Source organism: Achromobacter xylosoxidans (assembly GCF_014490035.1).
GTDB classification, from domain to species: Bacteria; Pseudomonadota; Gammaproteobacteria; order Burkholderiales; family Burkholderiaceae_B; genus Achromobacter; species Achromobacter bronchisepticus_A.
The window spans coordinates 2589634-2645933 of sequence record NZ_CP061008.1 but is presented as its reverse complement, the minus strand read 5'-3'; the positions used below and the strand labels follow the sequence as shown (position 1 = coordinate 2645933).

Below are 56300 nucleotides of genomic sequence, written 5' to 3'. Positions count from 1 at the left end.
ACACGTCCACCTTGCCGCGGCCCAGCGACACCGCGGCCACATAGCGGTCGTCGCGGAACTCGCGGTGCTTGATGTTGGGATCGGACATGGCTTCGGCCACGCGGCGTCCGCCGATCGTCCATTCCTGCATCTCGGGGCTTTGCGACAGGTTCAGGTTTTCGACTTCAAAACCCGCCGGCACGCGGTCCACCAGCAAGCCATCCGGAATGTTCTGGTTGGCGCTGGCCTGCACCCACACCACCAGCATATCGCCGGTCTGCAGGCTGCCGCCATCCCACGGACGGCCGTCCGGACGGTACCAGCCGCGCTTGAGCTGGATCACGTCGTTGCGCGGCGCGGGCGCGGTGGTCGGGCTGCCCTGGATGTCGTATTCGACGAACAGGGACTGGTTGCCGGTGTTCAGCAGCTGCGCGCCGGCCAGGTCGGCCGCCGACAGCGACACGGTCTGGTCGCTGGTGCCGCCGGCGAGCGCCTTGGTGGAACCGTTGACGGTCAGCGTGGCGGACCAGGGCGTGGCCTTGTCGCCGCCCAGGGCACGGGCGGCCAGCAACAGCGACATCTGTTCCTGCGTCGACAGGTACGAACGGTTGCCCAGGCGGCTGGCCAACTGCGTCAGCAGGTTGTCCAGGCGCTCGTGGCGCAGCTCGTACTTGTCGGCGATCGCAAAGGCCAGCGCGTAGTCGCGCACGCCGCTGCCGTAGTCGCCCAGCCATTCGTCGTAATAGCCGGAGTTGCGGCGGTTGTTGAGACCGTACTCGCGCGCCACGGCCTGGTCGAGCGCGCTCTTCATGCGCCCTTCGTCGCCCATGAGCTTGAACGCAGCCGCCAGCTGGATCAGCGGCAGCGGCGAACGCGCGCGCTCCTGGTAGTTGTCGTACAGCTGGCGCACCGTGGACAGCGGCGCCTTCTTGTCGCGCGCCAGCGCCAGCGCGGCAGTGGCCAGGCCGGCGAAGCGGCGGTGGTCCTCACGCAGGATGTTGGCGTCGCTGGAATCGTAGCGTCCGGATTCGACGCCGCGCTTCAGGTTGGCCGACCAGGTGCCGAATGCGCCGGAACTCTGCTGCACCTGCTCCAGCAGCCACTGGCGCGAACGGTCCAGCGAGGCCTCGGGCACTTCGAAACCGTTGTCGCGGGCGTCCTGCATGAAGCCGACGGCGTAGGCCGTCAGCCACACGTCGCGCGAGGACGAACTGCTCCACAGGTTGTACGAACCGACGGCATTGCGCATGCCCGCCAGGCGGCCGATCGCGCCGGCCACCTTGGCGTCGCGCTCGGCCTTGGTACGCGGCTTGAGGCCGAACTGCTTGGCCGCGGCCTCATCCAGCATGACCCACGGCAGGGTCGCGCTGATGGTCTGCTCGGTGCAGCCGTAGGGATAGTTGAGCAGCCCTTCGACCAGGCGGTTGACGTTGATCGGCGGACGGTTCGAAACCGTCATGCTGACCGTGGTCGAGTCCGGATAGTAGGAAGCGATCCACGACGCCTGCGGCGCGTTGGCTTCGCCCGGATTCAGGCGCAGGCGGCGCACCTGGCGCTCGGCCGCGTAGGCCGGTTGCACCTGCAGCACGGATTCGCGCACGATGCGCACGGGCTTGCCGCCGCCCTGCCCGTCGACGGTCAGGCGCATCAGGCCCAGGCCGTACGAACCGGTGGTGGTGGCGGTGAAGCGCAACGTGGTGCGCTGCTTGTCCTTCAAGGTCACGGTCTTGACGCCGTCGACGATGGCCAGCGGGTCCAGCGCTTCCAGCTTGACCGTCACCTTCTGTTCGGCGCCGCTCAGGTTGGTCACGTCCAGCGCGATCGCTGCCTGGTCGCCCGGAGTAATGAAGCGCGGCGTGTTCAGCTCGGCCACGATGGGCGCCGCCACCACCATTTCGGTGTCGGTGCTGCCGTAGTTGTCGGGCGTGAAGGCCACCGCCATCAGGCGCAGCGTGCCGTTGAAGTCGGGCAGGTCCAGCGGGATGTCCGCCTCGCCCTGCTCGTTCAGCTTGACCGGACCGGAGAACAGGTCCACCAGCTTGACCTTCTTGGGCAGGCTCTTGCTGTCGCCGCGCATGGCGGCGTCGCCGCCCCACTTCAGCTTGCCCTTGGTGCCGTCCATTTTCTCGATCAGCTTGCCGTACATGTCCAGCAATTCGGGCGCGTAGCGGTGCTTGCCGAAGAAGTAGTCCAGCGGGTCGGGCGTCTTGTACTGATTGATATTGAGGATGCCCACGTCCACCGCCGACAGGGTCACGGTGGCCTGCTTGCCCGAAGCGCCGTCGACCTTGACGCGCACGGTCGCCTTGGTCTCGGGCACCGCCTTGGGCGGCGCCGTCAGCTTCACGTCCAGCTTGCGGTCGGCGCTGGCGATGGGCAGGAAGGTCAGGCCCAGCGCGCGCGCCGGCGTCACGCGGTCGCCCTCGCTGCCGGGACGGAACACGGCGGCTGCAATGTACAGGTCGTGGCGCTTCCAGCTCTTGTCGACCGGAATCTCGACCTGCGTGCCGGTCGCTTTCACGGCCACCCAGGTGGACCACAGCATGCGGTCGCCTTCCACGGTGATGAGCGCCTGGCCGTCATGCGGCGGCGTCAGAGTCAGCTTGACCGTGTCGCCCGGCTTGGCCGGCACGCCTTCGAGCTTCATCTGCACGCGGTCGGGACGATTGCCCATGGCGTCGGAGTCCTGCGCGTTCCAGCCCGCATAGAAGCGGTAGCGCAGGGTCTGGCCGGTTTCGGGATCGGCGATTTCCAGGCGATAGCGGCCCCACTTCACGGGCACGGTCAGCTGGGAGCGGTCGTTCAGCGCGATCTCGCGCGAATCCAGCAATTCCTCGGTTTCGGTGTAGCCGCTGTTCCAGCCGCGCTGGTCGTCGAAACGCCAGTAGTACTGGCGATCTTCGCGGTACAGACGCATCTGCGCCTGCGCCAGCGGCGCAATCTTGCCCTGCGCGTCGACGCGCAGCACTTCAAAACCGGCGGGCGCGCCTTCGCGGGCCACGTCGCCGTCGAATTGCGGACGCACGGCGATCAGGCGGTCGGCGGGCCAGACGCTGCGCTCGATCGAACGCACCACCGGACGGCCGCCGGATTCCAGCAGGCTGGCCGACACCCTCACCTTCATCGGCGAACGCGTGCCGCCGGTGCGCGGATCGACCTCGAGCTGGCCGCGGCCCTTGTCGTCCAGGGCCGTTTCGGGCAGTTCCTCGAAATGGCGGCGGGCATCGTCGGCAACGTCGCCGAAGATGAAGCCAGGCCATTGCTGGGGCAGCGCAAAACGGTCGCGCTTGACCTGGAAGCTGGACAGCAGGCGGTTGCCGGCGGCGGGCGCGCCGTAGAGATAATCGCCCTGCACGTCCACGGTCAGCGTTTCCTCCGGCGACAGCACCTCCTGGTCGGAGGTCAGCGCCATCTTCATGCGCTCGGGCAGGAATTCCTCGACCTGGAACTTCCAGGACGCGTCCGGCGCGCGCGACGCGGGGTCCACGCGCAATTCCAGCAGCCACGTGCCGGTCTGCGCGTCCAGCGGCAGATCGATGCTGCGCTCGAGATAGCCGGGCAGATCCTTTTGGGGTTGCCACAAGGTGCTCAGCACCGTACGGCCGTCGGGGCGCTTGATGGTGGCGGTCAGGGGCGACGGCGCCAGCATGCGGCCGTCCAGGTCGCGCGGCAGGACCGAGACGTTGAAGGTTTCGCCGGGGCGGTACAGGTTGCGGCCGGCGTAGACGAACAGGTTGTTGGGGCGGGAAACATGGCCGCCGGTGTCGAATTCGGACAGGTCCAGGGCGGGTTCGCCCAGGGCCAGCACCGTCATTTCCTTGTCGCGCGAGGCGCGGATGACGCGCGCATTGGCGAAACTGCCGTCAAAGCGGACATGGCCCTGGCCGTCGGCCGCGGCCTTGGCCAGCGACTTGCCTGCGCCGTCCACCAGTTCGAACACGGCGCCCGAGATGGCGGTGCCACTCTTCAGGGATACCGAATAGGCTTCGATGCGGTCGCTGTAGCGGCGTGCGTGCAGGCCGATGTCGCTGACGTAGAAATACGTCACCTGGTACTCGTAGCGGAAACGGCCGGGCTGGCTCATCACCGCGATGTAGATGCCGGGCTCCTGGAGTTCCTTGATGCCTTCGACCGGCAGGAACGTGACATGGCGGCGGTTGGGCTTGTCGTCGGTAACGAAACGGCCTTGATAGACGCTGGTCGTCAGCGAGTTCAGGCGGTCCAGGTCCCAGTTGCTGACCGAGCCCTTCAGGCTGCGGTTGTCGGAATAGCGCCAGTTGTCCTCTTCGTCGCCGCTGTCTTCCTCTTCTCCGGAGCCGGTGCTGCGGCCGATGCCCAGCACGGTGTCGAACAGTTCAGGCACGCGCTCAGGCGATACGCGCAGGAACTGCACGTCCACTTCGGAGACGTTCACCGTGGCCACGGGCAGGCCGCCATTCTGGCCGGCCGGCAGCACCACGCCGCGGCTGGCGAAATAGAACGACGGCGGCATGGCCTGCGTGTTCACCTCGCAATTCGACGCTTCCGCCAGCTTGATGCCGCCCGCGCCGGGCAGCCCGGCACGCACGGAGATCGCGTAGGAACGCTGCGGTTGCACGTAGGGGAAATAGACCATGCGGGGGTTGTCGCCCACCACCCAGTTGCCCTTCAGGATTTTGCCCTTGGGCGCCGAGTCGCCCGGCCGGACCGAGGCGGGCTGGTCGCCGTTGCTGGCGGCCGATTCGCTGTCCTTGTCGGAAGCCGAGCCCGTGTCCGTCACTTGCAGATAGCTGTCCAGGTCGGACTTGGCGTCCACCGGCTGCGTGAAGGTCACCGCCAGCGCCAGCGTATCGTTGTACTGGCGCGGCTGGCAGGAAAGCGCGGCAAACGGGTCGGCCGCGCCGACCACCGCGCTGGCGGGCAATGCCGGCTTGGCATCGCCGCCACCCGCCGTGGCCGCAGGCTGCGACACGACGGCTGGCGCCGGATTGGCGGGCTGACGCTCCTTGCCCATCCACCAGCCCACGCCGATGGCGCCGGCCAATACAACGACCCCGGCTGTCGCCAGCCAGGCCTTGCTTATCTTTCCACTCACGGTAAATCTCCCGCTTACTCAAATGCAGACGCACCGCTCCTAAGCGGCGGAGCTGCCGACCTGATCATTCCGCGCGCTTCTCGGGTACGCGGATACTGCCTATCAAAACAAAATAACCGGACAACACAACGCCGCCATGACAGGCGGCGCATTGATTCTGGGGTTCAGACGGGTTCCATCACGCATTGCAGGGGGTGCTGGCGCGCCCGCGCGTATTGGGCCACTTGCGCAATGCGCGTGGCGGCGAGGTCCCGGGGATAAACCCCGCATACACCACGCCCTTCGTGATGCACCTGCAACATGATCCTCGTAGCCTCTTCGTGATTCTTATTGAAGAACTTTTGCAGTACTTTCACGACGAACTCCATTGGGGTGTAGTCGTCGTTCAGCAGCAGGACCTGGTACATCGGAGGCGGCGCGGCGCGCGCCGGAGCCTTCTCGACGGCCAAATCATGCTGGGTATCCAAGGTAGAACTCATAGGGCCGCTATTCTATTTAAACGGGGGACGGCTAGCGTGTAACTTACGGAAAATTACACGTAGAAATGCGTAGTTTCCATACTTGACGCCGCAAAGAAAAGCGGCGCATTATCCACGCATTCTGGGGTTTTCAAAGCACCGAAAATCTGCCAGGAAGCCGGAGGGGGGACAGGGGTCTAGGCCGCGATGCCCTTCGTCAACATACGATTCAATGAGGCAGTCCGCATGTCTGATACGACCGCAACCGCCGTCCAAGGGGACAATCCCAAATCGACGGGCACCGTCAAATGGTTCAACGATGCAAAGGGGTTCGGCTTCATTACGCCCGACGACGGCGGTGAAGATCTGTTCGCCCATTTTTCGTCCATCCAGATGAATGGTTTTAAAACCCTGAAAGAAGGCCAGAAAGTGGCCTTCGAGATTATTCAGGGGCCCAAAGGCAAACAGGCGCTTAATATCACGGCTGCCTGAGTTACCCTTAAAGCGCAACGGTAAGGTTGCGCCATTATTCAGGCGGGGCTTTCGGGCCCCGCCTTGTTATTTTTCATTCATTGCGCCAGGTCATGCCCAAGAACGCCGTTTTAAATCCTGTCAGCCTCACGTTGTTCAAGACAGCGTTCTTCAGAAACCTCCTGCCGAAAGCCCTGGCTCCCGCCCTGGCAGCCATCGCAATGGCGCTGCCCGCAGCGGCCGGCGCGCAGCAGACAGGCCCGCAAGCCCCGCTACCCACCACCCAGCTTTCGGCCGGCATCCATATTATCCGCGCAGAAGTCGCGAACACGGAAGCGACCCGCCGCGACGGCCTGATGTTCCGCAAGGAGCTGCCCGGCAACGACGGCATGCTGTTCGTCTTCGAACAGCCCGACGTGCAGTGCTTCTGGATGCGCAACACCATCCTGCCGCTCTCGATTGCCTTTATCGCCGACGATGGCACGATCGTCAACATTGAGGACATGGCGCCACAGACCGAAGACCCGCACTGCGCCAAGAAGCCCGTGCGCTACGCATTGGAGATGGCTCAGGGCTGGTTCGAACGGCACGGCATCCAGGCCGGCAAGAAACTGGACGGCCTGCCCTGAGGCAAGCCTGCCGGCAGACATGAAAAGGGAGCCTTGCAGGCTCCCTTTTCGTTCCAGCGCGCAGCGTAGCCGCTGCGCGCCAGGCGATTACACGCGTTCGATGATCAGCGCGATGCCCTGGCCCACGCCGATGCACATGGTGCACAGCGCGTAGCGGCCGCCGGTGCGGTGCAGCTGATTGATTGCGGTGGTGGCCAGGCGTGCGCCGCTGGCGCCCAGCGGGTGGCCCAGGGCGATCGCGCCGCCGTTGGGGTTCACGCGCGGGTCGTTGTCGGCGATGCCCAGCTGGCGCAGCACGGCCAGGCCCTGGGCGGCAAACGCCTCGTTCAGTTCGATGACGTCCATTTGCGCAAGCGTGAGGCCGGTCTGGGCCAGCACCTTCAGCGTGGCGGGCGCCGGGCCGATGCCCATGATGCGCGGCGCGACGCCGGCCGTGGCCATGCCGACCACGCGGGCGCGCGGGGTCAGGCCATGGCGGGCGGCGCCCTTTTCGTCGGCCAGCAGCAGCGCTGCGGCGCCGTCGTTGACGCCCGAGGCGTTGCCGGCGGTGACGGTGCCGCCTTCGCGGACCACGCCCTTCAGCTTGGCCAGCGCTTCCAGCGTGGTTTCACGCGGGTGCTCGTCCTTGCTGACGATGATCGGGTCGCCCTTTTTCTGGGCAATCGACACCGGCACGATCTCGGCGTCGAAGAAGCCTTCCTTCTGTGCGCGCGCGGTCTTCTGCTGGCTGGCCAGCGCGAACAGATCTTGGTCTTCGCGGTTGATCTTGAAATCGTCGGCGACGTTCTCGGCCGTTTCGGGCATCGAGTCCACGCCGTATTGCGCCTTCATCAGCTTGTTGATGAAGCGCCAGCCGATGGTGGTGTCATAGATGGCGGCGTTGCGCGAAAACGCGCTGTCGGCCTTGCCCATGACGAAGGGCGCGCGGCTCATGCTTTCCACGCCGCCGGCCAGCATCAGGCCGGCTTCGCCGGCGCGGATGGCGCGGGCGGCGCCGCCGATGGCGTCCAGGCCCGAACCGCACAGGCGGTTGACGGTGGCGCCGGGGACTTCGATCGGCAGGCCGGCCAACAGCGTGGCCATGCGGGCCACGTTGCGGTTGTCTTCGCCCGCCTGGTTGGCACAACCCATGATGGCGTCGTCCAGTTCTTCCCAGCGCACGCCGGGATTGCGCGCCACCAGCGCCTTGATGGCTACGGCAGCGAGATCATCGGGGCGCACGGAAGCCAGCGCGCCGCCGTAGCGGCCGAAGGGGGTGCGGATCGCATCACAAATGAAAGCATGCACGGTCATGGGAAGCTCGAAGTCAGTGAGAAAAAATCCGGATCGGCCGATCTTAACGCAGCGCTTTCGCGCCAAGTTGGTGCGCACGCGGGATGTCCGCTGCACGGACAGTGTCCAACGGCTGTTCACCACGCTGGTGCGCGCCGCGTGCACCGCGGCAAGGCGCGGACCCGGCCTGCGGACTCACGCCGCAGGCGGCCTGGCGGCACGCCCGGCGTCGACGATGGCCTGCCTGCGGAAACGCCCGGCGGCCATGTGATAGAACGGTTGCGGGCAGAATTGGCGCGACACGCCCGAGGCCAGCAGGGAACCCACCAGCAGCCAGAACAGCATGGGCTGGCTGCCCGTCATTTCCATGACCACCACGCTGGCGGTCAGTGGCGCCTGGGTCGCGGCCGCCAGGAAGGCGGCCATCGAAATCAGCACCAGCACGCGGTGGTCCACGCCCTCTCCCGCCAATTGCCAGATGTGATGGCCGATGCCCGCCCCGGTGGTCAGGGCCGGCGTGAAGATGCCGCCCGGTATGCCCGCCCAATAGGAGGCGACCGTCGCGGCCAGCTTGGCCAGGCCGAAGCTGGCGGGCGCGGTGTCCTTGCCCGACAACAGATCCGCGGCCACGCCATACCCCGTGCCGTAGACGCTGCCGGCAGTAGCCAGCCCGATCACGGCCAGGATCAGGCCCATGATGAAGGCCGTCCAGATCGGATGGGCGCGGATCCAGGCGCGCCAGGACTGGGGCGCGCTGCCGGCCGCCCCCTTGCCCAGCAGGCGCGCGAATATGCCGCCCAGCGCGCCATTGAGCGCCGCGCAGATGGCCACCCACATCACCATGCCATGGGTCAGCGGCGCGCCGCCGAACACGCCGAAGTACGGGTTGTTGCCCACCACGGCCACGACCAGGAAGCCCGAGGCCAGCACGCCGATCAGCACCAGCCGTTGCCAGCGCAGCACGGTGCCGCGCCCGAGTTCCTCGATGGCGAAAATGACGCCGGCCAGCGGCGCGTTGAAAGCGGCGGCCAGGCCGCCCGCGGCGCCGGCGGCGATCAGTTCATTGGCGTGAAAGCCGCGCAACTGCACGCCGCGCCGTTTCCAGAAGTCGCCCCAGGCCAGCATCAGCGCGGCGCCAACCTGGACCGACGGCCCTTCGCGGCCGATCGAGGCGCCGGCCAGCATGCCGCCGAACGCGAGAGGAATTTTCCAGAGGGTCTGCCCCAGCGCCACCAGGCTGTTCTGGCTGGCGCCCGGCGGCAGCGACAAGGCGCCGATGACCTGGGGAATGCCGCTGCCGGACGCATTGGGCGCAAAGCGCAGGGTCAGCCAGCGCAAGGCCGCCAGGCTCAGCGGCAGGACCAGCAAGGCCAGCCAGCCGTTGTAGGCGACCCACTCGCGGTTCCATTCCAGCGCCTTGTCGGCCAGATAGGCGAAGCCCAGCGACATCAGCGCCACCAGGCCGGCGCCCCCCAGCAGCAGCCCCATCTGCACGCTCTTGCGCGACAGGCGGTTGATCTGGCGCACCTTGCGATGCGCCCATCGGCGCGGGCCGGCCAGCAGCCGGCGTAGGGGGTCGGGCAGGTTCATGGGCGAAGCCGGCGCGGTTGAAGGTGGCTAACCTTACCACTCCCACCTGACCGGCAGCCCACAGCGCGGGATCAGAAGGTCGACCAGTCGTCGTCCGAGGCCTGCGCCAGCGCGGGACGCGCCGCGGGCGCGGCCGTCTTGCGCGGCGCGGCGGGCACCGCCTGCACCAGACGGACCTGGGCTTCGCGCGCCGATCCGCCGCCTGCTTCGACCTTGAAGCGGCGCACTTCCTGGGCCAGGCGGGTGGCCTGTTCCTGCATGCTGGCCGCCGCGGCGGCCGCCTCTTCCACCAATGCCGCGTTCTGCTGGGTCACGGTGTCCATCTGCGCCACGGCCTGGTTGACCTGGCCGATGCCGGCGGATTGCTCTTCCGAAGCGCTGGCGATTTCGCGCACCAGCGTGGCGACCTGGCGCACGCTGTCCACCACTTCGCGCATGGTGCGGCCAGCTTCGTCGACCTGGCGCGTGCCGCCCTCGACGCGCGTGACCGACTCATCGATCAAGGCCTTGATCTCCTTCGCGGCCACCGCCGAGCGCTGCGCCAGCGTGCGCACCTCGCCCGCGACCACCGCGAAGCCGCGGCCCTGCTCGCCCGCGCGCGCCGCTTCCACGGCGGCGTTGAGCGCCAGGATGTTGGTCTGGAAGGCGATGCCGTCGATCACGCCCGTGATGTCGGCGATGCGGCGCGAGCTGTCGGAAATCGCGCTCATGGTCTGGACCACGCCCTCCACCACTTCGCCGCCGCGCACGGCCACGCTGGAAGCCTGGTTGACCAGGCGGTCAGCTTCGCTGGCGTTGTTGGCGTTCTGCTGGACGGTGCTGGTCAGTTGCTCCATCGAGGCCGCGGTCTCCTCCAGCGACGAGGCCTGTTCCTCGGTGCGTTGCGACAGATCGGCGTTGCCCTGGGCGATCTGCGAAGACGCCGAGGCGATGCTCTCACAGCCATCGCGCACGTCCTTGACGATGCGCGCGAGGCTCGCGTTCATGGTCTTGAGCGCGCCCATCAGGTCACCGGTTTCGTCGCGCGTGGCAACCTGGATGTCGGTCGTCAGATCGCCGGCCGCGACCTGGCGCGCGGCCATCACGGCCTGTTCCAGCGGACGCACGATGCCGCGCGTCACCAGCCAGCCCAGCAGCATGCCGATCGCGACGCCGGCCACGGCGAGGACGATCATGACGGCGCGCAGCGTTTCATACAGGTCCGTGCCCGCCTGCACGCTTTGCGCCGCGACGTTTTCCTTGGCCTTCGCCAGGGTCGTCATCAGATCATCCAGCTTTTGCGACGAGGCGATCACGCGCGCCTCGATCGCGGCCACTTGCGGGTCGGCCTGGGTCAGCGGCCGGGCCTGGGCGGCGGCGAAGAAAGCGGCGGATTCGCGCTTCCAGACCTGCTCGGTCTCGGTGAACTGTGCCAGCAGGCGCTTGCCCTCTTCCGAATAGAAGTTGGCGGCGGCCTTTTCGCGCAAGTCGTCCATGGTTGCAACGGCGTCGTCGAACTGCTTGCGCAGCGACTGGCGTTCCTGGTCCGTGGACGCGGCCAGGTAGCCCGTGCGGGCGCGGCCAGCGTAGATCAGATTGATGTTGGCTTCCTTGATGTCCGATATGCCGCGCAGCTCGGTGTCGTAAAGCCGGTCATTCATTTCATTGATGCGCGCCAGGCCCCAGACCCCAAAGCCTCCTATCGCACCGCCTATCACCGCCACCAGCAAAAACGCGCCCGACAGGCGCGCGCCGATGCGCAAACCCGAAAATAACCGCAACATGCTTCCCTTCCCTGTAAGTACCACGGTTTATCGCGGGCATGCCGCGGCCGTGGACCCCGTGGTTCAGTCGCCGACCGGGGCCAACGATAGTGGTTGGCAAACCTAGGGATTACCCGGAAGAAAAGCCGGTTTGTTCGTTATTTCCCCGCAATGAATTCGACAATCGACAGGGATTTCGCAGGCTGAATTTTTCCTGAACAAAAAAAGAAAACCCCACGCTTGCGCGAGGGGTTGCTCAGCAGGAGCCGCGACGCTGACGCCGCGGCGGGTCTGGCTTTGCCTATCAGGCGAAGTTCTTGGCCGCGAATTCCCAGTTCACCAGCGCCCAGAAGTTTTCCAGGTACTTGGGACGGGCGTTGCGGTAGTCGATGTAGTAGGCGTGTTCCCACACATCACAGGTGAGCAGCGGCTTGTCGGCCGTGGTCAGCGGGGTGGCGGCGTTGCTGGTGTTGACGATGTCGACCGAGCCGTCGGCCTTCTTGACCAGCCAGGTCCAGCCCGAACCGAAGTTGCCGGCGGCCGACTTGTTGAAGGCTTCCTTGAAAGCGTCGAAGCTGCCCCACTTGGCGTTGATGGCGTCAGCCAGCTTGCCGGTCGGAGCGCCACCGGCCTTGGGAGCCAGGCTGTTCCAGTAGAACGTGTGGTTCCAGATCTGGGCGGCGTTGTTGAAAATGCCACCCGAGGACTTCTTGACGATGTCTTCCAGCGACAGCGTTTCGAATTCCGTACCCGGGATCAGGTTGTTCAGGTTCGTGACGTAGGTCTGGTGATGCTTGCCGTAGTGGAACTCCAGCGTTTCCTTGGAGATGTGCGGAGCCAGTGCGTCCAGTTCGTAAGGCAGGGGGGGAAGAGTATGTGCCATGTGAGGTTCCTTCTGTTGAGTGCACGATCAAGCCGTTCAATTGTATCGGCAACTACTGAGGATACCGCGTTAACCCCCCGCCCGCGCGGGGTTAAGGGACGCATCTGCTCATTACCTGAAGCATGTGCTCATGGCAGCGGCCTCAAGGGCGCGCGACCGCCCTCTTTCAGGAAGCCTCGCGCGTCTCGCGGCTGCGCGTGACCGCGACTTCGGCGCCGCCTTGCGCGAAGCTCAGGTCCAGCGCCTGCCCCGCCGTCAGCGCGGCCCCGTCCCGCACGATACGGCCTTGTTCGTCGCGCGCGATGGCGTAGCCGCGGGCCAGCGTGTTGCCCGGATCCAGCGCGCGCAATTGCGCCGTGGCAGACGCCAGCCGGTTGCGCCGCTGCACCAGCAACCGCGCATGCGCCTGGCCAAGCTGGCGCGCCGCGCCCGCCAGGCGGTCGGCGGCGCGGCCGGTATCGGGCACGCGATGCGCCAGGCGCTGCGTCAGCAGGTTGACGCGCGCCGCGCGCCGCTCCTGGGGTCCGGACCAGGCGGTCGCCAGACGGAAGCGCAGGCTGTTCAGGCGCTCGCGCTGATGCTCCAGGCGCTGGGCCGGGGACACCAATTGCGCGGCGGCGCGGTCCAGCCGCTGCGCCGCGCGTTCCAGGCGGCGCTGCTGGCCGCGCGTCATGGCCTCTGCCGCCTGCATGACCCGGCCCAGCAGTTCCGAGCGCGGCACGCAGGCCAGTTCGGCGGCCGCGGTCGGTGTGGGCGCACGCACGTCGGCAACGAAATCGACGATGGTGAAATCCGTTTCGTGCCCCACCCCGCTGATGACGGGAATGGCGCTGGCCGCGACTTCGCGGGCCAAGGCTTCGTCGTTGAAACTCCAAAGATCCTCGATGCTGCCGCCGCCACGCACCAGCAGCAGCGTATCGACCTCGGCGCGCTGGTTGGCCATGCGCACCTGGGCGGCCAGCCGCCCGGCGGCGTCCGCCCCCTGGACCGGCGCCGGGTAGATGAACACGGGCACCTGGGGCGCGCGCCGCGCGAGCGCCGACAGCACGTCCCGCAGCGCCGCGGCATGCAGGGACGTCACCACGCCGATCGCCCGCGGCAGGCGCACGGGTTCGCGCTTGGCGGCCGGATCGAACAGGCCTTCGGAGGCCAGTTGCTCCTTCAGGCGCAAAAACGCCTCGTACAGATTGCCTAGTCCGGCCCGCCGCATGGCGTCAGCCTGCAGTTGATAGTCGCCGCGAGGCTCGTAAAGGGACACGCGGGCCCGGATTTCGACCTGGTCGCCGGCGCGCGGCGTGAAACCCACCGCACTGGCGCGGCTTCTGAACATGACTGCCCGCACCGAGGCCCGGCTGTCCTTGAGCGTGAAGTACCAATGCCCGGAAGCCGCCGCCGTGAAGTTGGAAATCTCTCCGCGCACCCACAGCGCCGGGATGCTGCGCTCCAACAACTGCCCCACAGCTTGATTCAGCTGGGCAACCGTCAGGATATCCCGCGCGAATACGTTGTTTGTGACTGTAGATTCAATTGTCATGGGGCTTTCCGATGCATACCTGTCCACAGGAGCCGCGTAGCGGGCCGCAATCATACCGCGTCCCAGCAGATTTCCCCCAACCGGCCCGAAAGCCAGCAAATTAGAACCAAGTCATTGTTTTTTATAAGAATTTATTGAAATCCAAGCTGCTCGAAATTGAAGCAAACAAGTGCAAGCCCTGTGCCCACAAGCAATTCCGGGAAGTTTTGCACAGAATTATCCACAAGATCTGTGGATAGATTGGGGGTCGTACCGACTTGCCACACCCCCGCCGCACCGTTACAGTTTCGGCTTGATCAGATGCCGGTCCGCGCCGCCTTGCGTACCGGTTCCCCCCGGGAGTTGAACGCTTTGCTTTCCATACTGCGCGAGGCCGGCTGGCCGATCTGGCCCCTGCTGGCGACATCCGTCCTGGGCCTGGCGCTGATCTTCGAGCGCTTCCTCTCCCTGCGCCGCGGCCTGGTCATGCCGCGCGGCCTGAGCGACCAAGTGGCTGAAATGCTGCGCAACCGCCAGGACACGCCCGACGCGATCAACCGCCTCGAGCGCAACTCGCCGCTGGGCCGGATCCTGGCCGAAGTGATGCGTCACCGTCATCTGCCGCGCGAGGAACTGCGCAACGTGGTCGAGGACACCGGCCGCGCCGTGGCCCACGACCTCAGCCGCTACATCTCCGCCATCGGCACCATCGCCGTGGTCGCGCCCCTGATGGGTCTGTTCGGCACCGTGGTCGGCATGATCGAGATCTTCGGCTCCTACACCCCCGGCGGCGGCGATCCCGCGCAACTGGCGCGCGGCATCTCGATGGCGCTGTACAACACCGGCTTCGGCATCCTCATCGCCATTCCCGCCATGATCGCGCACCGCTATCTGCGCGGCCGCGTGGACGGCTACCTCAGCGCCATGGAGCAGACCGCGTCGCGCCTGGTGCGCGCGGTCGCCCCCGGCTCCGCCACGCGCGAGGGCCGTTCATGAATTTCCGCGGCCCCCGCGGCGAGCGCGATGAGCTGGACATCAACCTGATTCCGCTCATCGACGTGCTGCTGGTCATCCTGATCTTCCTGGCGGCAACCACTTCCTTCGCGCGCTTCACCCAGCTGAAGGTGACGCTGCCCCAGGCCTCGATGGAACAGGACACGCCTCCGGCGCTGGAAGTCGCCGTCAGCCAGGACGGGCGCTACGCGCTCAACGGCACGCTCATCGACGTCTCCACGCCCCCCGAGATCGCCGAGGTCCTGCGCCAAGCCGCGGCCGGCAAGACCGAACCACTGGTCGTCATCAACGCCGACGCTCAGGCCACCCACCAGTCCGTGATCAACGTCATGGAAGCCGCCCGGCTGGCTGGCATCGGCCGCGTCAACTTCGCCGCGCAGACCACCCGGTGACCGCCAAGCGTGCCTCGACGCTGCTGGCGCGCCAATGGCAGCGCGGCGGCTGGCTCTCCAATCTGCTGCTGCCGCTGTCCAGGCTGACCGCCTGGGAAGTGGCGCGCAAGCGCCAGCGCTACCTGGACGGTACCCGCAGCTCGTACCGCGCCCCGGTTCCCGTCGTGGTGATCGGCAACGTCTACGTCGGCGGCACGGGCAAGACCCCCATGGTCATCGCCACCGTCGAAGCGTTGCGGGCCCGCGGCTACACCCCCGGGGTCGTCAGCCGCGGCTACGGCGTCAAGGTCGGCCCGCACGCCCGCGTAGGGCTGGGCGAGCTCGAAGCCGCCCGCTTTGGCGATGAGCCCGCGCTGATCGCCCGCGCCACCGGGGCGCCGGTTTCCGTGCACCCGAAGCGCGCCCTGGCCGCCCAGGCCCTGCTGCAGGCGCACCCCAAAGTGGATGTGATCGTCTCGGACGACGGCCTGCAGCATCTGGCGCTGGCACGCGATGTCGAAATCGTGGTGCAGGACGAGCGCGGCGTGGGCAACGGCCGCCTGCTGCCCGCGGGCCCCTTGCGCGAGCCTGCCGAACGGTTGCGGGAGGTCGACGTGGTCGTGACGAACATCGGCACGCCTGACGGCCAGCCGCAAGCCGCTGGCAGCGGCCGGCCGCGGCAAGTCCGCATGTGGCTGGAGCCGGGCGATACGCGCCAGGTCTCGGGCCGCGGCACGCGCCCCCTGGCGGCCTTCGCCGGCCAGCCGCGCATCGCTGCGGCGGCGGGCATCGGCAATCCGGAACGCTTTTTCACCACGCTGCGCGGCGCCGGCATCCAGCTGGAAACCGCGCTCGCCCTGCCCGATCATCACGATTACGCCGAGTCGCCCTTCCAGGCGCTCACGGCCGAGGCCATCCTGGTCACGTCCAAGGACGCGATCAAATGCGCCGCCCTGGACGATCCGCGCCTGTGGGAAGTGCCCGTGCGCGCCGGCTTTTCCGACCCCCAGCTATTCGACTGGCTGGCGCAGGCGCTGCGCCAGCCGGCCCGGGCCTAGCAAACCGTCCGCCTGGTAGCGCCGCGCGGCCCGGCCCCCGGCAAACTGCTTTAGAATTCCGGTCATGGAATCCCGCCTACTCGACATCCTCGTCTGCCCGCTGTGCAAGGGCCGCCTCGAACACGACCGGCAGCAAGCCGAACTGGTTTGCCGTGCCGACCGCCTGGCCTTCCCTGTGCGCGACGGCATCCCCGTCATGCTGGAATCGGAAGCCCGCGCGCTGGACGACGCCCCCGCTGCCCACTGAACCGCCGCGCATGAGCTTCATCGCCCTGATCCCGGCGCGCACCGCCTCGACCCGGTTGCCCGACAAGCCGCTGGCCGACATCGCCGGCAAGCCCATGGTCGTGCGCACCGCCGAACGCGCGGCGCTGTCCGGCGCCTCCCGCGTCTATGTGGCCACCGACGACGTCCGCGTGCAACAGGCGGCGCAGGCGCACGGGCTGCAGGCGCTGATGACCCGCGCCGACCACCCGACCGGCACCGACCGCCTGGCCGAAGCCGTGGAGCAGCTGGGCCTGCCCGACGACGCCATCGTGGTCAATGTGCAGGGCGACGAACCCCTTATCGAACCCGAACTCATCGATGCCGTGGCGGCCAAGCTGCAAGCCAGCCCCGAGGCAGACATCGCGACCTGCGCCTGTCCCCTGGCCAACGCCGAAGCGCTGTTCAACCCCAACGTGGTGAAGCTGGTCTGCGCCGTGAACGACCGCGCGCTGTACTTTTCACGCGCCCCGATCCCCTGGGCCCGCGATGCGCTCGCCTCCGGCGAACGCGTGCTGGCGGAAGGCCTGCCGGCCTGGCACCACATCGGCCTGTACGCGTACCGGGTGTCGTTCCTGCGCCGCTATCCGGCCCTGCCGCAGGGCGCGCTGGAACGTTTCGAATCCCTGGAACAGCTGCGCGCCATGGAACACGGCCACGTCATCGTCGTCCATCGGGCGTCCCACCCTCCTGCCGCAGGCGTAGATACCCCGGCGGATCTGGAACGCGTCCGACAGGTCTACAGCAAGCAGATATAAGGGTTATTTCCTATGGCGCGGCTCCGCATCGGCTGCTGCATTGCGGCATAATTCCCCGGATCACAAAAAATACACCCCTTCAGGAGCACTCATGCGTCTCATCTTGCTCGGACCTCCCGGCGCCGGCAAAGGCACCCAGGCCGCGTTTCTCACCCAACACTTCGGCATCCCCCAGATTTCCACCGGCGACATGCTGCGCGCCGCGGTCAAAGCGGGCACGCCGTTGGGCATTGAAGCCAAAAAGGTCATGGATGCCGGCGGTCTGGTTTCCGACGAGATCATCATCGGCCTGGTGCAGGACCGTCTGAAGCAGCCCGACTGCGCCAACGGCTACCTGTTCGACGGCTTCCCCCGCACCATCCCGCAGGCGGACGCGCTCAAGAGCGCCGGCGTCAAGCTGGATTACGTGGTGGAAATCGAAGTCCCCGAAGAAGACATCATCGAACGCATGAGCGGCCGCCGCGTGCACCAGCCCAGCGGCCGCAGCTACCACGTGCGCTTCAACCCGCCCAAGGTCGAAGGCCGTGACGACGTCACCGGCGAAGAACTGATCCAGCGCGACGACGACCGCGAGGAAACCGTGCGCAACCGTCTGGCCGTGTACCGCGACCAGACCCGCCCCCTGGTCGACTACTACTCGTCCTGGGCGCAGCAGAATCCCGCCGACGCGCCGAAGTACCGCAAGATCTCCGGCGTCGGCGCGGTCGAGGAAATCAAGGCGCGCCTGTTCGCAGCCGTCCAAGGCTGATCGGCGCCTCGATGGCTCACAGGCCTTCGGCGCCGGCACCGGAACGCATCGCGTCCGGCCGGCCCCGAAGGCCTAGTCATATCCGGCGCCTGCCGCGCCGCTTTCATCCCTAGAACTCACTGGTGGTAGACACATGGAAATCGCGAACAAGGTATTCATCGTCACGGGCGGCGCGTCCGGACTGGGCGCCGGCACGGTGCGCATGCTGGTCGAAAATGGCGCCAAGGTCGTCATCGCCGACGTGCAGGACGAACCGGGCTCGGCCCTGGCCAAGGAACTGGGCCAGCGCTATGTCCACTGCGACGTGACCCAGGAAGCCGACGGCAAGAACGCCGTGGCCGCCGCGCTCGAACTGGGCTCGCTGTTCGGCCTGGTGAACTGCGCCGGCGTCGCGCCCGCCGCCAAGATCGTGGGCAAGAACGGCGCGCATCCGCTGGAACTGTTCCAGAAGGTCGTGTCGATCAACCTGATCGGCAGCTTCAACATGATGCGCCTGGCCGCCGAGGCCATGAGCGCCAACGCGCCCGAACCCACCGGCGAACGCGGCGTGCTGATCAACACCGCCTCCGTCGCGGCCTTCGACGGCCAGATCGGCCAGGCCGCCTACGCCGCCTCCAAGGCGGGCGTGGCCGGCATGACCCTGCCCATCGCGCGCGACCTGTCCAAGACCGGCATCCGCTGCATGACCATCGCCCCGGGCATCTTCGGCACGCCCATGATCTTCGGCATGCCGCAGGAAGTGCAGGACTCGCTGGCCGCCAGCATTCCCTTCCCCGCCCGCCTGGGCCGTCCGGAAGACTATGCCAAGCTGGTCCACAGCATCGTCACGAACGACATGCTCAACGGCGAAACCATCCGCCTGGATGGCGCCATCCGCATGCCGCCGAAATAATGCCCCCACGCTTCGCCCGCTACGCGGGCTCTCTGCCCCCCGAGGGGGCCGCTTTTCCCTTGGGACGGCCCGGCGGGAAAATGAAGCCCCCACGCTTCGCCCGCTACGCGGGCTCTCTGCCCCCCGAGGGGGCCGCTTTTCCCTTGGGACGGCCCGGCGGGAAAATGAAGCCCCCACGCTTCGCCCGCTGCGCGGGCTCTCTGCCCCCCAAGGGGGCCGCTTTTCCCTTGGGACGGCCCGGCGGGAAAATGAAGCCCCCACGCTTCGCCCGCTACGCGGGCTCTCTGCCCCCCAAGGGGGCCCTTTTCCCCTTGGGGCGGCCCAAGGGGAAAAGACGCTCCGGCGTAGAGAAAAAGCGTTGGGCGAAGCGTTGTCCCACTCAAGGGGCAATGTTGGTCATGGGGCCTATAGGCCCCTTTTTACGTAGTCATCCATGAGCCTGTTTCGTTCGGCGGCCACGGTCAGCAGCTTCACCCTGCTGTCCCGCATTTCCGGCCTGATCCGCGACATCCTGGTGGCCCGCGCTTTCGGCGCCGGCCCCATCACCGACGCCTTCTGGGTCGCTTTCCGCATTCCCAACCTGCTGCGCCGCCTGTTCGCCGAAGGGGCCTTCGCCCAGGCCTTCGTGCCCATCCTGGGCGCCGCGCGCAACAACCGGTCCGAAGCCGAAGTCCGCACCCTGCTGGACCGCGTGGCGCTGCTGCTGACCGCGGCGCTCATGCTCATCACGCTCATCGGCATCGTCGCCGCGCCCTGGGTGGTATCGGCCATGGCCAGCGGCCTGCGCGGCGCCGCCCGCGACACCGAATTCGGCGCGGCGGTCTGGATGACGCGGGTGATGTTCCCCTACATCTTCTGCATGTCGCTGATCGCCTTCGCCTCGGGCGTGCTCAATACCTGGCGGCGCTTTGCCGTGCCGGCCTTCACGCCGGTGCTGCTCAACCTGGCCATGATCGCCGCCTGCATCTGGCTTGCCCCGCGCATGGACGTGCCGGTCTATGCGCTGGCCATCGGCGTCATGATCGGCGGCGTGGCGCAACTGGCCGTGCAATGGATCGCCCTGGCCCGGCTCGGCCTGACGCCGCGCTTCACCCTGCGGTTCCGCGAGGCCTGGGGCGACCCCACGGTGCAGCGCATCCTCAAGCAGATGGCGCCCGCCACCCTGGGGGTCTCGGTCGCGCAGATCTCGCTCTTGATCAACACCAACATCGCCACCTGGCTCACGCCGGGCAGCGTCACCTGGCTGTCCTTCGCCGACCGCCTGATGGAATTCCCCACGGCGCTGCTGGGCGTGGCGCTGGGCACGGTGCTGCTGCCCAGCCTGTCCGCGGCCCATGCCCGCGACGACCACGGCGGTTACAGCGGGCTGCTGGACTGGGGCCTGCGCCTGGTGCTGCTGCTGGGCCTGCCGGCGGCGGTAGGCATGGCGCTGCTGTCCGATGGCCTGGTCGCTACCCTGTTCCACTACGGCGCCTTCGCCGCCCAGGACGTGAGCCAGACCCGCCTGGCGGTGATTTCCTACTCCGCCGGGCTGATCGGCCTGCTGGCCGTGAAGATCCTGGCGCCCGGCTTCTACGCCAAGCAGGACATCCGCACGCCGGTGAAAATCGCCATCGGCGTGCTGATCATGACGCAACTGATGAACCTGGTGCTGGTGCCGCTGATGGCGCATGCCGGACTGGCCCTGGCGATCGGCCTGGGCGCCTGCCTGAACGCGCTGGCCCTGCTGATCGGACTGCGCCGCCGCGGCGTCTACCAGCCCGGTCCCGGCTGGACCGCGTTCGCGCTGCGCCTCCTGCCCGCCCTGGCGGCGCTGGCGGCCTTGCTTTGGTATGCGGACGGGCGCATCGACTGGATCGCCCTGCAGGCCCATTCCTGGCAGCGGGTGGCCTGGCTGGCCGGCGTGCTGGCAGCCAGCGGCGCGGTCTACTTCGGAATGTTGTTACTGTTTGGCTTCCGCCCTAGGGACTTTGGCCGACGTCCGGCGCGCTAAGTTCGGACAATCTGCCTATATACACGTCAAAAGCCGGTCTAGTACCGGCTTTTTTGCATTAGATTCGTCAAGAATTGACAATCAGCCGGTAATCTTTGGTAAAAAACCTTTATTATTTACAAATTGCCATCGAAAGGATCCCCCTTGAAGCACTGCGGGGACATGAAGTGAAGTACGCCCAAGGACAACCCATGGCGGACCAGGTAATCAATTGGCTGCTGTTATTGCGCTCCGGCAAGGCGACCGCCCAGGACTATAACGACTTCCTGGCGTGGCGCGCTGCCGACCCAGCCCACGAAAATGCCTGGCAGCAGCTGACCGGCTCGCTGGAAGGATCGACGTTCGGCCGGCTTGGCGACGCCTATCCCGCCGGTTACGCCACCGCTGGCCCCGCCATCCCGCCTCTCGCGGCCCCTCTCGGCCCCGCCATTGCGCCCCCTCGCCGCCGTTTCTTGGCCGGCGCGCTGGCGCTCGCCGGCACCGGAGCCTGCGCCGCCTACGTCGGCAATGCCTTCTATCCCCTGGGCAACGTCGCGGCGGATGCCGCCACCGCCACGGGCGAACGCCGCCGCTACGTGCTGTCCGACGGCAGCCAGCTGCTGCTGGACGCCCGCAGCCGCGTCAACCTGGACTTCACGCCTGCCTACCGCCAGGTCCGCCTGCTGGACGGCGCCGTGACGGTGTCCGTGGCGCCCGACGCGCGCCGCCCTTTCCTGGTCCAGACCGCGGAAGGCACGGTCCGCGCACTGGGCACCCGCTACATGGTGCGCCAGCAAGCCCAGCGCACCCTGGTGGTGGTGCATGAGCACGAGGTCGAGGTCGAAACCATGTCCGGCGCCCACGGCACCGTCCGCGCCGGCACCGGCGCCCGGTTCGACGCGGCCCGCATGGATACCCCGCGCGCCGAACTCATGGCCGAGGCCGCCTGGGAAGCCGGTTGGGTCGAAGCCCGCGGCCGCCCGCTGGCCGAAGTGATCGCCGCCCTGCGTCCCTACCGCAGCGGCACGCTGCGCGTGTCCATGGCCGCAGGCGGCCTGCCGGTATCCGGCCACTTCCCGCTGGATGACACCGATGCCGCGCTCGATACGCTGCGCGAAATCATGCCCATCCACGTCCGCCGCTTCACGCCCTGGTTCGTCTCCATCAGCGTCGCCACCTGACAACGCCGGCGTCCGCGCCGTGTCGCCAGAGCGGCTTCGTTGTATACTAAGCACGGTGTTTTTATCCAGTAGGCGCCACGGGTTTTCCTCAAACACATGAGGACCATCCGCAAGGGCTTTCCAGCCCAGGGAATTCCTCCCGCAGCGCCCCCGCCCGGTTGACGGGCGCTCCATCGGCTGATCAAACATTAAAAGCTTGCATTCCCGTAGGGACTTGCTACAATGTTCGACTTTGCCGAATTCAACTTATATAGCAACATGGCCAATACCGCCCAAGCCCGCAAGCGCGCTCGCCAATCCGTTGAGCGCAACAAGCACAATTCCAGCCTGCGCTCGATGCTGCGCACCGCCATCAAGCGCGTTCGCCAATCCATCGCCGCTGGCGACAAGGCTGCGGCTGGCGAAGTGTTCCAGAAGGCCTCCAGCGTGATCGATCGCGTGGCTGACAAGAACATCATCCACAAGAACAAGGCCGCTCGCCACAAGAGCCGCCTGGCTGCCGCCATCAAGGCGCTGGCCTAAGCCATTCTGCCGCCCTGTTTTCAGGGCGTCACGAATACGGCAAATGAAAAAGGATGCCCTTGGGCATCCTTTTTTGCATTTCCGCCCACCGCAAAGCCTCTAGTTTCCTGCGCCCACATCCATTCTTTGGACGCCCCGCTCCCGACGCAGCTACAGCCGCGCCGCGATCCGCTCGGCGAAGAAATCGATGAATGCGCGCACCCGGGCAACCTCTGCCGAACGGGGCGGCCATAGCAGCGAAACGCTGCCCCGGTTTTCCGTGTAGTCCTCGAGCACCGGCCGCAGCCGGCCCGCCGCCACGTCTTCCTTTACCAGGTAACTGGGCACCTGCACGATCCCCAACCCGCCGATCGCCGCGGACGCCAGGGCCTCGCCATCATTCAATATGCTGGACGGCTTGAACGTCCTGCCCGACGGCTCTCCCTTGAAGGCCCAGGTTTCCGTCCTGCCCGTAGTTGGAAACCGATAGTGGATGCAGCAATGCTCACTGAGATCCGCGGGCGTGCGCGGCGTGCCGCGCTGGGCCAGATAAGCAGGCGAAGCGCAAGTCGTGAACGCATGCGGGCCGATGTTGCGGGCCTGCAGTCTTGAATCCTCCAGCTCGCCCAAGCGCAATACGAGGTCGTATCCGTCCTCGATCACGTCGACGATCAGGTCGTCCAGGTTGATGTCCACCATCACCTCGGGAAAGCGCAAGTGGAAGTCGCTGAGCGCCGGCAACACGATCCTGCGGCCCATCACCGTGGGAACGCTAACCTTGAGCCGGCCCCGCGGCGCGTTCTGCACCAGCTGCAATTCCCGCTCCGCCTCCTGGAGATCCTTCAGGATCTTGCTGACATAGCGGTACAGAACCTCGCCTTCGCCCGTCGGCCCCAAAGAGCGGGTACTGCGATGCAACAACCGCACGCCCAGCTTTAGCTCCAGCCTTTCCACCGCCTTGCCCGCCGCTGAAGCGGACAAACCCAGCTTGCGCCCGGCCGCGGCAAAACTGCCGGACTCCACCGTGGCCGCGAAGGCCACCATTCCACTGAACGATTCGATCGAAAAGGTTCCGGACATATGTTCGCGACTCTAAAGACCGACACCCGTCTTCTGCCGGCGGCGGTACCGATGAATGATGCACCCAAATGGATGGCGAGCTGAACGCTGGCTCCAGCTGATCCGATCAGCCGTCGATGCGCTTGAACCTCCGATCCTGACACAAGCTCGGAATTCTTATGGGAGACCACAATGAATACAGGACTACGCCACCCTTTGGGGTCGGAAAATTCAGACTTCGAGCATGCTGCCTTCGACATCATCGTGGTGGGAGGCGGCTCGGCTGGAGCCGTGCTGGCCAGCCGCCTGAGCGAAGATCCGACCCGCCGAGTGCTGCTGATCGAGGCCGGCCGCGCCTATCCGCCCCACGCTTACCCCGACGCCGTCCGCGCCCAGAACATCATCGGCGGCGATGCCAAGCACGACTGGGGATATGCATCCCTGCCAGGCTGGGGCGGAAAATCCTTCCCGGTTCCGCGGGGCAAGGTGCTGGGCGGCTCCTCGGCCGTGAATGCCGGCGTCTGGATGCGGGCGCCCGCAGCCGACTTCGAGCGCTGGACCCGGGCAGGACTGCCGCATTGGTCCATCGCCGACGCGCTGCCGTTCTTCCGCGGCAGCGAATGGACCGCCTCGGGCGCGGACCAATGCCACGGCCGCTCCGGCCCGGAACCGGTGCACCAGCTGCACGACGACGAGATCTCCGACATGCAGCACGCGTTCGTGGTGTCGGCCCAGATGGCGGGTCACCCCCGCGTTCAGGATTTCAATGGCGACTCGCCTTTCGGCGTCGGCCCCTACCCGATGAACAACCGCATGGGCCAACGGCTGAACACGGGCATGACCTACCTGTCGGACCTGGTGCGCGCCCGGCCCAACCTGACGATCTACAGCGAAACGCTGGCTGACCGCGTCGATATCAGCGATGGCCGGGCGCAAGGCGTGATCCTGGCCGATGGCGAGCGGATCGAAGCCGGCGAAGTCGTGCTCGCGGCCGGAACGTATGGATCGGCAGCCATCCTGCTTCGCTCCGGCATCGGGCCGGCGGCGGACCTCAAGGCCCTGGACATCCCCGTTATCGCCGATCTGCCGGTCGGCCTGCGGCTGCAGGAGCATCCCTTCTACTACACCGTTTGGGCCGCGCATCCCGAACGGCTGGGGCTTCCCATCCCGCCGGTCGGCGCCATTCTGTGGACCCAGTCATCCGAAGCCGGCCCGGGCGACGGCGACCTGCACGTCAGCGCCGTGCACTACGGCGATCCCGCCGACTCGCCCACCGGCGCGATCTTCATGCTGGCCCTGGCGCTGACCCGTCCCAGCTCCACTGGCACCCTCAGGCTGCGGGACCGCGATCCCCGTACCGCGCCGCTCATCGACCTCAACATCCTCGGGACCGCGCGCGATCGGGAACTGATGGTCGAAGGCATCCAACTGATCCGGCGGATCGCGAGCCAGGGTCCGCTGTCCGAGATCATCGCCCAGGAACTCATACCCGGCCCGGCCGCTGCGGACGCCGCCGCGCTGGAAGCCGCCCTCCCTGCGGCGCTGGACATCTATCACCACCCGACCTCGACCGCCCCCATGGGCGGCGACGGCGATCCCGGCGCGGTAACGGACTATCAGGGGCGCCTGCGCGGCATCGCCGGCCTGCGGGTCGCGGACGCTTCCTGTTTCCCGGACATTCCCTCAGTCGCCACCAATCCCACCGTAGTCATGCTGGCCGAGCGCATCAGCAACTGGATCAAGAACACGGAGACCTGACCATGAACGATGCCGCAAACACCGCCTGGTCCCGCAAGGCCTACAACTGGATCGGAGGCGTCCAGCTCTCCGAAGGCGCCTTGAGGGAATCGATAGACCCTGCCACCTACAACATCATCGGCCACTACCCCGACAATGGCCTGCAAGCGGCAAGTTCGGCCGTCGCGGCCGCCGTGCGCGCCTTCCGCACGACGCCGTGGGCGCATGACCACGAACTGCGCGCCCGCGTCCTGGAGCAACTGGCGCGCGCCTTCGAGCGCAACCGCGACCGGCTGCTGGATATCCTTTCGCTCGAAAACGGCAAGATCAAGGGCGAAGCCGGCTTCGAACTCGACATGATTCCAAGCAAGCTGCGCTACGCGGCCGCCGCCGCCCTGCTCGAAAGCGGCCGGGCGCTGACGCCCAGGCCTGGCAGCATCTCCATGGTCCTGCGCCAACCCATGGGCGTGGCGGCCGTGATCGCGCCCTGGAATTCGCCGGCGGTGCTGACGATACGGTCGCTGGCGCCGGCCCTGGCGGCGGGATGCACGGCGGTCGTCAAGCTGCCCGGCCAAGTGGCGCAAACGGCCAGCTTCATGGCAGAAATCATGGCCGAAGCGGAGGATCTGCCGGACGGCGTGGTCAATCTGTTCTTCGAAAGCGGACCCGAAGGCTCCGCCTATCTCGTGGACTCGCCCGAGGTTCCCGTCATCAGCTTCACCGGCTCCACCCGCACCGGCCGCGCGATCAGCGGCGCCGGCGCCAGGCACTTGAAGCGCTTCGGCATGGAACTCGGCGGCAAGACTCCCATGATCCTGTTCGATGACGCGGACGTGGACGCGGCGTTGCCCGTGCTTGAAAAGGCATTGACTGTCTTCAGCGGCCAGTTCTGCATGACCGGCTCCCGCTTGCTGGTTCAGGACGGCATCTACGCCGCGGTCCGCGACGGACTCGCCGGCCGGCTGCGCCAGGTCAAGGTCGGCCCGGCTGCCGATCCGGACAGCGATATGGGTCCGCTGATCGACCGCGCCAGCGTCGAACGCGTCGACCATGCGGTCGTCCTCGCGATCGCAGCGGGCGCCACGGCGGTCGAACGCGGCGGGCCGGTGAACAGTGGCCCGCTGGCCAGCGGCGCCTTCTACCGCCCCACCCTGCTGGAAGTGACCGACAACAGCCTGGCCATCGTCCAGCAAGAAACCTTCGGCCCGGTGCTGACGATCCAGCGCTTTGCCAATGAGGCCGAAGCCATACGCCTGGCCAACGACAGCGAGTACGGCCTGGCCGCCAGCGTCTGGACCCGCGACGTAGAGCGGTCGCTGCGCGTCGCGCAAGCCATCGACGCGGGTTCGGTATGGATCAACGACTGGGCCAAGGTCTACGACGGCACCGAGGAAGGCGGCTTCAAACAGTCCGGACTGGGACGCCTGAACGGCGTGGCCGCGCTGGAAGACTTCATCGAGTACAAGCACATCGCACTCAAATCCGGCCTCGGGTAATGCCGACGAACCGGAACATCCATTAGAAAAAAGGAGGCAACCATGCCGGATTCCACCGCCGCAAAGCTGATCGACGCGCTCCATGCGGGCGCGGAGGTCTCGCCAGGCTGCCGCGTCAATCACGCGCGCGGACTGCTTGTTGAAGGCAGATTCCTTGGCGTGCCCCGGGCAGCGCAATTCTGCGCTTCGCCCATGTTCAACGACGCGGAGCAGCCGCTCCTCGTCCGGTTCTCAGACTCCGGCCCCGACCCGCGGATCCGCCAGGACAGTCCGCAAGCCGAACCGCGCGGCTTGGCCGTGCGTATCGGGCAGGATTCCCAGTTGGTGCTGGTCGGCCACTCGATCGAAGGCTTCCCCGCGCAAGACCCGCAGACGTTTCTTGCATTCATACAGGCCTTGAACACGCAGCACGCGGCCCCTGAATCGCTGCAAGCCCACCTGGCGGCCAATGCGCGGGCGCAACGCTTCGGCCAACTGCAGCAAGACACCCTGCCCACGGGCTACGCCTCCCGCAGCTATCACATGCTTCATTCCTACCGCCTGACCGCCGCGGATGGCGGGACGCGAACTGGCAGGCTGACGATCCGAGGCAGGAACGCCGATGGCGCTCACAAGGCCCTGAACGGTCGGAACTGCATGGACGAGGCCTTGCGCCACGCAATGGAGGCGGGCCCGGTGGCGCTGGAACTGGCGTTCACCCCGGCGCCGGAAGGAGGCGCGACGAACGACCCGTCCGCTGGCTGGCCCGAACACGGCGGCTCGATGCTCCTGGGATACCTAATGCTGGAACGCCTTGCGCCAGATCAGGACGCGCAACGCACCCTGGTGTTCGACCCATCCATCCTGCCTGCAGGCATCGAGTTCGTGGGCGACCCGCTGCTGAAGGCGCGCCTGCTGGCCTACCGGTTGGCGGCAGAGCGACGACTGCGCGGTATTTCCTGATCCAGGCCTGACGCCAGGCGGCTCCGGGCTGCCGCTGCCGCCTCGCGCAATGACGCCATCAGCCCGCCCACCAGCGGATTGCCTGGCCGATGCTCAGGAAACACCACGCTGACCCGGAACGGAAACGAGCGCGCCAAGGGACGGATATGCAGGCCCCGGCCGGCAAAGTCCAGCGCGGTCAGCGGATTCACGATGGCCAGGCCCAAGCCCTGCCGCACGAAGGTGCACACGGACACGGCGGTCGTCGTCTCGACGATGGACCGCCGCAGCACGCCGGCTTCGGCAAAGGCCTCGTCGATCTGGATGCGGTAGGGATCGCTGGAAGACAGGCTGACGAACGCCTGCCCTTCGAAATCCGCCAGCTCTATGCGCTGCCTGCCCAGGAGCGCATGAGCATCGGGCAGCACGCAGACCTCGTCCACTTCCAGCAACAGCTCCACGCGCGTGCCCGCCGGCGCCGCATCGTGTTCGGTCAGGCCCAGGTCGTAGCGCTGGGCGCTCAGCCATTCCTCCAGGAAGGGCGATTCCTGCGTTTCCAGCATCAGGCTCACCCCGGGATGGCGCTCGTGGAAGCGCCGGAATGCATCCGGCAGGATGGAATGGGAAAAGACCGGCAAAGCGATCACCGACAACTGCCCGCCCTGGTAGGCCCGCAGGCGGGCGGCAGCCGAGGCCACCCGCTCCAGGCCCGCGTAGGACTGACGGACCTCGTCGAACAGCGCCAAGCCCGGCATGGTGGGCCGCAGCCGCCCCGCCACGCGGTCGAACAGCGTGAAGCCTATGCCCTGCTCCAGGCGCGCCAGCTCGCGGCTGACGGTCGGCTGGGACGACCCCAGCAGTTCGGCCGCCTTGGTCACGCTGCCGGCGATCATGACCGCGCGGAAGACTTCGATTTGCCGGTGCGTCAGCATCGCCTACTCATATCAAAAATGAATCGATCAAGGAAATTTAAGCATTTTACTGGATGACCAAAGCCGGGCATCATGCCGCCTTGTTTTCACTCCACCAACAAGGTTTCGCCCGCCATGGCCTTCGATCCGCGCCAACTCACCCAACTCGCCGCCGAGCACGGCACGCCGCTTTGGGTGTACGACGCCGCCGTCATCCGTGAACGCATCGCGCAACTGCGCCGCTTCGACACCATCCGCTATGCGCAGAAGGCCTGCTCCAACCTGCACATCCTGCGCCTGATGCGCGCCGAGGGCGCCGTGGTGGACGCCGTCTCGCTGGGCGAGATCGAGCGCAGCCTGGCCGCCGGCTTCCAGCCCCAGGGGGAGCCGGAAGGCATCGTCTTCACCGCGGACCTGATCGACCACGCCACGCTGGCCGCCGTGCTCAAGCACGGCATCACCGTCAACGCCGGTTCCCTGGACATGCTGGCCCGCGTCGGCCAGGCCTCGCCCGGCCATCGCGTCTGGCTGCGCATCAACCCGGGCTTCGGTCACGGCCATAGCAACAAGACCAACACCGGCGGCCCGCAGAGCAAGCACGGCATCTGGATCGGCGACGTGGCCGCAGCCATGGCCATCGTGCGCCGCCACGGCCTGAAGCTGGTCGGCATCCACATGCATATCGGCTCGGGCGTGGACTACGCCCACCTGTCCAGCGTGTGCGACGCCATGGTCGACGTGGTCGCCTCGCTGGACCACGACATCGAAGCCATTTCCGCGGGCGGCGGCCTGTCCATCCCGTACCGCGAAGGCGATGCCCGCATCGACTGCGACCACTACTTTGAACAATGGGACGCGGCGCGCCGCCGCATCGCCGAGCGCCTGGGCCATGAGATCCGCCTGGAAATCGAGCCGGGCCGCTTCCTGGTCGCCGAGGCCGGCGCGCTGGTGTCGGAGGTGCATTCGATCAACCGCCGTCCGGAGCGCGATTTCGTGCTGGTCGACGCCGGCTTCAACGACCTGATGCGTCCGGCCATGTACGGCAGCTATCACCAGATTTCGGTGCACGCGCCCGACGGCAGCCGGCCGCAAGGCGCGGCCGAGACCCGCATCGCCGTGGCCGGCCCGCTGTGCGAATCGGGCGACGTGTTCACCCAGGACGCCGGCGGCGTGGTGTCGGACCAGTTGCTGCCGCAGCCGCGCATCGGCGATTTCCTGGTGTTCCACGACGCGGGCGCCTATGGCTCGTCGATGTCCTCGAACTACAACAGCCGCCCGCTGGCGCCGGAAGTGCTGCTGGACAACGGCGCGGCGCGGCTGATCCGCCGCCGCCAGACGATAGGCGAGCTGCTGGCGCTGGAAGAGGCCTGAGCCTCGTCAGGTCGGGAACGCCTCGCGCAAGGCGAAGGTCGCCTGCTTGAACACGCCCAGGTCGGTGCCCACCGCCACGAAGTGCATGCCCATGTCCAGGTAGCGCCGCGCATCCGCATGCACCGGCGCCAGGATGCCCACGGCCTTGCCCTGGGCCGACACCCGCTGGTACAGATGGCGGATGGCCTCCTGGACTTCCGGATGGCCGGGATTGCCGATATGGCCCAGCGCCGCGGCCAGGTCGGACGGTCCGATGAACACGCCGTCCACGCCCTCCACGGAGGCAATCTCGTCCACGGCATCGATGCCCGGGCGGCTTTCTATCTGCAGCAGTACGCAGATGTTGTCGTTGATGGTGTGCAGGTAGTCCGGCACCGTGCCATAGCGGTTGCTGCGCTGGGCGCCCGCCACGCCGCGCATGCCCTGCGGCGGATAGCGCGTGGCGGCCACGGCCCGGCGCGCGTCCTCTTCGGATTCGATGAACGGAATCAACAGGTTGTAGAAACCGATATCCAGCAGCCGCTTGATCTCCACCGGGTCGTTCCACGACGGCCGGCCCACGGCAGCGCTGGCGCTGCCCTGCAGGGCCTGCAGCTGCTGCAGGAACATCGGCACCTCGTTGGGCGAGTGCTCGCCGTCCAGCAGCAGCCAGTCGAAATTGGCCAGCCCCACGAGCTCGGCCGTGATGTGGCTGGACATGCACATCCAGAATCCGATGAGCCGTTCGCGCGCCAGGATGCGTTGCCGGAAACGGTTGGGTAAGGGTGAGTTCATTGCCGTCTTCACTTCATCAAAAAAACAGGTCAGGCCGGGCCCGCAAGCCCGGCCGCGCATTCAATCCACGCATTCAATCCATTTTTGCGCCCGAGGCCTTGGCCGCCTTGCCCCACTTCGCGATCTCGTTATCCACGAACGCCGAGAACGACTTCGGGTCGTCGGCCACCACCACGAACCCCACGCTCTCCAGCTTCTGCCGGATCTCGGGCGAAGACAGCGCCTTCACCGTCGCCTGGTTCAGGCGCTGGATCACGGCGGGCGGCGTCTTCGCCGGCGCCGACAAGCCAAACCAGGACTCGGCCGAAAAACCCGGATAGCCCGATTCCGCCACCGTCGGCGTATCGGGATAGGCGGGATTGCGCTTGGCGCTGGCCACGGCCAATGCGCGCAGCTTGCCGGAAGTGACCTGCGGCAGCAGCGTGTCCTGGTTCAGGAACATGACCTGCACGCGGCCCCCGATCATGTCGGTGATGGCGGCAGCGCCGCCCTTGTAAGGCACGTGCACCAGATCGATCTTGGCGTCCTGCTTCAGCATCTCCATGGCCAGATGGCCCGACGAGCCGCTGCCCGAACTCGCATGCGTGTACTTGCCCGGGTTCTCGCGCGCCAGCTTGATGAACTCGGCGAAGGTCTTGCCCGGAAAGTCGTTGTTGGCGACCAGCACATTGGGCCCGGTCGCCAGCAGCGAGATGTGCGCGAAGTCGCTGTCGCGGTAAGGCATGTTCTGGTAGACCGCATAGCTGATGGCGTTGGAGCCCACGCCCGACAGCAGCAGGGTGTAGCCGTCAGGCTCGGCCTTGGCCACCATGTCGGAGCCGATATTGCCATTGGCGCCGCCCTTGTTCTCCACCACCACGGTCTGGCCCAGTTCCTTGGACAGCTCGGCCGCCAGCAGGCGGCCCACCGAATCGGTGCTGCCGCCCGCCGGAAACGGCACCACCAGCTTGATTTGCTTGGCGGGCCAGTCCGCGCCCTGCGCCATCAGCATGCCTGGCAGCACGGCCAGCGCCCCCGCGGCCGCCAGGATGGCCAAGCGTGCGCGCGCCGCCGGTTTCTTCTGTTGCATGGTTGTCTCCTCTGTGGGTTTTTTAGTATGTGCGCCCGGTGTCCGGGTCAGTGGATTTCAGGCTCGCCCGCGGCCGGAGCGCGCGTTTCAGTCTGAAGAAAATCGAAATCGCAGCCCGTGTCGGCCTGGCCGATGTGCTTGAGGTACAGCACGCCGTAGCCGCGCTCGAAACGCGGCGGCGGCGCCTGCCAGGCGGCGCGGCGCGCGGCCAATTCCTCGTCGGACACCAGCAGTTCCAGGCGCCGCGCCGGCACGTCCAGCGTGATGCGGTCGCCGTCCTGCACCAGCGCCAGCGGGCCGCCCACATAGGCTTCGGGCGCCACGTGCAGCACACAGGCGCCGTAACTGGTGCCGCTCATGCGCGCGTCCGAGATGCGCACCATGTCGCGCACGCCCTGCTTCAGGAGCTTCTGCGGAATCGGCAGCTGGCCCCATTCCGGCATGCCGGGCGCGCCCTGCGGCCCCGCGTTCTGCAGCACGATGACGCTGTCGGCGTCCACGTCCAGATCGGGGTCGTCGATGCGCGCGGCCATGTCGTTGTAGTCCTTGAAGACCACCGCGCGGCCCGTGTGCACCTGCAGATGCGCCTCCATCGCGGGCGGCTTGATCACCGCGCCGTCGGGCGCCAGGTTGCCGCGCAGCACCGCCAGCCCGTCGCGCTCGATCAGCGCCTGCGCGCGCGGCCGGATCACGTCTTCATTGAAGATGCGCGCGCCCGCGATGTTCTCGCCCAGCGTGCGGCCGTCCACGGTGCGCTGGGTCGTGTCCAGCAGGTCGCCCAGCTGCACCAGCATGGCGCGCAGGCCGCCCGCGTAATAGAAGTCTTCCATCAGGTACTTGCCGGCCGGCCGCAGATTGGCCAGTACCGGCGTGGTGCGCGCCAGGTGATCGAAGCGGTCCAGGTCCAGTCCGAAGCCGCTGCGGCGGGCCATGGCGATCAGGTGCACCACCGAATTGGTCGAGCCGGACAGCGCCAGCACCGTGCGCACGGCGTTGTCGAAAGACGCGGCGGTCAGCAGGTCCGACGGCTTCAGGTCTTCCCACACCATCTCCACGATGCGCTTGCCGGTCAGGCTGGCCATCTGCGCGTGGCGCGAGTCCGGCGCCGGGATCGACGAGGCGCCCGACAGGCACAGGCCCAGCGCCTCGACCGCGCCCGTCATGGTGGACGCGGTGCCCATGGTCATGCAGTGGCCGGGCGAGCGGGCGATGCCGTCCTCCACGCCTTGCCAGTCTTCTTCGGTGATGTTGCCGGCGCGCAGCTCGGCCCAGTACTTCCAGGTGTCCGAGCCCGAGCCCAGGGTGTTGCCGTTCCAGTTGCCGCGCAGCATGGGGCCGGCCGGCATGAAGATGGTGGGCAGGTCCATGGACACCGCGCCCATCAGCAGCGCGGGCGTGGTCTTGTCGCAGCCGCCCATCAACACGCAGCCGTCCGCGGGATAGGAGCGCAGCAGCTCTTCGGTCTCCATCGCCAGCAGGTTGCGGTAGAGCATGGTGGTCGGCTTCTGGAAGGGTTCCGACAGGCTCATGGCGGGCATTTCCACCGGGAAGCCGCCCGCCTGCCAGATGCCGCGCTTGACCTCTTCCACGCGCTGCTTGAAATGGCTGTGACAGGGGTTGATGTCGCTCCAGGTATTGATGATGGCGATCACCGGCTTGCCGGCGTAGTCCGAGCGGTGATAGCCCATCTGCGCGGTGCGCGAACGGTGGCCGAACGAGCGCAGGTCGCGCACGCCGTACCAGCGGTGGCTGCGCAGTTCTTCGGGTTTCTTGCGCTTGGTTGAATTGCTCATGTCTCTGTTCCTGTGCTCTTGGGCAAGGGTTTATAGGGAAAACGGGATCACGCCGCGTCCAGCAGATAGGGCGTGCCGGCGCGCTCGCAGATGGCGCGCAGGCGTTCGGCCAGCGCGACAGGGATGGGGATGCCCTCGCGCAGCCGGCGCGCGCGCTCGGCGGCCTCGGGCTCGCCCGCCACCAGCACCGGCTCGTCCGGATGGGCGGGCGGCGTATCGTGCATGGCGTCGATCATGTCGTCCATGTCGGACTCGAACGAGCCCGCCGCGCGAAAGGCGTCGGGGTTCAGGGCCAGGAAGAAATGGCCCACGTCGTCGGGGTCGCCGGGACGGCGGGTCGGGGCGCGGCGCGCGGCGAAGGCGCTGCCGCTGAGCGTGCCGCCCAGGATCTGCGCCATCATCGCCAGGCCGTAGCCCTTGTGGCTGCTCATGGCGGCAGTGCCGCCCAGCGGCGTCAGGCCGCCCTCGGGATGCTTGAAGATGAATTGCATGGCGGCCGCCGCATCGGTGACCGCGCCGCCCTGCCCGTCCACCGCCCAGCCCGGCGGCAGCGGCTGGTCGAGGAAGTCGTAGACCTTGACCTTGTTGGCGGCGACGGTGGTGGTCGCCATGTCCAGCAGAAAGGGTTCGTTGTAGGCCGCCGGCGCGCCGAAGGCGATGGGGTTGGTGCCCAGCATGGGCATGGCGCCGCGCGTGGGCACCATGATGACGCCGTTGGCGCTGCTGGTCACCAGTCCGACCACGCCGCGCTCGACCGCGATGCGCGCATAGACCCCGGCCGCGCCGAAGTGATGCGAATTGCAGACCGACACGGCGCCCACGCCGTGCTCCAAAGCCTTGTCCACCGCCAGGTTCATGGCCTGCGCCGCCACCGGATAGCCCAGGCCGCCCATGCCGTCGATCAGCGCGCTGGCGCCGCCGTCGCGCAGGATGCGCGGCCTGGCGTCCAGCCGCAGGGTGCCGGCGCGCAGCTTGTCCTCGTATGCCGGCAGCATGGAGATGCCGTGCGAATCGATGCCCAGCAGGTCGGTGCGCGCCATCAGGCCCGCAGTGACGTGCGCCAGGTCCTGCGCCATGCCCCAGGCCATCAGCACCTGCAGGATCTGCTCGCGGACCTGCTCCACCGGCGCTTGCACCGCGATATTCCCTTGCACTCTGGTCTCCTGTAGTTTTGATTCGATCGCAGCGGGCAGACGGAAGGGATCAATCGCGCTCGCGGTCCACCAGCCGGTGCCGCGCCTGGCCCAGATGGAACTGCATGGCGACGCGGGCGCGCTCGCTGTCCTGTTCGCGAATGGCGTCCAGGATCGCGGCATGCTCGTCCACCACGCGCTGCGCACGCTGGCGCGAGCCGGTGCGGGTCAGGTTCAAGGTGAGCCGCATGAAGCCGCTGATGGATTCGTGGATGCTTTCCAGCACGCCCAGATAGAAGTCGTTGCCGCTGGCTTCGGCGATGCTGGCATGGAAGGCCAGGTCGGCCTCGGCCGACACCTGGCCGCGCGCCAGGCTGTCGGCGAAGGCCGCGTGCGCGTCCGCGATCTTCCTGAGCTGCTCATCGGTGCGGCGCAGCGCCGCCAGGCGCGCGGCGTCGCCCTCCAGCGCCACCCGGACCTCCTGGGCGCGCAGGTAGGCGCTGACGTTCTGCACGTCGTTGAAGGTCTTCAGGCGCGGCGCGGGCGCATGGCTGACAAAGGTGCCCAGCCCCTGGTGCGCGGTGATCAGGCCGTCGGCGCGCAGGCGCAGCAGCGCTTCGCGCACCACCGGACGCGAGACGCCGAAGCGTTCGGAGATTTCGTTCTCGGATGGCAGCTTGTCGCCCACGTTCAGCCCGCCGGAGACGATCTGCTCGAAGATCTGGCCGTACAGCTGATCCGCCAGCCGCACCCGGTGCCCGCGTTCGAGCACCAGCGCGCCCGCGGCATCGTGTTCGGCGGGCGCCTGCGGCGCGGGCGCGGGTGTTGCTTTGGGTCGGGCCACGAAACCTCCTCGATGCTATGGCGCTGCCCGCGATGGCGGGACAGCGCTCATCGTACCGTCAATGCGCGGCGCCAGTGCGCTCACGCGGCGGCCGCCTCCCGGTCCCAGGCCGCCAGGGCGCGCGCCACCGGCGCCACGCGCTCGCGCTCGGCGGCGGAGATGCCGGTCAGCAGGGGCAGCATCGGCCCCATGTCCGCCACGCCCGACAGGGTCACGGCATCGTGCAGCACGCGGATGGGACTGATGCTGTCGCGGCAGTCCTCCAGGCCCAGGTACTGTTGACGCACGGCCTCGGCTTCGTCATAGCGGCCGTCGCGCAGCAGATGCAACAGGCGCATCGAGCCGCGCGGCGCCACGCAGACCGAGCCGGAGGTGAAGCTCTTCAGGCCGAAATCGCGGTAGTGCACGATGGCCGGGCGTTCGCCGATGCCGCTGACGATCCAGCGCGCATCCACCGCCTGCAGCAGCGACGACAGATAGGCGTCCTGCGACGGATCGTCGCGCACGACGGCGTACTTGAACGCCACGATGCGGCCCTCTTCGATCAGGCGCGCGGCGCTTTCCAGCGCCAGGTAGCCGGACGACTTGATGTAGATCACCGCGGGCTTGCCCAGCGCGTCCGTGAAGCGGCGCACGCCTTCTGCCAGGCCCGCGTCCGTATAGGGAAAGGACATGGGCAGCAGCATGGCCGTGGGAAACGCGCGCGTACGCAGGATCGCCGCCTGGTCCATCATCTTGCCGTAGTCGGGCCCCACGGAAGGCAGGATCCACGTATCCGCGCCTGCCAGCCCGGCCAGCATATCGACGATGCGCGCGTATTCGCCCACGCCCACGTTGTAGAAGTTGGCGTTGCCGCCATACATCACGTTGCGCACGCCGCCCGCTTCCAGATGGCCGAGCAGGGCCTTGTTGGCCGCCTCGTTCAGGGAAAGATCGTCGTGGCGCGCCAGCGGCGGCACGGCGATGACCGAACGCTGCAAGTCCTGCGCGGTGACCGGGGAGGTTTTCATGGGCGGGGCTCCTGGCTGATCCTGCTATCGGGTGTGTGGGTTCGAAAAAGTATACTTGGTTGACAAGCACAAGCTCAATACATATATTTGTTTTACAAGTAGTCAGGCAGCAAAACGCAGGGCGCCGCGGGGGGCCATGCGGCTTCAAAGCCTCGGGCCATGCCAGGGGCGGAATACCCCCAGAAACGATGCGCGGCCACGCGCACACCGAGGAGACGAATTCCATGCATGCAGCCCCTGCGCGAGGCCGGTCCGCCTTGGCCGTTCTTTGCACCGCCGCCCTGGCGGCGGCCGCCTTCCTGTCGCCGGCCGCGCCGGCGCGGGCAGACTACCCCGAACGAGACGTCAAGATCATCGTGCCCTTCCCGGCCGGCGGCACCACCGACATCGCGGCCCGCATCGTCGCCGCCGAACTCGGCAAGACCTGGAACAAGGCCGTGGTGGTGGACAACAAGGCAGGCGCAGGCGGCAACGTCGGCACGGCCGAGGCCGCGCGGGCCGCGCCGGACGGCTACACGCTGCTGATGGGCACCGTCAGCACGCACGCGATCAACCAGTCGGTCTATGCCAAGCTGCCCTATGACCCGGTCAAGGACTTTGTGCCGGTGACGCTGGTGATCCCCGTGCCCAACATCCTGGAGCTCAACCCTGCGTTTGCCGACAAGCACGGCATCCGCACGGTGGCCGACCTGATCAAGTACCTCAAGGCCAACCCGGGCAGCGTCAACATGGCGTCCACCGGCAATGGCACTTCCACGCACCTGTCGGGAGAGCTGTTCCAGAACATGACGGGCACGCGCATGACCCACGTGCCCTACAAGGGCAGCAGCCCCGCGCTGACCGACGTGATGGCCGGTTCCGCCGACCTGATCTTCGACAACCTGCCGTCCTCCATGGGGTTCCTCAAGAGCGCCAAGCTGCGCCCGCTGGCCGTCACGACTGCCCAGCGCTCGCCCGCCCTGCCCGACGTCCCCACCATGGCGGAGGCCGGCGTGCAAGGCTATGAGGCGTCCAGCTGGTTCGGCCTGCTGGCGCCGGCCGGCACGCCGCAGGCTGTGGTCGACAAGATCCAGCGCGACGTGGCCGCCGCCCTCAAGCTGGAATCCGTGCGCGCGCAGCTGCAGGCGCAGGGCGCCACCCCATCCGGCAACACCCCGGCCCAGTTCAAACAGTTCATGGCGCAGGAATCCGTCAAGTGGGCGGAGGTCGTGAAGAAATCCGGCGCCAAGGTCGACTGACCTCAAGCCGATCCGGGCCCGTCCGCAACGCGTGGGCGGCGGGCTCTTCATCAGCACGCGAACCAGGAGACACCATGAACAAACTGATGAGCGCCGCGGCCGTCGCAGCCGCCGTCGCCGCAGGCGCCGTGCTGCCCGGGATGCCCGCGGCGCAGGCTGCCGGCTATCCCGACAAACCCGTGACGATGATCGTGCCCTTCGTGCCGGGCGGCTCCTCCGACATCACCGCGCGCTCGGTCACGCCGGGGCTGACGAAAATCCTGGGGCAGACCTTCGTGGTCGAGAACAAGCCCGGCGCCAACAGCGCCATCGGCGCGCAGGCGCTGGCCCGCTCCACGCCCGACGGCTACACCATGATGGTCGGCTCCATCGGCACCTTCGCCATCAACGAGGCGCTCTACAAAAACCTGTCGTACAACCCCAGCAAGGACTTCGAGTACCTGACGCAAGCCGTGCGCAATCCCAACGTGCTGGTGGCCGCGCCCGCGTTTCCGGCCAGCACCGTCGCCGAGCTGATCGAATACGCGAAGAAAAATCCGGGCAAGGTGTCCTATGCCTCGTCGGGCACGGGTTCTTCGGACCATCTGTCCGCCGTGCTGTTCCGCCAGCGCACCCAGAGCACGGGCGTGGACGTGCCCTACCGCGGCGGCGGCGCGGCCATCGCCGACCTGATCGGCGGGCAGGTCAACGTATCGTTCCAGAACCTGGGCGCGGTCCAGACCCACATCAAGGCCGGCAAGCTCAAGGCGCTGGCCATCACCGGCGACGCGCGCGCCGCCGACCTGCCGGACGTCCCCACGCTGGCCGAAGCCGGCATCAAGGACATGGTGGTGTACTCCTGGCAAGGCTTTGCCGTGCCCAAGGGCACGCCCGCGCCCGTCGTCCAGCAACTGTCCAAGGCCTTGCAGACCGCGCTGCGCGATCCCCAGACCGAAAAGACCCTGCAGGGCCTGGGCTTCGAGGTCGTGGCCAACACGCCGCAGCAGTTCACGGCGTTCCAGCAGGCCGAGGTCAAGCGCTGGAAGGACGTCATCCAGAAAGCCAACATCCAGCTCGAGTAAGGCCGCGATCAGGACGCGGGATGCCCCTGGCGGGCATCCTGTCAGCCTGCATCAAGGCCGGATCAAGTAGCATCAACGTTTTGCCACCCACCTGTACGACAACATGACCACCAAGCATCGCATCATCCAGGTCGGCTCGCTGGCCGGTTCCCCCTACGCCAACAAGACGCTCGCCGATCGCTACGACGTCGTCGAACTATGGAAGTACCCGGACCGCAAGGCGGCGCTGGCCGAGCATGGCAAGGGCGTCACCGCCGTCGTCACGTCCGCCACCTATGGCGCCAACGCCGAACTCATCAACGCCCTGCCCGACCTGAAGGCCATCTGCAGCTGGGGCGTGGGCTACGAGACCATCGACGTGCAGGCCGCCAAGCAGCGCGGCGTGCAGGTCAGCAACACGCCTGACGTGCTGACCGATTGCGTCGCCGATCTGGCATGGGGCCTATTGATCGCCGGCGCGCGCCACATGGGCCAGGGCGAGCGCTTCGTGCGCGCAGGCCAGTGGGGCCAGGTGCACGGCGGCATTCCGCTAGGCCAGCGCGTCAGCGGCAAGAAGCTGGGCATCGTCGGCCTGGGCCGCATCGGCGAAGCCATCGCCCGCCGCGGCATGGGCTTCGACATGGACGTGCGCTATCACAACCGCCGCAAGCGCGATGACGTGGAATACGGCTACGAGGCCTCGCTCACCGACCTGGCCAAGTGGGCGGACTTCCTCATCGTGGCCACCGTCGGCGGACCCAGCACGCGCCATCTGGTCAACCGCGAAGTGCTGGAAGCGCTGGGCCCCACGGGCATCATCGTCAACATCGCGCGCGGCCCCGTCATCGACGAGACCGCGCTGGTCGCCGCACTGGAAGCCGGCAAGCTGGGCTGCGCCGCGCTCGACGTGTTCGAACACGAGCCCAAGGTACCCGAAGCGCTGCTCAAGACCGATCGCGCGGTGCTGCTGCCGCACATCGGCAGCGCCACGCTGGAAACCCGCTTGGCCATGGAGAACCTGATGCTGGAAAACCTGCAGGCGTTCTTCGAGACCGGCCGCGTAATCACCCCGGCGGAATAAGCCCGCTCTGCGCTGCGGCCCTGGCCGCGGCGCGCCCATGAAAAAGCCTCTCGGCGCCCATACCGAGAGGCTTTCGACTTTCCGGCCCCCGCGGGAATCGGAAGTCGTTTGCGCAAAGGAACTACCAGGCCGCAAGGCCCTCAGTGCTTACTTCGCTGGTGCCGCAGCGCCGGAATGATCCGTCTTCGCGGCCCCGCCCGATTTGGCCGCCGCCGGCTTGGCGGAGGTCTTCTCGGATTTGTGATGCTTATGCTGCGCCTGGGTCTTGGTTTCACCCGTCTTGGACGTGGCATCGGCGCCCGCCGCAAACGCCGAAGGCGCGGCAGCAAGACCGAGGCACAAGGCCGAGGTGGATAGGAACGCAGCAATACGGGAGTGAGTCGTCATTTCATGAACTCCTGAATGTAAAAGGACCGAGGTCCTTTATTCGACACGGGGCGGCAACATCGCCGCTTTACCCGTTCCCGTTTGAACCGGGCCCATCCAGAAGGTTCAGCGCGGAACCAGAAAATTTCGGTCGCTAACGCTTCGAAATATTGTGCGGGCGGTTCAGCTCTCGAATGCCAGCAAGGCCACGGTGGCGAACAGCATCAATGCGAAGCAGGCTCTCAGCTTGCGTTCAGGCAGACGGTACGCGAGCTTCACGCCCACCGGCACGAACAGCAGGCTGCCTATCGCCAGCGGCGCGCCAACCAGCCAATCGGCCTGTCCCGCCCAGGAGTAGGTGATCAACGCGATGAAAGAGCCCGGAATCACCATGCTCAGCGCCAGCGCTTGCGCGGTGGTCTGCGGCAACCTGAACACGGACGTGATGATGGGCACGGCCAGCACCGCGCCGCCCACGCCGAAGAAGCCGCCCAGCGTGCCGCACAGGATGCCCAGCACGCTGGCGCGGCGCGGCGTGAAGACGGGCGGCGCACCCTTGGCCGCCGGCTTGCGCGCCGCAGCGGGACGCGATGCGCGCCAGGTCTGCCACACGTAGAACAGCGCAATGAAGAAAAGGAAAACGGCGAAGCTGCGGCGCAGGATGCCGGAATCTATGCCTAGCGCCAGTTGCGCGCCGACCCAGGTGAACACCACGGCCCCGGCCGCGCCCGCCAGCGCCACGCGCTTGTCGATGCGGGTCTGCTGGTTGTACTTGCGCACCGCCATCATGATGGTGGGCAGGACCATGATGAGCGCCGTGCCCTGCGCCAACTGCTGCGACATGCCCATCAACAGCACCAGCGCGGGAATCGCGATCAGGCCGCCCCCGATGCCCAGCACGCCGCCCATGAAACCGATCAGGCCGCCCGCGGCCAGGCACGCGGCGATAACTAACAGACTCACTTCTTGCTCCAGCAGGCCCGGCCGGTTGCAGGCCGGGCAATCAGAATACCGATATGAAACCGCCGCCGACCGCCGCTGTGGGCGTCAGCGCAACTTGTCCAGCGCGGCGTCCAGCCGGTCCACCGCCCAGATCTCCAGCCCTTCGATGGGCTGGCGCGGCGCGTTGGCCTTGGGGATCAGCGCGATCGAAAAGCCCAGCTTGGCCGCTTCGCGCAAGCGTTCCTGTCCGCGCGGCGCGGGCCGGATCTCACCCGCCAGGCCGACTTCGCCGAAAGCGATCAGGCCGCGCGGCAGCGGCTTGTCGCGCAGCGAGGACATGATGGCCAGCAGCACCGGCAGGTCGGCCGCGGGTTCCGTGATGCGCACGCCGCCCACCGCGTTGACGAACACGTCCTGGTCAAAGGTGGAAACGCCGGCATGCCGGTGCAGCACCGCCAACAGCATCGCCAGGCGGTTGCCTTCCAGGCCGACTGTGAGCCGGCGCGGGTTGGGCGCGTGCGAACTATCCACCAGCGCCTGGATCTCCACCAATAGCGGACGCGTGCCTTCCTGCGTGGCCATCACGCAGGATCCCGCGACCTGCTGTTCATGCTGCGACAGGAACAGCGCGGAGGGATTGGCCACGCCGCGCAGCCCGCGGTCCGTCATGGCGAAGACGCCCAGTTCATTGACCGCGCCGAAACGGTTCTTGAAGGCGCGCACCAGGCGGAACGAGGAGTGCGTGTCGCCCTCGAAATACAGCACGGTGTCCACGATGTGCTCCAGCACCCGCGGCCCGGCCAGCGCGCCGTCCTTGGTGACATGGCCGATCATGACGATGGCGATGCCCGTCTGCTTGGCCAGGCGCGTGAGCTGGGCCGCGCATTCGCGCACCTGCGACACCGACCCCGGCGCCGCGGTCAGTTCGCCGCTGTACAGGGTCTGGATCGAGTCGATCACCGCCACGGTGGGCTTCTGCTCCGACACCGCCGCCTGGATCGACTCCAGCCGGATCTCGGCCAGCAGATTGACGTTGCCCGTCTGCAGGCCCAGGCGGCGCGCGCGCAGGGCGACCTGTTCGGCGGATTCCTCGCCCGTCACGTACAGCACGTTGGTGACTTCGGACAGCGAAGCCAGCGCCTGCAGCAGCAAGGTGGACTTGCCTATGCCGGGGTCGCCGCCGATCAGCACCACGGCGCCGGCCACCAGGCCGCCGCCCAGCACGCGGTCGAACTCTTCCAGCCCGGTAGGCTGGCGCGGGGTTTCGCGGGCTTCGATTTCAGACAGGCTGCGCACCGGGCTGGCGGCCGCCAGCGGCGCATAGCGGTGGGAGGCGGCGGCCGGCGCCGACGACTCCACGGTTTCTTCCAGCGTGTTCCAGGCGTTGCAATGCGGGCATTTGCCCTGCCACTTCGGGGTGGTGCCGCCGCAATCGGAGCACACGTATACGGTTCGGGATTTGGCCATGCGCGAAAGTGTACCGGCAAGCCAGGGGGGCATGCGCGCGCAAACGCGCGCTTTTGTCCTTGCGCGCCCCATGCTGGTGCTGCTATCTGTCATTCTGCTTTCAAAAACAGGGACGCGCTGAAGTTACATGATGCAAACTCAAGAAATTCTCTGGCGGATTTCTCCAAATCGCGCATAATCATCAGGTGCAGCGCATTGACGAACCGCCCGGCCCAGGGCGGCATACCTGCAGCCAGACGCCCCCAGGGGCGCGGCGGCGGGAATCGCGGCGCAATCACCCGCGGCTTTCCAGGAAGCCGCCTAAACCGGAACAGGACCCGAGCTACGACGAGACCGCCGGACCACCGGCGCGGCGTGCGCAGAGGTCAGACGCGGATGCGCCTTGCCACCAGGCGCATGCGCGAGGAGTACGCGCATGAGCATTACCTACCGCCCCCCTTTCGACGAAGACGATGAACGGGATCTGCGCGCCTTGTATCGCAGGCACGGTCCCGGCGCCAATCCCGAATTGGACGCGGCGGTGCGCCGCCGTTGGCATCCCGGCCATAGCTGGCACCCCGCCTGGGGCGCTGCTGCTTGCGCGGCCATGGTCTTCGGCCTGTTCGCCTGGACCGAGATGCGCGAAGCCCAGGACTTTGCCGAGCAGAACACGCCTGTCATCGCCCCCCACGAAATAGGGACAAGCTCGGAACGCGCGCCCGCGCTGCTGTCCACGCCGGCGCAAGCGCCCGCCGAACAGGCCGCGCCCGTCACCGAACGCGTGGCCGCGCCGCCGCAGGAAGCGGCGCCGCAAGCCGCTCCTGCCCAGGAAGCCGCCCCCGTCCAGGAAGCCGCGCCTGCGGAACAGCCGGCCGCCGAACCCGTCGCACCGGAAACGCCCGCCCTCAGCGACCAGGACATCGAAGCCCGCGTGACCCACATCCGGGCGCTGGTGCGCGAGGAACAACAGGAAGAGGCCGTGCAGGCGCTGCGCGAATTGCAGCAGGCCGCGCCCGACCTGACCCTGCCCGACGACCTGCAGGAACTGGCCCAGCAGAATCCCGCCTGACCGCCGCCTCCCATCGGCGCCGCGCCCGGCGCGGACCGATGGGCGTGCGCGTCCGATTTCGCTGCGGCGCGGCTCGGCTTCTTGCTAACATAGCCGCCATGAGTCCGAGCTTCCACCACCGCAATCTCCCCCATCTGCTGCTCTACGCGCGTGAAACGCTGATGGCGCACTTCCGCCCCATCCTGCACGCGGCGGGCGTCACCGAACAACAATGGCGGGTGCTGCGCACGCTGAGCGAAGTGGGCTCCATGGAACCCAACCAGATCGCCCGCACCTGCCAGATCCTCAGCCCCAGCCTCACGCGCATGCTGGCGGGCATGCAGGAACAGGGCCTGATCAAACGCACGCGCTCCAGCGCCGATCAGCGGCGCCAGGAAATTTCGCTGACGCCCAAGAGCAACAAGCTGATCGACCGCATGCGTCCGCAAGTGGACGCGAAGTACCAGGAAATCGAGGCCCGGATCGGCAAGGAATTGCTCGACCGCCTGTATCGCGACGTCGACACCATGGTCGACCTGATCAAGCGCGAGCCCGCCGACGCGCGCGCCTCCGAAGACGAATGATCAGGCCGGCACCGGGAAGATCGCGTTGATCTGTCCCGTGCCGGAACTGGCGAAGTAGTCGGTCACGATCTCCACCGGCTGGTCATAGCCGTCCCAGCCCAAGAGGCCCAGCAGCATCGCGGTATCGTGCATGCCGCCCTCGCCCACGCACAGGTCGGCGTATTCGGGCAGCATGGCGCAGAAGGTCTTCCAGTCGCCTTGGCGCCACAACTCCACCACGCGCAAGTCCACCTGCCGGAAAAACTCGCGGCTGATCTGGTGCATGGCGGCCTCGGGGCTGCCGTTGTCGTTGAAGCGGTGCGACAGCGAACCGCTGGCCAGCACCGCCACGCGGCTGTCGCTGGCCTCGATGGCCTGGCGCAGCGCCGCGCCGAAGCGGCGGCTCTCGTCCAGCGAATGCCAGGCGCACCAGGCGGCCACCGACACCACGTTGAAGCGCCCGTCGCCATTCATGTAGCGCATCGGCACCAAGGTGCCGTACTCCAGTTCCAGGCTGTCGATTTCATGCGCACGCGTGCCCACGCCCGCGGCATTGGCGCATTCGGCAATGCGCCGTCCCAGTTGCGGATTGCCGCGGTAGGCGTAGTCCATGTCCTTGATGAAATGCGGCAGCTCGTTGCTGGTGTAGCGGCCCTTGAAGCCGCTGTTGCAGTTCACGTGATAGCCGCCATTGACCAGCCAGTGCACGTCCAGCACCACGATGCTGTCCACGTCCAGGTCGCGGCAACGCTGGCCGATGATGCGGTGTCCCTGGATCGCGGCCTCCCTGCAGCCCTGGTGCTTGCCAGGCAGTTCCGAAAGATACATGGACGGCACATGCGTTACCTTGGCCGCCAGCGCGAGCTTGCCCATGGTGCTAGTCTCCTCGTTCTTGTGGTCAGGGCCGGATTCAAACGCCCCATCTGGGGATGTGGTGGCTGCCCATGGACACGCACACGTTCTTGATCTCGGCAAAGACCTCGTAACTGTATTCGCCGCCTTCGCGTCCCGTGCCCGATTCCTTGGTGCCGCCGAAGGGCTGGCGCAGGTCGCGCACGTTCTGGCTGTTGATGAACACCATGCCGGCTTCGATGCCGCGGGCCAGGCGGTGCGCCCGGCCGATGTCGCGGGTCCAGATGTAGGAGGCCAGGCCATACTTCACGTCGTTGGCCAGCGCCAGGCCCTCGGCCTCGTCCTTGAACGGCAGCAGGCAGGCGACCGGTCCGAAGATCTCTTCCTGCGCGCAGCGCATGCGGTTGTCGACGTCGGCCAGCACCGTGGGGCTGACGAAATTGCCGCCCGCCAGATGGGCCGGCAAGCCTGCGGGCCGGTCCGCGCCGCCCGCGAGTATGCGCGCGCCTTCCTGCTCGGCCAGGCGGATATAGCCCGTGACCTTTTCCCAGTGCTGGCGCGTGATCATCGCGCCCACATGGGTATGGTCATCGGTGGGGTCGCCCACGGCCAGGCGCTGCGTGCGTTCGGCAAACCTGCGCACGAAATCGTCGTAGATGGATTGCTGGATGAAGATGCGCGAACCCGCGGTGCAGCGTTCGCCATTGAGCGAAAAAATGGTGAACAACGCCGCGTCCAGCGCACGCTCCACGTCCGCGTCGTCGAAGATCAGCACCGGCGACTTGCCGCCCAGTTCCATCGAGTATTTCTTGACGCCGCCGGCGCTGGCCAGGATCTTCTTGCCCGTCACGGTACCGCCCGTGAAGGAAATCGCGCGCACGCCGGGGTGGCGCACCAGCGCGTCGCCGGCGGTGGCGCCATAGCCCTGCACCACGTTCAGCACGCCGGCCGGAATGCCGGCTTCCAGCGCCAGCATGCCCAGCTGGTCCGCCGTCAGCGGCGAAAGCTCGGACATCTTCAGCACCGCGGTGTTGCCCAGCGCCAGGCACGGCGCGGTCTTCCAGGTGGCGGTCATGAACGGCACGTTCCAGGGCGACACCAGCGCGCACACGCCCACCGGCTGGTACAGCGTGTAGTTCAGCATCTGGTCGTCCACCGGGTAGGTGTGGCCGTTCATGCGCGTGCAGACCTCGGCGAAGAAATTGAAGTTTTCCGAGGCGCGCGGGATCAGCTGCTTGCGGGTCTGCGAGATCGGCAGCCCGGTGTCGCGGGTTTCCAGTTCGGCCAGCTGAGGCACGTTCTGGTCTATCAGTTCGCCCAGCCGGCGCATCAGGCGGGCGCGTTCCTTGGCGGGCGTGTTGGCCCATTTGGGAAAGGCCTCGGCCGCGGCCGCAACTGCCGCGTCGACTTCGGCCTGCCCGCCCGCGGCGACCTCGGCGATGGCCTCGCCCGTGGCGGGGTTGCTGGTGATGAAGCGGTCGCTGCTGTCGACCTGCTTGCCATTGATCCAGTGCTTGATGCTCACGCGCGGCTCCTCGTCCCGTCTGCGCCTGATGGTGCGGCGCCAATTTAATTAACAGGTTAACGTTATGCTTGCCTGACCGGGCTGTCAACGTCGGGAAACCCCCAGGCGGAACGGATCCCGACAGCCCTCTGGCCGATTGTTGTCACCGCGGTTTTTCATTAAACTAGTTAACATGATAATTACATCATGCGGAGCAAGGCCATGCCCCATATCTGGATCGAATACTCAGGCAATCTGGCCCTGGACACGCAGGCGCTGATGCGGACCGTGCAGGATGCCGCCGTGGGCGACGGCAGCCTGTTCCCGCTGGCCGGCGCGCGCACCCGCGCGCTGCGCGTGGATGATTGCCTGATCGTCGACGGCCATCCCGACAATGCCTTCGTCCACGTGGTGCTGCGCATCGGCCACGGCCGCAATGCCGAACAGAAAGCCGCCCTGGGCGAACGGGTGTTCCAGGCGCTGACCGCCGCACTCGCGCCGCAGATGGCGGCGCGCCCGCTCGGCATCTCGATGCAGATCGAGGAAGCCGACCCGGTGCTGAACTACAAGCTCAACAACTACCGCGAGCACCTGGCCGCGCGCGCGGCCGCGGCCGCGGCGCCGTGGCCGCGGACCGTGGTGGGCGCGGCGCTGAATACGCGCCAGGCGCTGGCCGCGCTGGGCGACGCCGTGGACGCGCCCCCTTACAAAGCCGCGCCGAATGCGCCCGTGCTCTACATCAAGCCGGCCAATACCTACGCCCGCAACGGCGACGTCATCGCCCTGCCCGCCGACGTGGACGAGGTCGAAGTGGGCGCCTGCCTGGGCGTGGTGTTCGCCCGCCGCGCGACCCGCGTGAGCGAAGCCGAGGCGCTGGACTATGTGGCGGGGTACCGCGTGGTGGCGGACCTGTCCGTGCCGCACGCCAGCTACTTCCGCCCCGCGCTCAAGCAGAAATGCCGCGACGGCTTCTGTCCCATCGGCCAGGATCTCGCCCCCGTGGCGGCGGTCGGCGACCCGGACGCGCTGGACATCGAAGTACGCATCGACGGCCAGGTGGCGCAGCGCGCCAGCACCGCCGACCTGATCCGTCCCGTGGCGCGGCTGATCGCCGACGTGACCCAGTTCATGACGCTGGAAGCAGGCGACATCCTGCTGGCCGGCACGCCCCACGGCGCGCCGCGCGCACGCGCCGGGCAGCGTTACGACATCAGCATTTCCCGGGTCGGCACGCTGGGCAATGCGCTGGCCGCCGCCCGATAAGCACAGGAGCCCGCCATGAAACATGCCCGCATCTCCCTGGACGGCGTCATCCATGCCGCCACCGAAGCCGGCCCCGGCCAGGTCCGCCTGGCCGACGGACGCGTGTATGCCGAAGACGCGGTGCAATGGCTGCCGCCCTTCGAGCCGCGCACCACCTTCACGCTGGCCATCAACTACGCCGACCACGCCAAGGAACTGGCGTTCAAGGCGCCGGACGAGCCGCTGGGCTTTCTCAAGGCTGCCAACACCTTCGTGGGCCACCGCGCCCAGACTTTCCGCCCCGCCGACGTCGCCTTCATGCATTACGAATGCGAACTGGCGGTGGTGATAGGCAAGACCGCCAGCAAGGTCCGCCGCGCCCAGGCCTATGACTGCGTGGCCGGCTACACCGTGGCCAACGACTATGCGCTGCGCGACTACCTGGAAAACTGGTATCGCCCCAATCTGCGCGTCAAGAGCCGCGACACCTGCACGCCGCTCGGCCCCTGGCTGGTGGACCGCGACGACGTGCCCGACCCCATGAACCTGAACCTGCGCACCACCGTCAACGGCGTGGAGACGCAGCGCGGCAATACCCGCGACATGGTGTTCGACGTACCCGCGCTGATCGAGTACTTCAGCAGCTTCATGACGCTCTCGCCCGGCGACCTGATCCTGACCGGCACGCCCGACGGCATCGTCAACGTGCAGCCCGGCGACGAAGTCGTGACCGAGATCGAAGGCGTGGGACGGCTGGTCAACACGCTCGTCCCCTTCCCCCATTGACTCCACTCCAACCCAATTACACCTGGAACTCCGATGCTAGATAAAGATACCGTGCGCGCCATCGCCGCGCGCCTGCACGAAGCCGAACGCACCCGCCAGCAGATCCGCCAGATTTCGCTCGAGTACCCCGACATCACCATTGCCGACGCCTATGCCATCCAGCGCGCCTGGATGGACATCAAGCTGGCCGAAGGCCGCATCAAGCGCGGCCACAAGATCGGCCTGACTTCGCGCGCCATGCAGCAGGCCTCGCAGATCGACGAGCCCGACTTCGGCATGCTGCTGGACGACATGTTCTTCAATGACGGCGCGGACATACCCGCGGGCCGCTTCATCCTGCCGCGGCTGGAAGTCGAACTGGCCTTCGTGCTGGGCAAACGCCTGCAAGGCCCCAACGTCACGCTGTTCCAGGTCTATGACGCGGTCGACTACGTGATCCCGGCGCTGGAGATCATCGACGCGCGCTCGCACAGCATCGACCCCGACAGCAAGCGCCCGCGCAAGGTGTTCGACACCATCGCCGACAACGCCGCCAATGCCGGCGTGGTGATGGGCGGACGCCCGGTGAAGATCGGCGAGCTGGACCTGCGCTGGATCGGCGCCATCCTGTCGCGCAACGCCGTCATCGAAGAAACCGGCGTGGCCGCGGGCGTCTTGAACCATCCGGCCAATGGCGTAGTATGGCTGGCGAACAAGCTGGCCGCCCACGACGTGGCGCTGGAAGCGGGAGAGATCATCCTGTCGGGCTCCTTCACCCGGCCGGTGCTGGCCCGCCCTGGCGATACCTTCAACGTCGATTACGGCGTGCTGGGTTCCGTCAACTGCCACTTCATCTGACCACGCCACCATCCATGGACATACTGACCAACACCTTCAAGCAGGCCCTGCGCAGCGGCAAACCCCAGATCGGCCTGTGGGCGGGCCTGGCCAGCGCCTACTCCACCGAGATCATCGCTGGCGCCGGTTTCGACTGGCTGCTGATCGACGGCGAACACGCGCCCAACACCTTGCAGACCACGCTGCAGCAGCTGCAATCGATGGCCGCCTATCCGGTCGCCCCGGTGGTACGGCCGGCCTGGAACGACGCGGTGCAGATCAAGCAGATCCTGGACACCGGCGCGCAGACGCTGCTGGTACCCATGGTGCAATCCGCCGAAGAGGCTGCCGCCGCCGTGGCCGCGGTACGCTATCCGCCGCAAGGCGTGCGCGGCGTGGGCAGCGCGCTGGCCCGCTCGTCGCGCTGGAACCGCATCCCTGACTACCTGCGCCGCGCCAACGACGAGATGTGCGTGCTGGTGCAGATCGAAACCCCGCGCGGCGTGGACGCGCTGGAAGAGATTCTCGCGGTGGACGGCGTCGACGGCGCCTTCATCGGCCCGGCCGACCTGTCGGCCAGCATGGGCTACCTGGGCCAGCCGGAGCATCCGGAAGTGGTCAAGGCGATCGACGACGCGATCCTGCGCATCGTGCGCAGCGGCAAGGCGGCCGGCATCCTGCACAGCGGCGTGGACCGCGCCAAGCACTATCTGTCGCTGGGCGCCACCTTCGTGGCGGTGGGCGTGGACGCCACCTTGCTGGCGCGCGCGGCCGAACAGCTGGCGGGCCAATTCAAGAGCGCGGCCGCGCCCGTGGCGGCCAAGGGTCCCTACTGACCCGCAGGCCGGGACGCGCCGTCCCGGCCCGCCAGAAACTCACGCACGGCGGTGTTGAACAATCGCGGGCGCTCCAGGTGCGCGGCATGCCCGCAGTCCGGCAGCACGCACAGGCTGCCGTGCGTCAAGGCCGCGCGCAAGGCCAGCGCCGATGGCAGCGGATGGCTGCGTTCGTGTTCGCCCGATATGACCAGCACCGGCGCGCGCACCGCCGCCAGCGCCTGCGTGTAGTCCGCGCCCGCCACCGCCGCAATCATCGACGCCGCGCCGGCCGCGCTCATGGACATGCCGTCTTGCAGGCAGGCCGCGTAGGCCGGCGCCTGCTCCCCCTGCTGGAACCAGGCGCCCAGCACGCGCCTTGCGGTGGCCCGCGGGCCGTCCGCGCGCAGGCGCGCCAAGGTCTGGTCCATGGGCTCGAAGCGCGCGGCGGCATCGACCCTCAAGCCCGCGCCATACAGCACGGCACGGCCCACGCGCCCCGGAACCGCGCACAGCAACTGCTGCGCGACGAAGCCGCTGAAAGAATGGCCCAACACGTCGAAGCTGCCTATACCCAGCTCGTCCGCCAGCGCGACGACCGCGTCCGCATAGGCCGGCAATCCCTGCAAGGGAGCCGCTTGCGCGCCGCGCCCGAAGCCCGGCCAATCCACGGCGATCACGTCATGCTCATCGGCCAGCACACCCGCCAGGCCGTACCAGATCGCGGACGATGAACAAAAGCCATGCAGCAGGAACAGCGGGCGGCCTGAACCGCGGCGCGTGTACTCCATGTCCAGCTCCTCAGTTCTCCAGCACCACGCCGGATTCGCGCACCACCGCCTGCCATTGCGGCGCTTCTCTGCGCCACTCGGAGGCGAACGACGCAGGCGTGTCCTGCCCCGGCACGAAGCCCCCCGCCAGGAAGGCCTGGCGGACCTCCGGCAAGGCCAGCACCTCATGCAGGACGCCGGCAAAGCGCGCCACCCGCTCTGGCGGCGTGCCCTTGGGCGCGGCAAAGCCCCACCAGTTGCCCTGCACCACGTCCGGCATGCCAGCCTCGCCCGCGGTAGGCACGTCGGGCAGGCCGGCGAAGCGCTCGGATGCCGCCACCGCCAGGGCCCGCACCTTGCCTTGCGGCACGTAGGCCGCGGCAATGCTGTAGCCGCCGATGTACATCTGGATCTCGTTGGCCAGCAAGGCCTGCACTCCCGGCGAGGAACCGCGGTAGGCAATGTGCGTCATGCCCGCGCCCATCGCATGCGACAGGCGGTAGCCGGAAAGATGCGGCGTGGTGCCCATGCCCGGCGATCCGTAGTTCAGCTTGCCGGCCTGCGCGCGCGCATACTGCGCAAACTGCGCGTAGTCCTGCGCCGGCACTTGCGCGCTGACGTAGACGAAGGCCGGCACGTCCGCCAACTTGCCCACCGGCTCCAGGTCGGCCAGCGGATCGAAGCCCAGCTTGCGGTACAGGAACTGATTGATGACGAAGTTATTGGTGGCGCCCAGCACCAGCGTGTAGCCGTCGGGCTTGGCGCGCGCCACCTCCAGCGCGCCGATGTTGCCGCCGGCGCCAGTCTTGTAATCGACGATGAGAGGCTGGCCCAGACGCTTTTCCAGCAGGGGCTGGATCTGGCGCATGGCCACGTCGCCCGCCGCGCCCGGCGCGTACGGCAGGACGATACGGATGGGGTGATCGGGATACTGCGCCCGGGCGGCCAGCGGCGATGCCGCCAGGCCCAAGGCAAGCAAAACGGATACGGCGCAAGTCCGGTACGTCATGGTGTTCTCCCTGGCTGGCGGGCCACGCCCGCGCACGCGCCGGCCCGGGGGCCGGCAGGTATTCCCCGCGGATGCTACAGGTCGATGCGCATCAGGTCGTGCGCCAGCCGCAGCGGGCCCGAGTAGTTCTTGCGGATGTCGGCCACGATCTCGTCCATCAGGTGCGGTCCCATCAGTTCCACCGGCAGATGCTTGGCCGCGGCGCGCTTGATCACCGGGCTGGTCGAATCGAAATGGCCGAAGTGCGTCGCCACCAGGCTCTTGACGCCGGCGCGGCTGGCGATGATGCCCAGGTCCGTGGGGCTGGTGTGCGCATAGGTGCCCACCCCTGTCTTGGCGCGATGCGCGATGAACGATTCGGGAAAGGTGCACTCATGAATCAGCAGGTCTGCGTCCTGCGCCAGCCGCACCATGGCTTCACAGGGCGCCGTGTCGCCGCTGAACGCGATGACCTTGCCTTCGGCCTCCACCCGCACGCCGAAGCATTCGCAGACGTCGCGCGGAATGTGCTCCACCCAGTCGACCGAAATGCGCACCCTGCCATCGTCGAACACCGGGCCAGGGCTGACTTCCCGCACCTCGGGGCGCATGGCTTCCAGATTGGCCTGGCGCACCGGATAGGCGCTGCGCGCCTGGTAGTCGGTGTGGTAGGCGCCGTTCTCGAACAGATGGTCGACGAAATGGCGCGTGCCCTTCGGCCCCAGCACCAGCGGCGCGCCGGTCTTGTTCAGCATCCAGCTGGAAATGACGAAATAGGGATAGTCGCAGATGTGGTCATGGTGCAGGTGCGTCAGGAACACGAAGCCCACCTTCGCAGGATCCACGTTGGCGCGCACCATCTGCCGCGTGGCGCCCTCGCCGCAGTCAAACAGGTAATGGGTATCGTCATCCAGGGTCAGCAGGATGGCAGACTGGCCCCGGTCGGGATCAGGCAGCGCGGCTCCGGTTCCCAGCATCGTGATCTTCATGTTTTCCCCTTTTGCACAGGTCGTTGAACTGCGATCCAGTATAGGGATGGGGTGCATACAATCTAATCAATTATTAGAATGCTGTGATAACCAACAGGAATTCCACAAAATGCCAGCCACGCCCCGCATTCCAGAGCTGCACCACATCGGCGGGCGCCTGCGCATGCGCCACCTGGACCTGCTGCGCGCGCTATACGCGCTGGGCAGCGTGCACAAGGCCGCGGCCGAGCTCGGCATGACGCAGCCCGCGGCCAGCAAGCAGCTGCTGGAACTGGAAGACATGTTCGGCGTGCCGCTGTTCCAGCGCACGCGCCGCGGCATCGTGCCCACGGGATTTGGCCATGCGCTGGCGCGCAAGGCCGATGTGCTCTGGTCCGACCTGTCCGGCGCGCGCAACGAGATCGCGGCGCTGGCGGCCGGCGCCAGCGGCCGCATCCGCGTTGGCGTGCAGCAGGTGGCCCTGCCCGTGCTGGTGCCGCGCGCCTTGCAGCGCCTGCGCGCCGACCATGCCGGCGTCACCGTCATGCTGCAGGAAGGCGCGCACGATGCGCTGCTGGCCGGCCTGGCGCGCGGCGAACTCGATTGCGTGCTGGGCCGCCTGATGCTGGACGCCACGCAACCCGTGTTCCGTACCGAGGTCCTGTACGAAGAACCCATCTGCGTGGTGGCGCGCGTCGGCCATCCGCTGGCCAAGTCCACCCGCATCACCGCCGCCGCGCTGGCGCGGCAGGACTGGATCCTGCCGCCGCCCCAGGCGCCGCTGCGTCAGCGCATCGACTCCTACTTCGCCGAACAGGGACTGACGCTGCGCGCGCCCATGGCCGAATCGGTATCGCTGCTGGCCAACGAGGTGCTGTTGCGCAGCAGCGACCTGCTTTCGGCCATGCCGCGCGCGGTGGCGCAGCACTACGCCGCGCTGGGCGTGCTGGCCATCCTGAGATTCCGCCCCGACTGGAACCTGCCGCCGGTAGGCGTGGTGCAGCGGGCGCAGGTGGAAGCAGCGCCGGCGCTGCAGCGCTTTCTGGACGCGCTGCGGGTGGAAGCCGGCGCGCTGGGCGCGTAGCGCCCCCTTTCCGGTCTCAAGCGTATTGCGCGAGACCGTGTCCGAAAGACCAGTTCTCTTTCGCCACCTCCACCAGGTTCACGAACACGTCCTCGGGCCGCAGGCCAGGGTCATCGCCCAAGCGCTGCGCGATCCGCTGGAACAGTGCCTTCTTCTGTTCCAGGCTGCGCGTGTTGTTCGCCGTGATCTGGATGTACACGAGGTCGTCGCTGCGCGCCACATCCATGTAGGTCGGGCTGTAGCGGAAGTTCGACGCCTCATGCTCGGTCATGGTCATGAATTGGTCGTCTTCGGGAACATTGAACGTTTCGCGCATCGCCAGATAGATATTGTCGAAGATGGCCTGGCGATAGGCTTGCGGCTTGCCAGCGCGCAATGAGACATGGACTAGCGGCATGGTGGTTCTCCGTGGTTGTGCCATGCCATGTTAGCCATTCTGATAAGCTATGGCTCTATATTTCAATGATAAGCATCTGAAATGATTGAACGCCCACTGGACGTCGCTGCCGTAAGGGCTTTTGTCCGCATTGCCGAGCTGGGCAGCTTCACGCGCGCCGCCGAAGTCCTGCAGATGACGCAAGCGGCCATCAGCCTGAAACTCAAGCGGCTCGAGGACCGGCTTGGTTTCCGCCTGATCGAACGCACGCCGCGGTACGTGGAGCTTTCGGCGCGGGGCGCCGCCTTTCTTGGACAGGCGCGCGAACTCCTGGCGGCGCACGACCGCGCGCTATCCGCGGCCGCCGAGGGCAGGCAGCGCCTTGCCGTCGGCATCAGCGAACACGTGGCGGGACCGGAACTGCCGGCGCTGATCGCACGCATGAACGCGGCGGATCCCCAGTTGCTGATCGAGATCCGGATTGCCTCGTCCGGCGACCTGCTCCAGAGCTACGACCGGCGCGAACTCGATACGGTGATCGTGCGCCTGCATGCGGGACGCGACGACGGCCAGGTCCTGACCAAGGAAAAATTCGGTTGGTTCGCGGCGCCCGACTGGCAGCACCGGGCGGGCGAACCGCTACCCCTGGCCACCATGGCGCAACCTTGCGGCGTGCGCGCCATCGCCGAACAACTGCTCGACGAATCCGGCATACCGTGGGCGGAAGTCTTTGTGGGCGGCGGCGTGATGGCGGTCGCGTCCGCCGTGATGGCGGGACTCGGCGTTGCGGCGTTGTCTCCGCGCATGCTGCCCTTCGGCGCGGTCGACGCGGGCCCCAGGCTGGGACTGCCTGCCCTGCCGCAACTACCAGTCCTATTGCACACCAGGATCAGGGATGGCCGCGCGCGCGAGGCGCTGACGGCCCTGGGCGCGGCGTTCCGCAGCGCAGTGAAAGGCTGAAAACAAGGTTTGAAACTTCAGGAACGGCCACCCAGGCTGCCGCCGCCGTCCACCCCCAACACCTGCCCGGTAATGAAGCCGGCGTCGTCCGACAGCAGGAAGGCGATCGCGGCCGCCACTTCGGCGGGCGTGCCCAAACGCTTCATGGGCACCGAGGCCAGTGCGCGCTTTTCGGCGTCGCTGCCGGCCGGCCGCGTGGCGCGGAACATTTCGGTTTCGATCGGGCCGGGGGCCACCGCATTGGCGGTGACGCCGTATTCGGCCAGTTCCAGCGCCCAGGTGCGCGTGCAGCCCACCAGCGCGCTCTTGGCGGCCGAATAGGCGGTGCGCTCCAGGCCGCCATGGATGGCGCGGCTGACCACGTTGACGATGCGCCCGGCGCGGCGCACCTTCATGGATTCGATGAAGGCCTGGGTGACTTGCACCGCCACGCGCACGTTCAGGTCGAGCACGTTGTACAGCGTGGCCAGGTCGATCTCGCCCAGCGGCTGGGGCGAGACGATGCCCACGTTGTTGACCACGGCATCGACCGGGAATTTCTCGCGGATCTCGCGCAGCACCTCTTCGGTGCGGCCGGCGTCCGCCAGGTCACAGGCATAGAGGTAGCCCGGGAAATCCACGTCGGTGGTATTGCGCGCGATGCCCACCACATGACATCCCATGTCGGACAGCCGCTGAGTAAGCGCCCAGCCTATGCCTTTGGTGGCGCCCGTGACGAGCACGCATTTGTCCTTCATGGGTTGAAACCTCGCTTCTGTTTTCTTGGTAAAAAACGGGCGCTTGGGCGCCCGGTCTTCCAAGTAGACACCATCCGGCGTCACCTGTCTTGTAAATTGCGTAGCAATTCTTGCCTGCCGGACAGCCTGCCCGGCAGCCAGGAGCCGGCGCGTTTCAGACGTCCCGGGTGACCGGAACGCGTGGCGCCAG

The 56300-nt window shown here is 67.2% G+C and carries 53 protein-coding genes (2 of these 53 only partly in view); 27 read left to right on the top strand and 26 right to left on the bottom strand.

The annotated features are described in order from the left end of the window. Both IAG39_RS12415 and clpS read right to left on the bottom strand, forming a co-directional pair. Window positions 1-5053, bottom strand: partial view of an alpha-2-macroglobulin family protein gene (locus IAG39_RS12415; RefSeq protein WP_118932828.1) — the 5' portion only. Its footprint begins 143 nt before the window's first position; the window shows 5053 of its 5196 coding nt (coding positions 1-5053); the start codon lies at window positions 5051-5053; its stop codon lies off the left edge, out of view. A 164-nt stretch (window positions 5054-5217) separates the two neighbouring features. Continuing rightward, a complete protein-coding gene (clpS, locus tag IAG39_RS12410; protein WP_006383989.1) occupies window positions 5218-5532 on the bottom strand; it encodes an ATP-dependent Clp protease adapter ClpS in 315 nt (104 codons plus the stop codon). A 225-nt stretch (window positions 5533-5757) separates the two neighbouring features. On the opposite strand from clpS, the gene IAG39_RS12405 reads away from it, so the two are divergent. After that, window positions 5758-6003: a cold-shock protein gene (locus IAG39_RS12405; protein ID WP_006220277.1), complete on the top strand. Its 246-nt coding sequence runs from the start codon at window positions 5758-5760 to the stop codon at window positions 6001-6003. 92 nt (window positions 6004-6095) lie between these two features. Beyond that, entirely contained in the window at window positions 6096-6611 is a 516-nt protein-coding gene (locus IAG39_RS12400) for a DUF192 domain-containing protein (protein ID WP_059379877.1), read from the top strand. 87 nt (window positions 6612-6698) lie between these two features. Here IAG39_RS12400 and pcaF read toward each other — a convergent pair whose 3' ends face one another. The 5 genes from pcaF to xseA form a co-directional block, all read right to left on the bottom strand. Continuing rightward, window positions 6699-7904, bottom strand: a complete 1206-nt coding sequence (pcaF, locus tag IAG39_RS12395; protein WP_059379878.1) for a 3-oxoadipyl-CoA thiolase — start codon at window positions 7902-7904, stop codon at window positions 6699-6701. Between the two features lie 174 nt (window positions 7905-8078). Further along, window positions 8079-9473, bottom strand: coding sequence for a chloride channel protein (locus tag IAG39_RS12390; protein ID WP_059379879.1), 1395 nt, complete (start codon window positions 9471-9473; stop codon window positions 8079-8081). A 71-nt stretch (window positions 9474-9544) separates the two neighbouring features. Beyond that, the gene (locus tag IAG39_RS12385; RefSeq protein ID WP_059379880.1) at window positions 9545-11236 is read right to left on the bottom strand and encodes a methyl-accepting chemotaxis protein; all 1692 of its coding nucleotides are present in this window, start codon (window positions 11234-11236) and stop codon (window positions 9545-9547) included. 283 nt (window positions 11237-11519) lie between these two features. Continuing rightward, a complete protein-coding gene (sodB, locus tag IAG39_RS12380) occupies window positions 11520-12098 on the bottom strand; it encodes a superoxide dismutase [Fe] (RefSeq protein WP_013394768.1) in 579 nt (192 codons plus the stop codon). 166 nt (window positions 12099-12264) lie between these two features. Beyond that, complete coding sequence (xseA, locus tag IAG39_RS12375) at window positions 12265-13632, bottom strand: exodeoxyribonuclease VII large subunit (RefSeq protein WP_118932827.1); 1368 nt, start codon at window positions 13630-13632, stop codon at window positions 12265-12267. A gap of 351 nt (window positions 13633-13983) precedes the next feature. Between xseA and IAG39_RS12370 the strand changes: the two genes are divergently transcribed. The 10 genes from IAG39_RS12370 (at window position 13984) to rpsT (ending at window position 22391) form a co-directional block, all read left to right on the top strand. After that, window positions 13984-14607, top strand: a complete 624-nt coding sequence (locus IAG39_RS12370) for a MotA/TolQ/ExbB proton channel family protein (RefSeq protein ID WP_059379882.1) — start codon at window positions 13984-13986, stop codon at window positions 14605-14607. Next, window positions 14604-15017 (top strand): ExbD/TolR family protein, encoded by a 414-nt coding sequence (locus IAG39_RS12365; protein ID WP_059379883.1) that lies wholly within the window; start codon window positions 14604-14606, stop codon window positions 15015-15017. The genes IAG39_RS12370 and IAG39_RS12365 overlap by 4 nt, the downstream gene beginning before the upstream one ends. After that, a complete protein-coding gene (lpxK, locus tag IAG39_RS12360) occupies window positions 15014-16054 on the top strand; it encodes a tetraacyldisaccharide 4'-kinase (RefSeq protein WP_118932826.1) in 1041 nt (346 codons plus the stop codon). The genes IAG39_RS12365 and lpxK overlap by 4 nt, the downstream gene beginning before the upstream one ends. Window positions 16055-16118: 64 nt before the next feature. After that, window positions 16119-16301, top strand: a complete 183-nt coding sequence (locus IAG39_RS12355) for a Trm112 family protein (RefSeq protein ID WP_059379885.1) — start codon at window positions 16119-16121, stop codon at window positions 16299-16301. A 10-nt stretch (window positions 16302-16311) separates the two neighbouring features. Then, the gene (gene kdsB, locus IAG39_RS12350; protein ID WP_059379886.1) at window positions 16312-17076 is read left to right on the top strand and encodes a 3-deoxy-manno-octulosonate cytidylyltransferase; all 765 of its coding nucleotides are present in this window, start codon (window positions 16312-16314) and stop codon (window positions 17074-17076) included. A gap of 91 nt (window positions 17077-17167) precedes the next feature. Beyond that, window positions 17168-17824, top strand: a complete 657-nt coding sequence (gene adk, locus IAG39_RS12345; protein ID WP_059379887.1) for an adenylate kinase — start codon at window positions 17168-17170, stop codon at window positions 17822-17824. A 133-nt stretch (window positions 17825-17957) separates the two neighbouring features. After that, a complete protein-coding gene (locus IAG39_RS12340; protein ID WP_059379888.1) occupies window positions 17958-18716 on the top strand; it encodes a 3-hydroxyacyl-CoA dehydrogenase in 759 nt (252 codons plus the stop codon). A 433-nt stretch (window positions 18717-19149) separates the two neighbouring features. Further along, entirely contained in the window at window positions 19150-20709 is a 1560-nt protein-coding gene (gene murJ / locus IAG39_RS12335) for a murein biosynthesis integral membrane protein MurJ (RefSeq protein WP_059379889.1), read from the top strand. A 191-nt stretch (window positions 20710-20900) separates the two neighbouring features. Then, window positions 20901-21869, top strand: a complete 969-nt coding sequence (locus IAG39_RS12330; RefSeq protein ID WP_059379890.1) for a FecR domain-containing protein — start codon at window positions 20901-20903, stop codon at window positions 21867-21869. A gap of 258 nt (window positions 21870-22127) precedes the next feature. Continuing rightward, window positions 22128-22391, top strand: a complete 264-nt coding sequence (gene rpsT / locus IAG39_RS12325) for a 30S ribosomal protein S20 (protein WP_006396042.1) — start codon at window positions 22128-22130, stop codon at window positions 22389-22391. Between the two features lie 150 nt (window positions 22392-22541). Here the strand turns inward: rpsT and IAG39_RS12320 are convergent, their stop codons facing one another. Then, on the bottom strand, window positions 22542-23450 hold the full coding sequence (locus tag IAG39_RS12320) for a LysR family transcriptional regulator (protein WP_118932824.1): 909 nt from the start codon (window positions 23448-23450) through the stop codon (window positions 22542-22544). A gap of 171 nt (window positions 23451-23621) precedes the next feature. Between IAG39_RS12320 and IAG39_RS12315 the strand changes: the two genes are divergently transcribed. The 3 genes from IAG39_RS12315 to IAG39_RS12305 are packed head-to-tail and all read left to right on the top strand — an operon-like array spanning window position 23622 to window position 27604. Further along, window positions 23622-25187, top strand: a complete 1566-nt coding sequence (locus IAG39_RS12315) for a GMC family oxidoreductase (protein WP_118932823.1) — start codon at window positions 23622-23624, stop codon at window positions 25185-25187. Between the two features lie 2 nt (window positions 25188-25189). Beyond that, complete coding sequence (locus IAG39_RS12310; protein ID WP_118932822.1) at window positions 25190-26662, top strand: aldehyde dehydrogenase family protein; 1473 nt, start codon at window positions 25190-25192, stop codon at window positions 26660-26662. Between the two features lie 42 nt (window positions 26663-26704). Continuing rightward, entirely contained in the window at window positions 26705-27604 is a 900-nt protein-coding gene (locus IAG39_RS12305; protein WP_118932821.1) for a catalase, read from the top strand. Here the strand turns inward: IAG39_RS12305 and IAG39_RS12300 are convergent. Next, window positions 27562-28515: a LysR family transcriptional regulator gene (locus IAG39_RS12300; RefSeq protein WP_118932820.1), complete on the bottom strand. Its 954-nt coding sequence runs from the start codon at window positions 28513-28515 to the stop codon at window positions 27562-27564. The genes IAG39_RS12305 and IAG39_RS12300 overlap by 43 nt on opposite strands. Window positions 28516-28629: 114 nt before the next feature. On the opposite strand from IAG39_RS12300, the gene lysA reads away from it, so the two are divergent. After that, on the top strand, window positions 28630-29865 hold the full coding sequence (lysA, locus tag IAG39_RS12295) for a diaminopimelate decarboxylase (RefSeq protein ID WP_059379896.1): 1236 nt from the start codon (window positions 28630-28632) through the stop codon (window positions 29863-29865). Window positions 29866-29871: 6 nt separating this feature from the next. On the opposite strand, the gene garL is transcribed toward lysA, so the two are convergent. The 6 genes from garL to IAG39_RS12265 all read right to left on the bottom strand — a co-directional run bounded on the left by garL (window position 29872) and on the right by IAG39_RS12265 (window position 36488). Beyond that, window positions 29872-30639: a 2-dehydro-3-deoxyglucarate aldolase gene (garL, locus tag IAG39_RS12290; RefSeq protein ID WP_041655817.1), complete on the bottom strand. Its 768-nt coding sequence runs from the start codon at window positions 30637-30639 to the stop codon at window positions 29872-29874. A gap of 73 nt (window positions 30640-30712) precedes the next feature. Continuing rightward, window positions 30713-31708 carry a Bug family tripartite tricarboxylate transporter substrate binding protein gene (locus IAG39_RS12285; protein WP_118932819.1) on the bottom strand — a complete coding sequence of 332 codons (996 nt, stop codon included), beginning with the start codon at window positions 31706-31708 and terminating at the stop codon, window positions 30713-30715. A gap of 47 nt (window positions 31709-31755) precedes the next feature. Further along, the gene (araD, locus tag IAG39_RS12280; RefSeq protein WP_118932818.1) at window positions 31756-33501 is read right to left on the bottom strand and encodes an L-arabinonate dehydratase; all 1746 of its coding nucleotides are present in this window, start codon (window positions 33499-33501) and stop codon (window positions 31756-31758) included. Between the two features lie 47 nt (window positions 33502-33548). After that, a complete protein-coding gene (locus IAG39_RS12275; protein ID WP_118932817.1) occupies window positions 33549-34655 on the bottom strand; it encodes an Ldh family oxidoreductase in 1107 nt (368 codons plus the stop codon). 49 nt (window positions 34656-34704) lie between these two features. Beyond that, the gene (locus IAG39_RS12270) at window positions 34705-35478 is read right to left on the bottom strand and encodes a FadR/GntR family transcriptional regulator (protein ID WP_118932816.1); all 774 of its coding nucleotides are present in this window, start codon (window positions 35476-35478) and stop codon (window positions 34705-34707) included. An 80-nt stretch (window positions 35479-35558) separates the two neighbouring features. Then, window positions 35559-36488: a dihydrodipicolinate synthase family protein gene (locus tag IAG39_RS12265; RefSeq protein WP_118932815.1), complete on the bottom strand. Its 930-nt coding sequence runs from the start codon at window positions 36486-36488 to the stop codon at window positions 35559-35561. 224 nt (window positions 36489-36712) lie between these two features. Here IAG39_RS12265 and IAG39_RS12260 point away from each other — a divergent pair, with 224 nt between their 5' ends. The 3 genes from IAG39_RS12260 to IAG39_RS12250 all read left to right on the top strand — a co-directional run bounded on the left by IAG39_RS12260 (window position 36713) and on the right by IAG39_RS12250 (window position 39847). Further along, on the top strand, window positions 36713-37726 hold the full coding sequence (locus IAG39_RS12260; RefSeq protein ID WP_059379979.1) for a Bug family tripartite tricarboxylate transporter substrate binding protein: 1014 nt from the start codon (window positions 36713-36715) through the stop codon (window positions 37724-37726). Window positions 37727-37800: 74 nt separating this feature from the next. Continuing rightward, window positions 37801-38787 (top strand): Bug family tripartite tricarboxylate transporter substrate binding protein, encoded by a 987-nt coding sequence (locus tag IAG39_RS12255; protein WP_059379900.1) that lies wholly within the window; start codon window positions 37801-37803, stop codon window positions 38785-38787. Between the two features lie 103 nt (window positions 38788-38890). After that, a complete protein-coding gene (locus tag IAG39_RS12250; protein ID WP_059379901.1) occupies window positions 38891-39847 on the top strand; it encodes a 2-hydroxyacid dehydrogenase in 957 nt (318 codons plus the stop codon). 147 nt (window positions 39848-39994) lie between these two features. Here IAG39_RS12250 and IAG39_RS12245 read toward each other — a convergent pair whose 3' ends face one another. The 3 genes from IAG39_RS12245 to radA form a co-directional block, all read right to left on the bottom strand. After that, the gene (locus tag IAG39_RS12245; protein WP_118932814.1) at window positions 39995-40234 is read right to left on the bottom strand and encodes a hypothetical protein; all 240 of its coding nucleotides are present in this window, start codon (window positions 40232-40234) and stop codon (window positions 39995-39997) included. 162 nt (window positions 40235-40396) lie between these two features. Further along, window positions 40397-41176: a sulfite exporter TauE/SafE family protein gene (locus IAG39_RS12240; protein ID WP_059379902.1), complete on the bottom strand. Its 780-nt coding sequence runs from the start codon at window positions 41174-41176 to the stop codon at window positions 40397-40399. 84 nt (window positions 41177-41260) lie between these two features. After that, a complete protein-coding gene (radA, locus tag IAG39_RS12235) occupies window positions 41261-42622 on the bottom strand; it encodes a DNA repair protein RadA (RefSeq protein ID WP_059379903.1) in 1362 nt (453 codons plus the stop codon). A gap of 415 nt (window positions 42623-43037) precedes the next feature. Here radA and IAG39_RS12230 point away from each other — a divergent pair, with 415 nt between their 5' ends. Together IAG39_RS12230 and hpaR are read left to right on the top strand one after the other, a co-directional pair. After that, the gene (locus IAG39_RS12230) at window positions 43038-43670 is read left to right on the top strand and encodes a hypothetical protein (RefSeq protein ID WP_118932813.1); all 633 of its coding nucleotides are present in this window, start codon (window positions 43038-43040) and stop codon (window positions 43668-43670) included. A gap of 98 nt (window positions 43671-43768) precedes the next feature. Continuing rightward, entirely contained in the window at window positions 43769-44233 is a 465-nt protein-coding gene (gene hpaR / locus IAG39_RS12225; protein ID WP_118932812.1) for a homoprotocatechuate degradation operon regulator HpaR, read from the top strand. On the opposite strand, the gene hpaD is transcribed toward hpaR, so the two are convergent. After that, complete coding sequence (gene hpaD / locus IAG39_RS12220; RefSeq protein WP_059379906.1) at window positions 44234-45085, bottom strand: 3,4-dihydroxyphenylacetate 2,3-dioxygenase; 852 nt, start codon at window positions 45083-45085, stop codon at window positions 44234-44236. A gap of 37 nt (window positions 45086-45122) precedes the next feature. After that, on the bottom strand, window positions 45123-46589 hold the full coding sequence (gene hpaE / locus IAG39_RS12215) for a 5-carboxymethyl-2-hydroxymuconate semialdehyde dehydrogenase (protein ID WP_118932811.1): 1467 nt from the start codon (window positions 46587-46589) through the stop codon (window positions 45123-45125). A gap of 201 nt (window positions 46590-46790) precedes the next feature. Between hpaE and IAG39_RS12210 the strand changes: the two genes are divergently transcribed. From IAG39_RS12210 to hpaI, 4 genes are read left to right on the top strand one after another with little or no spacing between them, the layout of a single operon-like run. Next, complete coding sequence (locus IAG39_RS12210) at window positions 46791-47831, top strand: fumarylacetoacetate hydrolase family protein (RefSeq protein WP_187774102.1); 1041 nt, start codon at window positions 46791-46793, stop codon at window positions 47829-47831. Window positions 47832-47846: 15 nt separating this feature from the next. Continuing rightward, complete coding sequence (locus IAG39_RS12205; RefSeq protein WP_118934905.1) at window positions 47847-48596, top strand: fumarylacetoacetate hydrolase family protein; 750 nt, start codon at window positions 47847-47849, stop codon at window positions 48594-48596. A 33-nt stretch (window positions 48597-48629) separates the two neighbouring features. Beyond that, window positions 48630-49433, top strand: coding sequence for a 2-oxo-hept-4-ene-1,7-dioate hydratase (gene hpaH / locus IAG39_RS12200; RefSeq protein WP_059379909.1), 804 nt, complete (start codon window positions 48630-48632; stop codon window positions 49431-49433). Between the two features lie 14 nt (window positions 49434-49447). Further along, entirely contained in the window at window positions 49448-50248 is an 801-nt protein-coding gene (hpaI, locus tag IAG39_RS12195; protein WP_059379910.1) for a 4-hydroxy-2-oxoheptanedioate aldolase, read from the top strand. Here the strand turns inward: hpaI and IAG39_RS12190 are convergent. The 3 genes from IAG39_RS12190 to IAG39_RS12180 all read right to left on the bottom strand — a co-directional run bounded on the left by IAG39_RS12190 (window position 50242) and on the right by IAG39_RS12180 (window position 52974). After that, entirely contained in the window at window positions 50242-51018 is a 777-nt protein-coding gene (locus IAG39_RS12190) for an alpha/beta fold hydrolase (protein ID WP_118934907.1), read from the bottom strand. The genes hpaI and IAG39_RS12190 overlap by 7 nt on opposite strands. 10 nt (window positions 51019-51028) lie before the next feature. After that, complete coding sequence (locus IAG39_RS12185; RefSeq protein WP_118934909.1) at window positions 51029-52006, bottom strand: Bug family tripartite tricarboxylate transporter substrate binding protein; 978 nt, start codon at window positions 52004-52006, stop codon at window positions 51029-51031. 74 nt (window positions 52007-52080) lie between these two features. Beyond that, window positions 52081-52974: an MBL fold metallo-hydrolase gene (locus IAG39_RS12180; protein WP_013394808.1), complete on the bottom strand. Its 894-nt coding sequence runs from the start codon at window positions 52972-52974 to the stop codon at window positions 52081-52083. A 109-nt stretch (window positions 52975-53083) separates the two neighbouring features. On the opposite strand from IAG39_RS12180, the gene IAG39_RS12175 reads away from it, so the two are divergent. Further along, the gene (locus tag IAG39_RS12175) at window positions 53084-54037 is read left to right on the top strand and encodes a LysR substrate-binding domain-containing protein (protein WP_054452434.1); all 954 of its coding nucleotides are present in this window, start codon (window positions 53084-53086) and stop codon (window positions 54035-54037) included. 16 nt (window positions 54038-54053) lie between these two features. On the opposite strand, the gene IAG39_RS12170 is transcribed toward IAG39_RS12175, so the two are convergent. Continuing rightward, the gene (locus IAG39_RS12170; RefSeq protein ID WP_118934911.1) at window positions 54054-54434 is read right to left on the bottom strand and encodes a tautomerase family protein; all 381 of its coding nucleotides are present in this window, start codon (window positions 54432-54434) and stop codon (window positions 54054-54056) included. 81 nt (window positions 54435-54515) lie between these two features. Here IAG39_RS12170 and IAG39_RS12165 point away from each other — a divergent pair, with 81 nt between their 5' ends. Further along, a complete protein-coding gene (locus IAG39_RS12165) occupies window positions 54516-55373 on the top strand; it encodes a LysR substrate-binding domain-containing protein (protein WP_118934913.1) in 858 nt (285 codons plus the stop codon). A gap of 17 nt (window positions 55374-55390) precedes the next feature. Here IAG39_RS12165 and IAG39_RS12160 read toward each other — a convergent pair whose 3' ends face one another. Then, entirely contained in the window at window positions 55391-56110 is a 720-nt protein-coding gene (locus IAG39_RS12160; RefSeq protein WP_042794220.1) for an SDR family oxidoreductase, read from the bottom strand. Window positions 56111-56264: 154 nt separating this feature from the next. Further along, window positions 56265-56300 carry the 3' portion of an alanine racemase gene (alr, locus tag IAG39_RS12155; RefSeq protein WP_118934915.1) on the bottom strand. Its footprint extends 1092 nt past the window's final position, so only the last 36 of its 1128 coding nucleotides appear in the window; the start codon falls outside the window, past its right edge; its stop codon occupies window positions 56265-56267.

What these genes read in the sequence shown, in the direction of transcription:
- pcaF (WP_059379878.1), bottom strand. Translation starts at nt 7,904, where the DNA reads ATGACCGTGCATGCTTTCATTTGTGATGCGATCCGCACCCCCTTCGGC.
- sodB (WP_013394768.1), bottom strand. Translation starts at nt 12,098, where the DNA reads ATGGCACATACTCTTCCCCCCCTGCCTTACGAACTGGACGCACTGGCT.
- IAG39_RS12400 (WP_059379877.1), top strand. Translation starts at nt 6,096, where the DNA reads ATGCCCAAGAACGCCGTTTTAAATCCTGTCAGCCTCACGTTGTTCAAG.
- IAG39_RS12330 (WP_059379890.1), top strand. Translation starts at nt 20,901, where the DNA reads ATGGCGGACCAGGTAATCAATTGGCTGCTGTTATTGCGCTCCGGCAAG.
- IAG39_RS12390 (WP_059379879.1), bottom strand. Translation starts at nt 9,473, where the DNA reads ATGAACCTGCCCGACCCCCTACGCCGGCTGCTGGCCGGCCCGCGCCGA.
- IAG39_RS12320 (WP_118932824.1), bottom strand. Translation starts at nt 23,450, where the DNA reads ATGTCCGGAACCTTTTCGATCGAATCGTTCAGTGGAATGGTGGCCTTC.
- IAG39_RS12340 (WP_059379888.1), top strand. Translation starts at nt 17,958, where the DNA reads ATGGAAATCGCGAACAAGGTATTCATCGTCACGGGCGGCGCGTCCGGA.
- hpaD (WP_059379906.1), bottom strand. Translation starts at nt 45,085, where the DNA reads ATGGGCAAGCTCGCGCTGGCGGCCAAGGTAACGCATGTGCCGTCCATG.
- IAG39_RS12170 (WP_118934911.1), bottom strand. Translation starts at nt 54,434, where the DNA reads ATGCCGCTAGTCCATGTCTCATTGCGCGCTGGCAAGCCGCAAGCCTAT.
- IAG39_RS12260 (WP_059379979.1), top strand. Translation starts at nt 36,713, where the DNA reads ATGCATGCAGCCCCTGCGCGAGGCCGGTCCGCCTTGGCCGTTCTTTGC.
- garL (WP_041655817.1), bottom strand. Translation starts at nt 30,639, where the DNA reads ATGAACTCACCCTTACCCAACCGTTTCCGGCAACGCATCCTGGCGCGC.
- IAG39_RS12300 (WP_118932820.1), bottom strand. Translation starts at nt 28,515, where the DNA reads ATGCTGACGCACCGGCAAATCGAAGTCTTCCGCGCGGTCATGATCGCC.
- IAG39_RS12315 (WP_118932823.1), top strand. Translation starts at nt 23,622, where the DNA reads ATGAATACAGGACTACGCCACCCTTTGGGGTCGGAAAATTCAGACTTC.
- rpsT (WP_006396042.1), top strand. Translation starts at nt 22,128, where the DNA reads ATGGCCAATACCGCCCAAGCCCGCAAGCGCGCTCGCCAATCCGTTGAG.
- IAG39_RS12205 (WP_118934905.1), top strand. Translation starts at nt 47,847, where the DNA reads ATGAAACATGCCCGCATCTCCCTGGACGGCGTCATCCATGCCGCCACC.
- IAG39_RS12245 (WP_118932814.1), bottom strand. Translation starts at nt 40,234, where the DNA reads ATGACGACTCACTCCCGTATTGCTGCGTTCCTATCCACCTCGGCCTTG.
- IAG39_RS12365 (WP_059379883.1), top strand. Translation starts at nt 14,604, where the DNA reads ATGAATTTCCGCGGCCCCCGCGGCGAGCGCGATGAGCTGGACATCAAC.
- IAG39_RS12180 (WP_013394808.1), bottom strand. Translation starts at nt 52,974, where the DNA reads ATGAAGATCACGATGCTGGGAACCGGAGCCGCGCTGCCTGATCCCGAC.
- hpaH (WP_059379909.1), top strand. Translation starts at nt 48,630, where the DNA reads ATGCTAGATAAAGATACCGTGCGCGCCATCGCCGCGCGCCTGCACGAA.
- IAG39_RS12175 (WP_054452434.1), top strand. Translation starts at nt 53,084, where the DNA reads ATGCCAGCCACGCCCCGCATTCCAGAGCTGCACCACATCGGCGGGCGC.
- IAG39_RS12355 (WP_059379885.1), top strand. Translation starts at nt 16,119, where the DNA reads ATGGAATCCCGCCTACTCGACATCCTCGTCTGCCCGCTGTGCAAGGGC.
- murJ (WP_059379889.1), top strand. Translation starts at nt 19,150, where the DNA reads ATGAGCCTGTTTCGTTCGGCGGCCACGGTCAGCAGCTTCACCCTGCTG.
- hpaI (WP_059379910.1), top strand. Translation starts at nt 49,448, where the DNA reads ATGGACATACTGACCAACACCTTCAAGCAGGCCCTGCGCAGCGGCAAA.
- IAG39_RS12230 (WP_118932813.1), top strand. Translation starts at nt 43,038, where the DNA reads ATGAGCATTACCTACCGCCCCCCTTTCGACGAAGACGATGAACGGGAT.
- araD (WP_118932818.1), bottom strand. Translation starts at nt 33,501, where the DNA reads ATGAGCAATTCAACCAAGCGCAAGAAACCCGAAGAACTGCGCAGCCAC.
- lysA (WP_059379896.1), top strand. Translation starts at nt 28,630, where the DNA reads ATGGCCTTCGATCCGCGCCAACTCACCCAACTCGCCGCCGAGCACGGC.
- kdsB (WP_059379886.1), top strand. Translation starts at nt 16,312, where the DNA reads ATGAGCTTCATCGCCCTGATCCCGGCGCGCACCGCCTCGACCCGGTTG.
- IAG39_RS12285 (WP_118932819.1), bottom strand. Translation starts at nt 31,708, where the DNA reads ATGCAACAGAAGAAACCGGCGGCGCGCGCACGCTTGGCCATCCTGGCG.
- IAG39_RS12165 (WP_118934913.1), top strand. Translation starts at nt 54,516, where the DNA reads ATGATTGAACGCCCACTGGACGTCGCTGCCGTAAGGGCTTTTGTCCGC.
- radA (WP_059379903.1), bottom strand. Translation starts at nt 42,622, where the DNA reads ATGGCCAAATCCCGAACCGTATACGTGTGCTCCGATTGCGGCGGCACC.
- IAG39_RS12265 (WP_118932815.1), bottom strand. Translation starts at nt 36,488, where the DNA reads ATGAAAACCTCCCCGGTCACCGCGCAGGACTTGCAGCGTTCGGTCATC.
- adk (WP_059379887.1), top strand. Translation starts at nt 17,168, where the DNA reads ATGCGTCTCATCTTGCTCGGACCTCCCGGCGCCGGCAAAGGCACCCAG.
- IAG39_RS12385 (WP_059379880.1), bottom strand. Translation starts at nt 11,236, where the DNA reads ATGTTGCGGTTATTTTCGGGTTTGCGCATCGGCGCGCGCCTGTCGGGC.
- IAG39_RS12190 (WP_118934907.1), bottom strand. Translation starts at nt 51,018, where the DNA reads ATGGAGTACACGCGCCGCGGTTCAGGCCGCCCGCTGTTCCTGCTGCAT.
- IAG39_RS12210 (WP_187774102.1), top strand. Translation starts at nt 46,791, where the DNA reads ATGCCCCATATCTGGATCGAATACTCAGGCAATCTGGCCCTGGACACG.
- IAG39_RS12305 (WP_118932821.1), top strand. Translation starts at nt 26,705, where the DNA reads ATGCCGGATTCCACCGCCGCAAAGCTGATCGACGCGCTCCATGCGGGC.
- xseA (WP_118932827.1), bottom strand. Translation starts at nt 13,632, where the DNA reads ATGACAATTGAATCTACAGTCACAAACAACGTATTCGCGCGGGATATC.
- IAG39_RS12160 (WP_042794220.1), bottom strand. Translation starts at nt 56,110, where the DNA reads ATGAAGGACAAATGCGTGCTCGTCACGGGCGCCACCAAAGGCATAGGC.
- IAG39_RS12185 (WP_118934909.1), bottom strand. Translation starts at nt 52,006, where the DNA reads ATGACGTACCGGACTTGCGCCGTATCCGTTTTGCTTGCCTTGGGCCTG.
- IAG39_RS12405 (WP_006220277.1), top strand. Translation starts at nt 5,758, where the DNA reads ATGTCTGATACGACCGCAACCGCCGTCCAAGGGGACAATCCCAAATCG.
- IAG39_RS12255 (WP_059379900.1), top strand. Translation starts at nt 37,801, where the DNA reads ATGAACAAACTGATGAGCGCCGCGGCCGTCGCAGCCGCCGTCGCCGCA.
- hpaR (WP_118932812.1), top strand. Translation starts at nt 43,769, where the DNA reads ATGAGTCCGAGCTTCCACCACCGCAATCTCCCCCATCTGCTGCTCTAC.
- IAG39_RS12310 (WP_118932822.1), top strand. Translation starts at nt 25,190, where the DNA reads ATGAACGATGCCGCAAACACCGCCTGGTCCCGCAAGGCCTACAACTGG.
- clpS (WP_006383989.1), bottom strand. Translation starts at nt 5,532, where the DNA reads ATGAGTTCTACCTTGGATACCCAGCATGATTTGGCCGTCGAGAAGGCT.
- IAG39_RS12250 (WP_059379901.1), top strand. Translation starts at nt 38,891, where the DNA reads ATGACCACCAAGCATCGCATCATCCAGGTCGGCTCGCTGGCCGGTTCC.